Consider the following 54,385-nt stretch of genomic DNA (forward strand, 5'->3'; position numbering starts at 1 on the left):
GATGGATACTCTGGCCGTCGACTTTACCGACGAGCAGAAGCGTTATCTCGAAGGCTTCACGACCGGCCTGCAGATCAGTAGGGTCGGACGTGGCCTTGGCGGCGGTGTCGCCAAAATTGGCGCTGGCTCAAGCGGCGAACCCACCGGGCCGGATGCCGCGCATATCAAGGCTCAGGACCAAGTTCTGGCGTCCGGCAAGAAACTTGCGGACCAGGAGAAGTTCAAGCGCGAGGAGCATCCGTTTGATGCCTACGAACGGCTGAAGGCGCAGGCGCGAACCAACGCGCCGCCGCCGCCGGCCGATAATTTCCGCTGGCGCTATCATGGCCTGTTTTACGTGGCGCCGGCGCAGGATTCCTATATGTGCCGCCTGCGCATCCCCAACGGCATTCTCAAGCACTGGCAATTCGCAGGGCTCGCCGATCTCGCTGAGCGCCGGTGCGGTCCGTATTGCCACGTCACCACCCGCGCCAACCTGCAGCTGCGCGAAGTCCTTCCCAAAGACGCCGTTCCGTTGATCGAAGGCATTCAGGACCTTGGCCTCGGCTCGCGCGGATCGGGGGCCGACAATATCCGCAACGTCACGGGCACAGCGACGGCGGGCATCGATCCGCAGGAATTGATCGACACTCGCGAATACGCGCGCGAATGGCATTTTCACATTCTCAACGACCGCTCGCTCTATGGCCTGCCGCGCAAATTCAACGTCGCCTTCGATGGCGCAGGCAAGATCGCGGTGCTTGAAGATACCAACGACATCGCTTTTGCCGCCGTCGAGGTGAAAGACGGCTTCGGCATCGAACCTGGCGTGTGGTTTCGTCTCGGCATCGGCGGCATCACCGGTCATAAGGATTTCGCCAAGGAAACCGGCATCATCGTCAAGCCTTCCGAGGCGACGAAGGTCGCCGATGCGATTGTGCGCGCCTTCATCGACACCGGCGATCGCACCAACCGCCTTAAGGCGCGATTGAAATATGTCATCGACAAGATTGGAATGGATAAATTCCTCGTCCTCGTCGAACAGAAACTTGGTCATGCCTTGATGCGTGTGCCGCCGGAGGCGCTCGTACCGCGGCCCGCTTTCGATCGGATGGCCCATATCGGCGTTCACCAGCAGAAGCAGGATGGCTTGAACTGGATCGGCGTTGCGCTGCCGCTCGGCAAGGTCACATGCGAACAGATGCGCGGCCTCGCCAAAATCGCGGCCGACCTTGGCGACGGCCATATCCGCCTGACTGTCTGGCAGAACCTTCTGATTTCAGGGGTGAGCGACACCAACGTTAAACTCGCGATCAAGGCGATCGAGGCGACCGGACTTTCGATCGAGGTCTCGAACGTTCGCGCCGGCCTGATCGCCTGCACCGGTAATGCCGGTTGCAAGTTTGCCGCCTCTAACACCAAGGCGCACGCAGCTGATATCGGCGACTGGTGCGATGGCCGCGTCGAGGTCGATACGCCGCTCAACATCCATCTGACCGGTTGCCACCATTCCTGCGCGCAGCACTACATCAGCGATATTGGTCTGATCGCCGCTAAGGTGCCGGTCGGCGATGCCGACGATACCGTCGAAGGCTATCATCTGTTTGCCGGCGGTGGCTTCGGCCCCGATGCCGATATCGGGCAGGAGGTCTATCACGACCTCAAGGCCTCGGACGCGCCGCGAACAGTCGAGAAGTTGCTCAAGGCCTATCTTGCCCACCGCGCGAGCCCCACCGAACCCTTCCTGGCCTTTGCGCGCCGCCATGACGGCGCGACCCTCCGTAAGCTGGCGGAAGCAGAGATTTGCTCATGAACCAGATCACGCCCCCGCCGAAAATCGAAATCATTCCGTCGAGCGCACCGTTCTCCGAGGCGCAGCGCTCCTGGCTCAACGGGTTCTTTGCCGGCCTTCTGAGCCAGCAGGTAACACCGCTGTCGGCCGAGCAGGGCGCCGCTGTCATGAAAGGCCCGGGTGGCGGTGGCGACGACGGGGAAGCGCCCTGGCACGACCAGACACTGCCGATCGCCGAGCGCATGAAGCTTGCAGAAGGACGTCCGCTGCGCCGGCGCATGATGGCGGCCATGGCCCAGCAGGATTGCGGCCAGTGTGGCTACAATTGCCAAGACTATTCCGAGGCGATCGCGAACAAGACGGAGGGTCGGCTCAATCTTTGCGTACCCGGCGGCAAGGAAACCGCCCGGATGCTGAAGACGCTCCATGAGGAACTGGACAAGGCTCCGTCTGTGGGCCCAACTCCGGAGGCGTCAGCTACGGCCGCACCCGCGGCGCCGGTCGTCATGGAACTCGGCCGCTCGCGCGACAATCCGGCGCCCGCGACATTTGTCTCCCGGCGCCACCTCAACAAAGGCGGCTCGGAGAAGGAAACCTGGCATATCGAGTTCGATCTCGCCGAAAGCGGCCTCGATTATGTTGTTGGCGATTCCTTTGGCATTTTCGCCAAGAATGAGCTCAGCCATGTCGATCAGATCATCGCGCTGCTCGGCGCCTCGCACACGACCGAGGTGCGTGGGCGAACGTTGCGCGAAGTCCTGATCGACGAAGTCTCGCTCGCGCCCGCGCCAGATTCCCTTTTCGAACTGATCTCTTTCATCACCGGCGGCGCCCAGCGCGAGAAGGCGAGGGCGCTGGCCCAGGGCGACGACCCCGATGGCGATGCGGCGACGCTTGACGTGATGGCGGCGTTGCAAAAGTTTTCCGGTGTCCGGCCGCATCCAGAAGCCTTTGTCGAAGCACTCGAGCCTTTGCAACCGCGGCTCTATTCGATTTCATCCTCGCATAACGCGACGCCCGGCAAGCTGTCGTTGACGGTCGACTGCGTGCGCTACGTGATCGGCAAGCGCAAACGGCTGGGGCTCGCATCCAATTTCCTGGCCGAGCGTGTCCAGGCGGGTGATCAGGTGCAAGTTTATGTTCAGAAGGCGCATGGCTTCGGTTTGCCGCAAGATCCCAAGGTGCCGATCATCATGATCGGACCAGGCACCGGCGTGGCGCCGTTCCGCGCCTTCCTGCACGACCGCCGCGCCACCGGCGCTACCGGACGCAATTGGCTGTTCTTCGGCCATCAGCGCTCAAGCTGTGACTTCTTCTATTCCGACGAGTTGAACGCGATGAAGACGGCGGGTCTGCTGACGCGGTTGTCGCTCGCGTGGTCGCGCGACGGTGACAAGAAATTCTACGTGCAGGATCGCATGCGTGAGGTGGGACGGGAGTTGTGGTCGTGGCTCGCCGAGGGCGCACACGTTTATGTCTGCGGCGATGCCAAGCGCATGGCGAAAGACGTCGAGCGCGCATTGGTCGACATCGTGGCCCAACATGGCGCGCGCTCGACCGACGAAGCGATCAGCTTTGTTGGCGAACTCAAGAAGAAGGGCCGCTATCAGCAGGACGTCTATTAAGAAGGTATCTGGCATTCCAGCGGAATCGGTTCCAGAACGTGAAAATTCGAACGAATAGGATTTTCGTCTGACCCCATAGCGAAGAATTTTCCTGACGCCTTCGGCCTCTCCCGAAGGTGTGATGTCGCTTTTTCGGGTTCCATCTTGCTTCGTGGGCCGGACAATACTCTCCTGCTCCGCATGCTAGCGGTCCTTCGATCCTGACATTCGCACGGGTGCATGCCAAAGCGGGGAGCGAATGTGAGAGTCGGGCCAACGGGTTGGAGATTGGCCATGCGCGAACTGTCCGCGGAAGCTCGATTGCACCTGTATGCGCGTTCGCTATCCCGCAAAACCGGAACAGGCGTCCAGGCGGCGGCCCTCTTTGGCGCGTTCGCCGTGATCGCGGGCGTTCTGTTCGGAACGCTTTCCGTTCACCCGTTCTGATGCCTCCTGAGCGGCTGGACGCCTAGAGCTCCGATTCCGAAGTTCGCAAGCTATTGCGGCCCCTCTGATGCGAACTTCGAAATCAAAGGAGCTCTAGCAACTTATTGTTTTTGAGTAGCGGCTTTTGAATTTGAAGTTCCTATGACGAACTCGCAGCGAAACTGATAGGAATTTCAAATCCGCCGCACCAGTGTGGCGGTTCAGAAGTTCGCATCATTTGTGCCGCGGGGGCGTCGTGCGAACTTCTGAACCAAAGCCACACTGGATCAATAGGTTGGCTAGTGTCCTGTCGATTCCGAAGTTCGAAACGTGGCTCCGCAAAATGCTACGGACTTCGGAATCGGGACACTAGCTGCGTTTGAACGGCGCAACCTCGATGCCGGCATCCTTCAGCGCCTGGCGCACGCCGCGCGCGATTTCGACCGCGCCGGGCGTATCGCCGTGGATACAAACCGTATCGGTTCGCATCTTGATCACCTTGCCACCGACCGACACCACCGCGCCATCCTGTACCATCCGAACAACCCGATCGGCGATCTGCCTGGGATCGTGCAGGACCGAGCCAGGCTTCTTGCGCGAGACCAGATTGCCATCGTCCTCATAGGCGCGGTCGGCGAACACCTCATGCGCCATCGGCAGGTTTGCCGCTTCGCCGGCTGAAACGAGCTTGGAGTTAGCCAGCACGACAAAGACGAGATTTGGATCGACGGCCTTGATCCCGGCAGCAATCGCGTGCGCGGTTGCGTCGTCCTCGCAGGCGACGTTCGACAGCGCTCCATGCGCCTTGACGTGCGTGACCTTGTAATTGGACAGGGCGGCGACGCCTTGCAGCGCGCCGATCTGGTATGCGACCAGGTTTTCGATTTCACGCCCGCTCATGCCGTAAAACGGACGGCGGCCAAAGCCGTGGATGTCGCGATAGCCGGGATGGGCCCCGACGCTCACCCCGCGCGCTTTCGCCAATTCGACGGTTTTCCGCATGGTGTCGTAGTCGCCACCATGAAAGCCGCAGGCGACGTTCACGGAGGTCGCAACGTCGATCATCGCGGCATCGTTGCCCATCTGCCATGCGCCGAAGGACTCGCCGAGATCACTGTTCAGGTCGACCGTTTTCATGTTGTTTTTCCGTTCCCTGGCTATGATTATTCTTGGGGCAGCGCATCGGCGGCTTGCCAGGTCCGGGCGTCGATCGCGCTGACGGCGGCACCGGCGACGTTGGCATCCTGCAGTGCCTCCACGTTGAGGTCAAAGCTCGCGATCGAGCCGAGCCGATCGGGCAGGGCGCGCAGCAACTCTGCGAATTTGCACGCTTCAGATTGCGCCGCTTCCATGCTGACGGATTTGAAGCGGAAGGCCGTTCCGGCAGGGATCTGCGCAAACCTTCCGAAATCCGCTGTGATGACGGTTGCAATCTTGGGATAGCCGCCACTGGTGCCGCGGTCGGACATCAGCACGATCGGCTGGCCATTGCCTGGCACCTGGATGCTGCCGTTCACCGTGCCGTCGGAAACGATGTTGTGGCCGTGCAGGTGCTTGATGACAGGCCCTTCGAGGCGATAACCCATGCGATCGCTGGTCGCCGATATCTTCCACTCGCTCTCGAGAAACAGCTTGATCGCTTCTTCGCTGAACTCATCGTTCTGCGGTCCGAGAGTCGCCCGGATCGGCCCAGCTCCCGCGGCAGGCAATTCGATCCGGCGCTCGGTCCCCGCGCTTGCCGCCGACACGCTCAACTCGTCACCGGCCTGCAACGGGCGCGGATAGGGGCTGCCGAGGCCGACCCGCGCATTCACGGCGAAGCTGCCGAATGTCGGCTCGCCCTGAATGGTGCCCTCGATCGCGAGATAGCTGAACGATCCGCCGCGCGCCATGCCAAGTATCAGTGTCTCACCATCGGCGAGCGTGACAGATGTGTCCCACGGCACGCTGCGGCTGCTGATTTCGGCGCTGCGTAGCGCGCCTGACAGTGCCACACGAACCGCTCCCCCGCGCGCCGTGAATGACGCCCCGTAAGGGCCGATTTCGACGGCGGGCGCCATCTGCGTGTTTCCCGCCAGACAATTGGCAGCGGCAAGGCTCAGCCGATCCATGGCGCCGCTCGGCGTCAGGCCGTAGCGCTGGGCGCCGAAGCGTCCGCCGTCCTGCACCGAACTTGCCGGGCCAATCGATGGGATCACAAGCCTGGTGCCACCCATTTGAAGTTCCTGCGTCACAAGCGGTTAACTCCGTTCAGGAACTTCAAATGGAGAGGTGGCACCAGCATGAATATTTTTGCCAGTGCCCATGGCTTTCCGAAGTTCGTGAAAGGTGGGCGCTGAGGTGTTAGCACGAACTTCGGAAAGTGGGCACTGGTCATGCGGCCACTAGCTCAGCGATGAGTTCACCATGCTCGGCGGCTCGTTCCTGCTCGACATAGGTCTTGGCGTCGACCTGGTAAAACTTCACGCGATCGCCGGGTTCGAGCAGAAACATGGGCTCGCGATGCAACTGATAGGTTCGCACCGGCGTGCAGCCCAACAGGTGCCATCCGCTGGGACCGGCGAGACATTGAATGCCGGCCTGCACGCCGCCGACCGAGATCGTCCCCGCCGGGGTCAACAGCCGCGGATTTTGCCGTCGCGACATATGCAGCGATTCCTGTAGTCCGCTGAGATAGGACCATCCCGGCGTGAAGCCGAGCATCGCCACGCGATAGTCGCCAGCAATATGCCGCGCCACGACGTCGTCCGGCGTCGTGCCAAGCGTCTTGGCGACATCCTCGAGGTCGATGCCATATTCGCCGCCATAGGCGACTGGGATGCGCCAGAGCCGCGTCTTTTCCGAAGACGGCACCGGGCGCTGCGCTAGTTCAGTCAGCTTTTGGCCAAGCGTTGGAAAATCGACTTGCGTCGGATCGTAGTGGACGAGGAGAGACCGATAGGTGGGCACGGTCTCGGTTACCCCCGCAATCGGTTCTTGCGCCAAGGTGCGGTCGAGTGCCAACACGCGCCGGTTGGCCCCATCGTCAATCTTGCGGCTGAACTCGACGGTGATGGCGCTATCGCCACTCGGGAGAAGACGTGGAGCAGTGAGTGGCGGAGCCATGGCCTTGGCAACTCGGTCCGGGAATTCGTCAGTCGATGATCTGGCCTTCTCGGGCCGTGACGGGAGTTTGCAGAAGTCTATCATCGAAGCACGCCGAGCGCGACCCATGAGTGCAAAAAATGCCTTTTACTTCAATAAACTAATGCAACTACGTCCGATAAGATGTGATGATCGCCGCCGCGCACCGCAGTTCACGGACGGCAGCAATGCCCGAGAGCCCTTGACGCGCCGCCCACTCCTCGCAAGATGCGCGCCGATTCATCCCGACCCGGAGTTTACCTTTCGATGCCCCTGAGCCCCGAAGCCGTCAAAACCCTCTCACACATCACTACCGCCACCATCACGACCGTCCTGCTGAAGAAGGGCTTGCGCAATGTCTGGCTGCGCGGGACGAAGCCGTTGCGGCCGGGGCAGAAGCGGCTGGTCGGGCCGGCGTTCACGCTGCGGTTCGTGCCCGCCCGTGAAGATCTCGCAACGCCCGAGTCCTGGTCCAAGCCGATCTCGACCAGAGGCGCCATCGAGGCCATGCCGGAAGGCTGTATCGCCGTAGTGGATGCCATGGGCGTCACCGATGCCGGCATTTTCGGCGACATTCTGTGCGCACGGATGGTCAAGCGTGGGGTCTCGGCGCTCGTTACCGACGGCGTGGTGCGTGACGTCGAAGGCGTGCTCGACACCGGTTTGCCAGTGTGGTGCGATGGCTATGCCGCGCCGCCGTCGGTTGCGGGTTTGACCTTTGTCGGGTGGGGCGAACCGATCGGTTGCGGCGGCGTTGCCGTTTTCCCGGATGACGTGATCGTCGCCGACCAGGATGGCGCGGTCTTGATCCCCCAGGCGTTCCTCGAACACGTGCTGACCGAAGGCGTCGAGCAGGAACGAATGGAGGCCTGGATCGTCAATGAGGTCAGCAATGGTGCCGTGCTCCCCGGCCTTTATCCGATGAATGCAGAGACCAACGCGCGCTACGCGGCTTCAAAGAAGTAAGCCCACCGATACAAGAAGCTGATCAAAGGAGGATCGCCATGGACTTTCATCAGGCCGGCTCGCGGCCGACCCGTCGCGCGTCGAAAGATAGCTTCACCGGCACCGTCTGGCAGGATCCGATTATCGATGCTCCTGCGCCGGCGCGGGTCCGCGCCAGCCGCGTGTCCTTTGAACCCGGCGCGCGAACCAATTGGCATACGCACCCGCTTGGGCAAACGCTTTACGTCATTTATGGCGTCGGACGCTTCCAGACCAAGGGCGGCCCGATACGCGAACTTCGTCCGGGCGATGTGGTCTGGATACCGCCGGGCGAAAAGCATTGGCATGGCGCTTCGCCAAACAACGCGATGGCCCACATCGCGATACAGGAAAACCTCGACGGCAATCACATCACCTGGATGGAGCCGGTCACGGACGAGGAATACAGCCCAAAAGTCGGCTGATCCGCGCATTCAAGTGTTGCTCCGCCGGCAAAGAAGCCGGCGGAATGACAACCAACAAGAAGAAATTTTGCGGCGTCGAGCTCGTCAAGCGAGATTTTTTGGGGCGCCCGCAGACTTCGGTCCCGGCGGGGAAGCCGGCGTAACCCCGCTGTCACTCTTCCGAAGGATGTCGGTCGCGGCTGCTCGTCCGGCCATTTCGTTCCGGAGCGATTCAAACCGCTGCCGCGCTTCGCTCGCTTGATCATCCACAAATCGGATCGCCGCATCCGCCGACATCGGTCCGTTGGTGATCGAGCGGGAATTTTCGCCGATGGTCTCGTCCACGAAATACCTGCCGTCGGCTTCGTGACGGACGGTCCATCTAAAACGGATGGCCTCAACCGGCCCCGGGCCCGACTTCGAATAGCCCTCGATAGTCGCTTGCCGAGCCTCATGCTCCGGCGTTTCGCCAGCCGCGGACCTTGCCGCCTCCGGCGGAAATGCCGGCTGATCGAGGATACTCGCAATGGTTGCGAGCGCTTCATCGGTGGGATCGCTCTCGGTCAATCGCTTAACTCCAAATATTCATGCGCGGCTGGCTCCGCGCGAACATCAGAAGCGAAAGACCAAGAGTATGTTGTTCCATGGGCTAACTCAACACGTCCTGGTTGATAACGTTCTGCCGGATCGGCTCACCATCCAGTGCGCTCAAGAGATTCCGCGCCGTCTGCTCGCTCATCCGGTCCACGGCTTCCCATGTCACGCCGGCGACATGCGGAGCGATGATCACATTGGGGAGTTCGAACAAAGGATTTGGAACGGGCGGCGGCTCAGTCGCAAAAACATCGAGGCCGGCGCCGGCCAGTTTACCGGAGGTCAATGCGTCATATAGCGCGGCTTCGTCAATGAGGCCGCCGCGCGCAGTATTGATGAGGTAGGCCGACGGCTTCATGCACTTCAATCTCGCCGCATTGAACAGTCCGATCGTCTCCGGCGTCTTCGGGCAGTGAATGCTGACGAAGTCCGCGCGCGGCAACGCTGCATCGAGATCGGCAACAACTTCGTATCCGGCCTTCCTGATCTCGTCCGCCGGGAGATAGGGGTCATGAACCAGTACGTTCATTTCCATCGCCAGACATCGCTTGGCCGTGCGCGTACCGATCCGCCCAAATCCGATGATCATGACCGTCCTGCCGAACAGGTCATAAGGCAATTTGCCGAGCCGCGTGCTCCATTGACCGTCCCTGACCAGCGCGTGCAATTCATTGGCGCGCTTGGCGAGCATCAGCATCATGAACAACGCCTGTTCAGCCACCGACGGCGAATTCGCCGTTCCCACCACCATCAACGGAACCTTGCGGCGGCTGAGTGCCGGGACATCGACCGCGTCATAACCGACGCCGATCCGCGTCACGACCTTGATGCCCTTCGCCGCTTCCAGTTCGGTCTCACCAAAACGGGTGGCGCCGAGCGCAACCCCATGGACTGGCGCCTGCGCTTTCAACAGCGCCTCGAAATCGGCGGCTGAAATCAGATTGGGAAATTCGACAAGTTCGATGTCGTCCCGTTCGCGGAGGAGGGCGCGCCCGCACGGCGACAGGGTCTGGGTGATCAGAATTTTCTTCTTGTTGGTTGTCATTCCGCCCGCTTTCTCTGCCGGCGGAGCAACAACTTAGATAACGGCGCCGGTCACCTCATTTAGCAGATGCATGTTATTGAGGTCCACCGCCAGGCGGAGCGGCTCGCCGTCATGAGCGCAGGCGTTGGGATTAACCCTTCCGCAGACCTGTTTGCCTGCGAGAGCGAAGTAAATCAGTGTCTCCATACCCATCGGTTCGGTGACATCAAGCAAGGCATCGAACGCCTCAATTCCAGGTTCGGCGTGACCCTTCGCCTCCGTGATGTGCTCCGGCCGCAATCCCAGCAGCAGTTTTTCACCCTGCTTGGCATTCTGATAGCGCGCGGCGCGGTCGGGCGGCAGCGGAAAGGCAATCCGCTCGGTCAGCCGGATGTGCATCTTTCCGGCATTTTCCTCAAGCTGGCACGGCAAGAAATTCATCGCAGGTGAGCCGATAAAGCCCGCCACAAAGCGTGTGGCCGGCTTGTGATAAAGTTCCTGTGGTGTCCCGATCTGTTCAATGCGGCCCTTGTTCATGACCACGACTCGGTCGGCCAGCGTCATCGCCTCGACCTGATCATGGGTGACGTAGACTGTGGTGGTTCGTACTTTCTGATGAACCTTCTTGATCTCGATCCGCATCTGCACCCGCAGCTTGGCGTCGAGGTTGGAGAGTGGCTCGTCAAACAGGAAGACCTTCGGGTTGCGGACGATCGCCCGTCCCATCGCCACACGCTGGCGTTGGCCTCCCGACAACTGCTTGGGCTTTCGATCGATCAACTCGACGATATCCAACATGCGCGCCGCTTCGTCGATCCGCGTCTTGATTTCGGCTTTCGGATAGCGCTTCAGCCGCAGCCCAAATGACATGTTCTCCGCAACCGTCATGTGCGGGTAGAGCGCGTAGTTCTGGAACACCATCGCGATGTCCCGGTCTTTTGGCGGCACGTCGTTGACGATGTCGCCCCCGATCATGATGTCACCGTCGGTGATGTCCTCCAGTCCCGCAATCATACGCAGCGTGGTCGACTTGCCGCAACCCGATGGCCCCACCAGCACGACGAACTCGTGGTCGGCGATGTCGAGATCGATGCCGCGCACGGCTTCGACGTCGTCGTAGCGCTTGACGATCTTACGCAGGTTTACTTCAGCCATCCGCTTCAACCCTTCGTCGCGCCGGCGGTGAGACCGGCAATGTAGTAGTCCATCAGAAAAGCATAGATGACGAGCGGAGGCGCGGCGCCAAGCAGGGCTCCCGTCATGATCTGTCCCCAATTGAAGACGTCGCCCTTGATAAGGGTCGTGATGATGCCGACGGGCAGGACCAGCTGATCCGTGGAGGTCGTGAAGACCAGCGGATAGAGAAACTGTGCCCACGAGACGGTGAAGGCGAAAATAGTAGCGGCGATCAAGCCTGGCATGGCAACCGGGATGAAGATGCGCGTGAGCGTCTGAAACCAGGAAGCCCCGTCGATGATCGCAGCCTCATCGATCTCTTTCGGGATCGACGCGAAATAGCTGATCATGATCCATGTGCAAAACGGCACCGTCAGCGTCGGATAGATGAACAGCAGCACATACCAGCGGTTGATAAGCTGGATTCCGGTGAAGTCTCCAATCGCCGCGAACATCTTGAACAGCGGGATAAACAGCAGGCTGTCCGGGATGAGGTAGGTGAGAAAGATGCCGGTGGCGAGGACAGCGGAGCCCCAGAACTTCATTCGCGCCAGCGCAAATGCCGCCGGCACGCTGATCAGCATGGTGACGACCACCACGCCGACCGAAACCATGGCGGAGTTCCAGAAAAATCGCAGATATTGGTTAGATCCCAGCAACTCGACGTAGTTGCTCAGCGTCGGATGGAATACCCACCAGGGATTGGTCGCAGCCGAAATCTCCGCACTGCCCTTGAGCGAGGTGATGAGCATGTAGAGTGGAGGCGTCAGCGAAAAGACGGCAAACAGCGTCAGAAAGAAATACGACCAGCGCAGCGCCCAGACGCGGTCGCGGCTCATGCTGCCATATTTGATCTTGCGATTTGGTCCGGCCTTGTCGATCGCGAGCGTGCTCATCAGGCTTCATTCCCGCGTTTGGTCACATCGCGCAGGATGAAGTAGGCGGCAATCGCGAGAATCGGCGCCATGAAGAGCGAGACGCTGGCGCCAAGCGGAATGTCACGGCCCTCGATGCCGACGCGAAATGCCCAGGTCGCAAACAGATGCGTCTGGTCAACTGGGCCGCCGGCGGTCAGGATGCGCACGATGTCGAAATTCGCAAACGTCACGATCAGCGAGAACAGCGTCGTGATGGCGATGATGTTGCGCATCATTGGCAGCGTCACATACCAGATGCGCTGCCACCAGTTGGCGCCGTCGATGGCGGCAGCTTCATACAGTTGGTCAGGCACCGATTTCAGTGCGGCCAGATACATGATCATGAAGAAGGGCGCGCCGTACCAGACATTGACGAGGATGACCGAGAAGCGGGCCCAGCCTGCATCGCCCAACCATGGGATCGGAGCGATGCCGAACAGACCGAGCGTGTAGTTGAAAGCGCTGTAGGAAGGATCGAACAACCATAGCCAGGCGAGCGTGCTCATGGCCGGCGGGATCACCCACGGCACGAGCAGCATGCCCCGCCATTTACGCTGCTTTTTGGAAGGGATGTTGTGCGCGAAGTGGGCGACGATGAAGCCGATCAGCGCCTTGAAGATCACCGCCGTGATGGCGAAGAGGCAGGACTGCTCCACCACCATCCAGAAGGTGTCGCGCTTGAACAGGAACTGAAAATTGCCAAAACCGACGAACCTGGTCATCGACTTGTTGAGGGTGGCCAGATGGATCGCATAAAAGGCAGGATAGATGACGAGAACCGCGATGAGCACGATCAGTGGTAACGTCATCAAGAACGCCACTGTCGACTTGCGTCTCAGCGCGTAGCGCAGTCTCGTGCCGGCGGAGGCGCGCCGAACGCCTCGAACGCTGCCTTGTCGAACTGCGACGTCAACCATGGCGTGCCTTCCCGTGTGGGATCATTCACCGCAGAGCCGATGTTTCCAGCATCGGCTCGTAAGGAAGTCGCCGCGGCCAAAGGCAGTCGCGGCGACGGCCTCTGCTTCAGGTTCGCATGAAGCCTTCGCACTGGTTTTCCGCCCAGGCGAGCGTGTTTTCCATTTTTTCGCCGTGTGCATATTTGAGGCACATCTTGGTCAGCGTCGCCTGGGTGTAGATCTGCTGCGCAATTTTTGGCGGTGCCGGAGAAGCCGCGATCGACAGCTTCTCTTGATGGTAAGGATCCGGGTAGTGGTAGAGCGTTCCCTTCGGCGGCTCTTGCTCGCCCCAAACCTTCAGATTCGTGAGTTTCTCATAGGCCGGCAAATCGTAACCGCCGCTCGCTTCGACCAGTCGCTCGATCGATGTCGGCTGTGACAGATGCGTGAGCAAGCTCTTGGCCGCTTGCTTGTTCTTGGAGAAATTCCAGACGCTCCAGAAGAACGGAAGGTAAGGCGCAAAGCGGCCCTTCGGGCCGGCAGGCATGCCATGCGTCCAGCACTGCGCCGCGATTTGCGGCGCGTCGCGCTTGGCGACCGCCCAGGCGCTCGGCGGATTCAGGATCATCGCGCCCTTGCCGGAGATCAGCCATTTGTTGTTGGAGGCGTCGTCCCACGCGGCGACGTCCGGCGGCAGGAACGAGATCAGCTTCTTGTAATATTCGAGTGCTTGACGAACGGCATCCGACTTGATCGTGAGGTCACCCTTGGCGTTGACGAGCTCTGCACCGAACGATTGGAAGATCGCGCCGGCGGTATCGACGCTGTCAGTCGTCTCGCCCAGTCCGATGCCGAAGGGGTAGCCGCCCTTGTGGCAGGCTTCCGCCGCCTTCAGGAACGTGTCCAGCGTCCAGTTGTCCGCCTTCGGCGGACTGCCGGCGGGGTACATCGCCTGCACGTCGATATCGGCGTATTTCTTCATCAGGTCGATGCGCGAGCACGGCCCCTTGATCTGGCTGCCGATAACGGCGGGAACGGCGAGCCACTTTCCATCGGCTTGGCCGAGGTACTTGACCGTGCCGTTCACCGCTCCGTTCTGCTCGACGATCGGGCCCATAATATCGTTCATTGGCTCCAGCAGGTCCGCAAAGGCTTGCGGCTGCCAGGGACCGCCCGACGCCAGAATGTCATGACCGGACTTGGCTTCGGCTTCCGCGGTCTGGGTCAGGAGCAGCTTGGAGCCCTGACTGGTGATGTAATCGACGGAGACCTCGACTTTTTCCTTCGCGGCCCATTCATTGATGAGATCGGTCGAGGTCTTGTTCGCCCCGGGAACCCAGTGGTCCCACAGGCCGATCGAGAGTTTGCCGGCGGCTCCAGCCGTTCGGAGATAGGGAGCCGAGATCAGTGCGGCGGACGACAACGCCGTGGCGGTTACGAACTGCCGTCGAGAAAGTCTTCTCCTGGACATCGCATTGCCTCCAAATGTTGCTTTGCTATTTTTGTTGTTTTTTCTTCGTCTGAGCGATGTTGCGGGCATGTGCTGCTTCCGCAGATCGGCGCGAAGATTTCAGAATGGATCAGACCAGAATTGGCAGCCGGTGTCGAGAACGGCCAGCCGGCAGCCCTAGAACTATCGTTGCGATGCGAAGCGTTCGCCCGCTTGGCGCGCCGCAATCTGTTGCGCCGCAAACCGAGCGGCGACAGCCGTTGGTCGCGCCGCCGCGATGTTGCGATCATCTGTTTGCCTGGGAAGTGTTCGGTCCGGGTGTACCGGCGCCACCGTGGACTCGTCGGGCGCGGTAACGATAATGTTGTCCAGGCTGGGTCATTCAAAATCCCAAGCAGCCGACTAACGCCAGATGGAGCGCGACATGATCCGCCGAACTCTGCGACCCGGATTATACCTTGGGGCAATCGCTCTGATTCTGGGCGCACCTCAGGCGGCGCATGCGCAGGGCCTCGTCAAGGGCATGCAGGACGGCGCGCAGGTCGGCAACAAGGCCGCCGGGCCCGTCGGTGGCGTGCTGGGCGGCGCGATCGGCGGAGTGGTCGGTGTCTTTGGCGGCGCATTGGGTGTCAACGGCAACGGCGAGAAGAGGCAGGAGCCACCCGCCGCCAACGCGAGTAACCCGGCTAAATCGAGCCCGGCCAGCACACCCAGACCCGGCAAGGCAACCAAGACGGCGAAGGCGGCGCCAGCGCCGGCAGCGACACCCACGACATCATCCGGCAAGGCGGTGGAGGTTCTCACCCAGCCGGGCGCGCCTGAACTGACGGCCGAGCAGATCGTGGCAAACAGCGACGCCTATATCGACCGGATCAAGGCAGAACTGAATCTGACGCCCGAACAGGAGAAGAGTTGGTCCGCATTCAACAACGCCATGCACTATCTTGGTCATAATGGCGCCGAGCGCCTCAATCTTCGCATCGCGCGCGCCAAGCGCGATCCGCCTGACGACATCGTGGAGCAGATGCGCAACGAGGCGCAGTTTCTCGTCGACCGGGCGGCGGATCAGCGCGCCGTGGCCGACGCCGCCGAGCCTTTATTCACGAGCCTCGACGACAAGCAAAAGTCGATCTTTATCGCGGAAATGGTGCGCTTGAGCCACGAACGCGGGCTGGATTGAGACGACAATACGGCACCATCCGGCGAAAAGTGGCGCGCCGTTGTTGAGAATCACCAGCTGCGAATAGCCGGGCACACAGGCCCTGGGGTAGGTGGAAGGCAAGGCACCCGGCTATCCTGCCGCAGCGGCGGCGGAGCTCAAATCGTCATGTAAAATTGAGGAAAAGCTGACCGCTTCGCGCCCGAGATATGGCCGCCATATGACCTTGTCGGGATTAGCGGGAAGAATGAAGCGCACAGCGAGAAACCGCCTTCAGCCCTTGGGGAAGTTGAGTTCCACGCCGACGCCATCGGGGTCGTAGAGGAAGAACTGCGTGTCACCGGTACGCGGCACGATACTCTCGCGGAACCTGATGTTTTTCGCCTGAAGTCGCTTGCGCATTCCCTCGACGTCGCTCGCGGCAAAGGCGATGTGGTCAAGCCGGCCGGTGTCTTCGTATTTCCTCTCGGTACCGCGAACGACGATGCCGTCGCGCGGCGTGCGCGTGCCCATCAAATGGACCGTGGCGGCTCCGCCCGAATAGAGCCAGTAGCCGGGGAAACCGAGCGGCGGGCGCTCGCCGTTCTCAAGCCCGAGCACCTCGCAATAAAAATCCTTGGTGCGTTCGAGATCCGAGGGTTCGATCGTGTAATGCTGCAATCCGCCGAGCGGCATGGTCGTTCTCCTTCGATCATTGCGTCGTTTGGCTCTCGACCGCCGGCGATCCAGGCTGTCGTCTTGAGCTCCTTCCCGATCTCTACGATCGGCTTCCACCAGATTTCGACGCGGCCGAAAGTGTACACCGCCCCCGCCGTCAAAAACCAGCATGCCGGATAAAGGAAATCGAGAGGAGTCTCCAGTAAAGGCAGGTCAGGCTTGAGGTATTGCGGGCTTCTTACGATCAGGGCCGAGGTCGAAGGGGCGGAGGATCTTGCCGGTTCATCAAACCCATGGCCCTAATCCATGCCGGGATTTCGGACGATGCCGTTGCAGCCGATTTCGTTAAGCTTTGGCGCTAAGCTGGCCTGCACAGATTCGGCGCACGTTACCGATGGAAGAGAAACGAAAACATCTGCGGACCGACATCAACGAACCGGCCTATGTTTCGGCCGGCGGTTCGGTCATGCGATGCGTCGTCAGGAACATTTCGCAGGAAGGCGCTGCGATCGATGTCGATAATCCCGCGTTCGTGCCGGCGCGGTTTCGTCTGGTGATGGCAAGCGACTCCTCGACCCGCGACTGCACGGTGATTTGGATACGCGAGAAGCGGATCGGCCTCGCCTTTACCAGCCCGGCGGAAGCGAATTAGCCGGCACAGTCTATGCCGTGCTGGTGCCCGAAGCTGCCTCAGCCGATCTCGAAATGCAAAAAGCAAGTCATCGTCCAATCAAACGATGGCTTGCTTCTGTCCTTTCGGATTACACGCCGGTCTGCGTGATGAACTTGGTGTTCAGATAGGCCTCAAGCGCCTCTGAACCGCCTTCCGATCCATAGCCGGAATCCTTGACGCCGCCGAACGGCACTTCGGGCAGCGCCAGAGCAAAGCTGTTGATCGACATCATGCCGGCTTCAACGGCCGCACCGATTGCACTCGCGGTCTTCGCCGATTTGGTGAAGGCGTAGGACGCAAGCCCAAACGGCAGCCGGTTGGCTTCAGTCGCGGCATCGTCGAACTTGGAGAACGGCGAAATCAGCGCGAGCGGCGCGAACGGTTCCTCGCTCATGGCGCGGGCCGATTTCGGCACGTCGGTCACCACGGTCGGCTCGAAGAAGTACCCCTTGTTGCCGACGCGGTTGCCGCCGGTCGCAACCTTCGCCCCCTTGCCGACCGCGTCCTGGACCATGGTTTCGATCGCGCTGACCCGGCGGTCATTGGCGAGCGCGCCCATCCTGGAGTCGGCATCGAGGCCGTTGCCGACCTGGATCGCCTTGGCGCCGTCCACGAATTGCTTGATGAATTTGTCGTAAACGCCTTCCTGCACCAGGAAACGCGTCGGCGAGATGCAGACCTGACCGGCATTGCGATATTTGGCGGCGACCATGATCTTGGCGGCAGATTCAATATCGGCATCATCGAATACGATCACCGGAGCGTGGCCACCGAGTTCCATGGTCACGCGCTTCATGTGTTGACCCGCGAGCGCCGCAAGGTTCTTGCCGACGTTGGTCGAGCCCGTGAAGGAGATTTTGCGGATCACCGGATGCGGGATCAGATATTCGGAGATTTGCGACGGCACGCCGTAGACGAGGTTGACCACGCCTGCCGGCACGCCCGCGTCCACAAACGCCCGGATCAGTTCGGCCGGCGAGGCGGGGGTTTCCTCGGGTGCCTTGACGATGATCGAGCAGCCTGTAGCCAGCGCTGCGCTCAGCTTGCGAACGACCTGGTTGATCGGGAAATTCCAGGGCGTGAAGGCGGCGACCGGGCCGACTGGCTCCTTGAAGGCCATCTGGTAAACGCCCGGCGCCCGCGCCGGGATCAGCCGGCCATAGGCGCGGCGTCCTTCCTCGGCGAACCACTCTATAATGTCGGCCGCCGCCATGGTCTCGACCTTGGCCTCGGCCAGCACCTTGCCTTGCTCCATCGTCATGATGGTCGCGATCTTGTCGGCGCGCTCGCGCATCAATTCGGCCGCCTTGCGCATCACCTTGGAGCGTTCATAAGCCGACACCACGCGCCAGGCCTTGAAGCCTTTTTCCGCCGCCGCCAGCGCCTCATCGAGGTCAGCCTTTTCGGCGTGGGCCACTGTGCCCACGACCTCTTCCGTCGCCGGATTGAGGACGGGGATGGTCTTTCCGGAAGCGGCGGGCCGCCATTTACCGTCGATGAACAGCTGAACGTTCGGGTAATTCATTCTATTTTCTCCGATTTTTTCTAAAGGCTCCTCCGCCGCGCGGAGAACAGCACGTTCGCCGGCCTCATTTCAAGTGCAAGGGCGGCAGGTCGAGCGGGCAGCTTTGGCAAGCCGGGTACGCGCTGGTCGGCGGCTGCGAGGTTCGAGGGCTTGTGCGGTGAATTTGAAGTTCCTATCAGTTTCGCCGAGAGTTCGTTATAGGAACTTCAAATTAAAAGGCGCTACTCAAATCAATAACTTGCTAGAGCTCTTTCAATTCCGAAAGTCGCATTGGAGGGGCCGTAATGCGAGCTTCGGAATCGGAGCTCTAGTCTAGTCCGTTACGATCCCGGCCCGCCTGGCCGCCGCGGCTGCCTGGGTGCGATTGACCACGCCAAGCGCTTTGAAGATCGCGGTGATGTGCGACTTGGTGGTCTTTTCGGACAGTTCGAGCGTGCGGCTGATCTCCTTGTTGGACAATCCTCGGCAGAGCTGCTGCAGCACCTCGGTTTGTCGTTCGGTCAACCGCTCGCCGGCTTCGCTCATCGCGCGGCCGGAGCCTCCGTTCGCGACCGGCGCGATGTCGGCCATTAGCGGCGGGACATAAATCTCGCCCGCCAACACCAGACGCAGCGCTGACAGGATATTTTTGGGACTGGCCGATTTCGGCACGTAACCGACAGCGCCTGCCTTCAGGGCCAGCCGCACATCGTTCGGATCTTCCGACGACGACAGCACGATGACCGGCAATTGCGGGAAGCGTTTGGCGAAAATCGGGATCAGGTCCATGCCACCCTGATCGGGTATATTGAGATCGAGAAACACCACGTCGAGATCCGGATGCGCCTCCGCCAGGCGCAATCCTTCGGCCGTATTCGAAGCCTGCATGACCTCGGCTCCCTGCTCGAATTGCCGGAGCAGGGCGACGAGCCCTTCGCGCAGGATCGCGTGATCATCCACAATCAGCAGCTTCATGCGGCATTGTTTCCCGCAAATTTCGACGGACGACAAGGCACGGGATCGTCCGTCTTAGGTCCTAAGACCAGTCTTGCGACCGGGCGCGGACTCATCATTGGCAGCGTTTCTGCTCTGGATTTCGGCCGATAGCACCTATAGTCGCGCCGCTACATTGGTTCGGCCAGTGCGGCCGCGACAGGTGGGTCCATCCGCAATGAAAATCGCCGTTTCTCCGCAGCGTCTGGACGAATTGCGTGCTGAGCAGATTGCCGGCTTCTACCGCAATTCGACTCCCGGAACAGTGGGCGGCATGCTCGCTGCCGCAATCCTGTCGGCGATGCTGGTCTATGAAAAGGCCACATCCTTGCGTACCGCGAGCATCTTCCTTTTGTCACTGGCTGCAAGCACGCTCGCTCGGCTGGTTTTGATCGGGATTTACAAGAAGGCACAAGGACCGGCGAAAGAGTGGCGCCGCTGGGCGTTCTGGGCCCTGGCAACCTCACTTGTCGGCGGCTCGTGCTGGGGCGTGGGAGCGCTGTTTTTGATGGACCCGCTCCGCCCGGAATATCAGTTCATAGTCCTTCTGACCTGCGCGGCGCTGGCTGCCGGCTCGATCACCGCATTCGGCACCTATCTGCCGTCTTACTATTGCAACCTCTTTGCTATCATGGTCCCGACTGGTGTCTGGTCGGCGCTTTACGGAGACCTGCTGCACTGGACCTACGCTATCCTTGCGGTTCTCTGGATCGCCGTCGTTGCAGTTCTTGCCAATTCCTTCAGCCAGCTTCTGGTCGACTCGCTCCAGTTGCAATTTGCCAACCTCGATCTTGCCAACGATCTGCTGCGTCAGAAGGAGCTTGCCGATGCGGCCAATGTCGCCAAGTCGAGTTTTCTGGCGTCGGCAAGCCATGACCTGAGACAGCCGGTGCATGCGCTCGGCATGTTCGTCGGCGCACTGCGAGATCGGCCACTCGATGAAGCCAGCGCCCGGCTGGTCCGGCAAATCCAGAACTCCGTCGGCGCACTCGATGGCCTGTTTGCCGCGATCCTCGACATTTCCCGTCTCGATGCCGGCGTCATCGAGAGCAGGCCGCACGCCTTCGCCATCCAGCCGCTGCTGGAGCGAATCTGCCGCGACGAAATGCCGGAGGTTGATCGCAAGGGCATCGCGCTGCGTCTTGTTCCATGCAGCCTGACTGTACAGACCGATCCGGTATTGCTCGAGCGTGTCCTGCGCAACCTCGTTTCCAACGCGGTCCGCTATACCGATAATGGACGTGTCGTGGTCGGCTGCCGGCGCGGCGCTCGGCTCAGCATCGAAGTGTGGGATTCAGGGCGCGGCATCTCGGCCGATCAGCACGACCAGATATTTCAGGAGTTCTACCAGATCGGAAACCCGGAGCGTGACCGCACGCGGGGGCTAGGCCTTGGCCTTGCGATCGTGCAGCGCCTGACGAAAATCCTCGATATACCCATGCGGATGCAATCGCGGCTCGGCAAGGGGTCCGCATTCAAGCTGTCGGTCGCGCCGGCCGCACGGAAAGAGGCTTCCATCGACCCGCCTCGGGAAGCTTCTCTGGTCGCGCACCGTTCGATGTTGATCCTGGTCGTGGACGATGAGGTTGCGATCCAGGAAGCGATGGTTGCATTGATGACCGGCTGGGGGCATCAGGTCGTCGCCACCGGCTCCTGCGCCGAAATGCTGGAGCGCGCGGCAACCTTCACCAGCACACCGGACCTGATCATTTCAGACTATCGTCTGCGTAACGACGAAGACGGCATCGCCGCGATCGAACGGCTACGGTCCGAGTTCAACAGCGACATTCCGGCGATCCTGATTACCGGCGACACTGCCCCCGACCGGATTCGCGAAGCGATGGCGAGCGGTTGTCTCCTGATGCACAAGCCGGTGTCGAACAGCCGTTTGCGCGCGGCTATCGTCAATCTGGCCAGTGAGACTGCGGCCGAGGTTTGAGCCCAGGGTAGCAAAAGCGGGTTGGGGCAGGGCAGTGCCGGCGGCTTGATGCTGACGGCATTGCAACGGCCGGCGATTTCGTCTGGAAGACGAGCATGGCATCCGGCCAACGGCCCGAGCCTCTATTGTGCATTCCGACACAATAAAGGACGGCCTCGCTGCAAAATGCGAGCGAGGCCTATAGTTCTTCGGGTCCGGGAGGAGGCTGAGCCAAGACCCGTCGTGTTTGCCGGTCAGGGAGAAGGCCGGCTTTGCTTGATCGATCCACGCCGTCATTACGATTGAGATATCCGGCGATTTCTCCTTGTTGTCTGCCTCGCGGATCAGGCTGCCTTTGATTTCGCCACGTGTGTAGCGATGGCATCCATCAGCGCCGGAGACAGGCAATCGTAGGGTTCAAGTCCCAGTTCTTTGAGCCGGCCGCGAATTGCATCCATCTGCTCCGGTTTGACGCCGGACTCGATGACCGAGGAAACGAACGCCGCAAATCCCGGTGCCGCAGAGCCCGATTCCTGGAACAGTTCGGGATGGATGAAATCGAGACCGTAGAACGGATGTCCCTTGTTTTCGATACGGCCATACATGTGCGTGCCGCATACCTTGCAGGCGTATCGCTGGATGGTCTTCGAGGGATCGACGATGTGCAACTTGTCGCTATTCTCGAGCACCGTCACGTTCTGGCGCGGCACGACGGCCACCACCGAGAAAACGGCATCATCGGGCTTCCAGCACTGCGTGCATCCGCAGGCGTGGTTGTGAGCGACGTCGCCTTTGATGCCGACCTTGACCGGCTTGTCCTTGCATTTGCAGACCAGCGTTCCGCCGGCAAAGCTGCCAGAGCCTTTCTTCACACCATTGTCGACCGAGGGATGGATATGAACGTTCATGAGGCTATCCTCCTTTGCGCTTGAAATTTTTGTTGGTCAGTACACGACGACTGAACGGATTGATTTGCCTTCGTGCATCAGATCGAAGCCCTTGTTGATGTCTTCCAGCTTGAGGGTGTGCGTGATCATAGGATCGATCTGAATCTTTCCATCCATGTACCAGTCGACGATCTTCGGCACGTCGGTGCGCCCGCGTGCTCCGCCGAACGCTGTGCCTTTCCAGACACGGCCGGTGACGAGCTGGAATGGCCGCGTGGCAATTTCCTTGCCGGACTCCGCCACGCCGATCACAACCGATACGCCCCAGCCACGGTGGCAGGCTTCGAGCGCCTGGCGCATGACGGTGGTGTTGCCGGTGCAGTCGAATGTGAAGTCCGCGCCGCCGTCCGTGAGGGACACCAGGTGCTGCACGATGTCGTCCGAAACTTTCTTCGGGTTCACGAAGTCTGTCATGCCGAACCGGCGGCCCCAATCCGCCTTCGAGTCGTTGATGTCAACGCCGATGATCTTGTTGGCGCCGACCATCTTGGCGCCCTGGATTACGTTGAGCCCGATGCCGCCGAGACCGAATACGACGACATTCGCGCCGGGCGTAACCTTGGCGGTGTTCACCACCGCGCCGACGCCCGTCGTCACGCCGCAGCCGATGTAGCAGCTCTTGTCGAACGGGGCGTCCTCGCGAATCTTTGCGACCGCTATTTCCGGCAGGACCGTGAAGTTCGAGAAAGTCGAGCACCCCATATAATGATAAACGGTCTTGCCCTTGTAGCTGAAGCGCGACGTGCCATCCGGCATCAGGCCCTTGCCCTGGGTGGTGCGGATCGCCGTACAAAGATTTGTCTTCTGGCTCAGGCAGCTTTTGCACTGACGGCATTCCGGCGTGTACAGCGGAATGACGTGATCGCCAGCCTTGACTGACGTGACGCCAGCGCCGACCGCTCGCACGATACCCGCGCCTTCGTGGCCAAGGATCGATGGGAAAATTCCTTCGCTGTCGAAGCCGTCGAGCGTGTAGGCGTCGGTATGGCAAATGCCTGTGGCCTTGATTTCGACGAGAACCTCGCCGGCCTTAGGTCCTTCGAGATCCAGCTCGACGATTTCCAGCGGCTTCTTGGCTTCAAATGCGACGGCGGCACGTGTCTTCATGGTCTGATCCTGTCTTGCTCAACTTCAGTGCTTGGCGGCCATACAGGAGTCCTCAGCTTTGACATAAGCCGGAGTTTTGTCCTCGTGTTTGGCCGGGCGCACGCGCGCCAATGCGTCGTCAGAGCGAGCCCGCAGGTAGACGAAGATGTCGTCCAAATAGCAAGTCACGTTCGGATTGTTACCAAAGGCCGGCATCACATTATCCTGCGACGTACTGACGTTCTTGCGGCCGCTCGCAACGATCGAAAGAAATTCGCCGTAGCTCATCGTGTTCAGCGAGTTCTTCAGCGCGGGCGCGTAGCTCGATCCCATGCCGTCGGGACCGTGGCAAACATGGCAGGTCGAGTGATAGCGGCGATATCCCGAATAGGTGTACCAATCGACCGTACCATCCGGCTGGATCTTGTAAGTCGGGTTTCCTTGCTTGTCGAAATACTCGCCCTGGTCGGTTTTCTTCACGGAAGCCGGGTCGCCCGAACCATCGGCGAAGGCTATCCCTCCTGCAGCGAACAGCATGGCCGCTGCGGTCAGTAGGCAGATGATACGCAAAAGCTTGTCCTCGGCTATCGATGTCGCGTCATTCCGGTGCGCGGGGTAAACCCGCGCACCGGAGACGAGAGCTTTCAGCTCACTGCGGCAGTGCGAATACGGTGAGCGTTCCGCCGAGCGCGGTATAGTTGCTCAGCGCAGCATAGCCACCGACGGCACCCAGACCGGCGGTTGGATCAGTCAAGCCGGCCGCAAGGCCGATGCCCGCCCAACCACCGACACCGGACAGTATGGCAATGTACTGCTTGCCGTTGTGCTCGTAGGTCGTGACGTTGCCGATGATGCCGGACGGAGTCTTGAACTTGTAGAGTTCCTTGCCCGTCTTGGCATCGACTGCCTTCAGGTAGCCTTCCAGCGTGCCGTAGAACACGACGCCACCGGCGGTCGCGAGCGCGCCTGACCAGACCGAGAACTGTTCCTTGTCCGACCAGACGATCTTGCCGGTCTTGTTATCCCAGGCGATGAAGTTGCCCATGTTGGTATCGCCGGGAGGCGGATACATCGATAGAGTCGCACCCACATAGGGCTGACCGGCGGTGTAGCTCACCTTGAACGGTTCGTAGTCCATGCAGACGTGGTTGGTCGGAACGTAGAACAGGCCCGTGTCCGGCGAGTAGGCTGCCGGCTGCTCGTCCTTGGAGCCGAGCGCGGCCGGGCAGATACCCTTGTTGTTGTGGTCTTCGCCCTGCTTGTCAGTCGAGTATTCGTCGACCACTTTCGGCCGTCCGTAGGTCGGCGAGCTCTTGTTCATATCGACGCCGGAGGTCCAGTTGACCTTCGGATCGTACTTCTGCGCAACCAGCAGTTCGCCGTTGGTGCGGTCGAGCGTATAGCCGAGACCGTTGCGGTCGAAATGGGTCAGCAGCTTGCGCGGCTTTCCGTCGATCGACTGATCGGTGAGGATCATTTCGTTGACGCCGTCATAGTCCCATTCGTCATGGGGCGTCATCTGATAGACCCACTTCGCAACGCCGGTCTCGGGATTGCGGGCGAAAATGGTCATGGACCATTTGTTGTCGCCGGGCCGCTGCTTCGGATTCCAGGTCGAGGGATTTCCCGATCCGTAGTAGACGAGGTCAAGCGACGGATCATAGGCAATCCAGCCCCATGTGCAGCCGCCACCGATCTTCCACTGATCGCCTTCCCAGGTCTTCAAGCTCGAATCCTTGCCGACTGGCTTGCCGAGCGACGTGGTCTTGTCGTCGAACAGGAGCTGATCGTCCGGACCTTCGGAATAGGCCTTCCAGGCCTGCTTGCCGTCCTTGATGTTGTAGGCGGTCATGCTGCACTGGACACCGAATTCGCCGCCCGAGGTGCCGACCAATACCTTGTCCTTGACGACGAGCGGCGCCGAGGTGCCGGTCTGTCCTTTGCTCGGATCGCCGTTGACCGCGGTCCACTCGACATTGCCGTTCTTCGAGTTGAGCGCGACGAGTTTGTCGTCGGCCTGATGCAGGAAGATCTTGCCGTCGGCGTAAGCGAGGCCGCGGTTGACGGTGTCGCAGCACATCACCGGGATGACGTTCGGGTCCTGCTTGGGCTCGTACATCCAGATGATCTTGTTCTCGTTGGAAAGGTCGAGAGCGTAGACCTTGTTCGGGAAGGGCGTGTGAACGTACATCGTGTTGCCGACGATGAGCGGTCCGCCTTCGTGACCGCGCAGCACGCCGGTCGAGAAGGTCCAGGCGACCTGCAATTTACCGACGTTGGACGCGTTGATCTGCTTCAGCTTGGAATAGCGGGTGTTGGCGTAATCGCCAGCCTGCATCACCCACTCAGCCGGATTCTGAGTCATCCGGTGCACTTCGTCATTGGCTACAGCGCTTCCTGCGGCCATGGCCGCCATTGCGCCGAGACCAGTCGCGAGTAGTACCTTTCGCATCGTGGTTCCTCCCAGGTTTTGAGCTTAGGGTGCCGCAGGGGTGCGGCCCGATTTCGAGCTTTATTGCCTAAATTTCTATCCTCTTCGAAAGGCTGCGACTTGCCCGAGAGCGAATCCGGATTGCTCAATAGCGAAGCGCGATTAACTTTTTTGCTCCCACTTTTTCGCCCACGACTGCCGGTGGCGCCGTTCGGTTCCCCCTTGATGCGGGCATTCAACGCCTCAGCGGGAGGTTTTCCTTGACGGCGCTGAAACTTGGACAGAGGATCGCCTAAAGACAGCAAGAGGAACGCCCGCGATTCCAGGTTCGGCCGCCTCAACTTGGCCTTGGAAATCGCTTATCCGTGACCAATCGTGGAGGGTCACGGTTGATCTCAAACCGGTGCCGGCAAATGCCTGACACAGTTCATTCGCTCAGTACGGTGGGATTGGGGCCGAAGAGGCAGCTTCAATATTGGTCAGATGCGCTGACCGATCTTTGTGGCCAGTTTTCTGTCGATCCGCTCGAAGCGTCGAAACTGGATGCACGGATTAACTACACCACGGTTTCAAAATTGAAGCTGTGTCAAATTGAAGTGAGTCAGCATCGGATCGCACACGTTACGTCACCGAGCTATACGAGCGAACACCCCTACGTCAAAATCCTGTTCCAGACTTACGGGATCTCGTATTTCGAACAAAACGGCTGCCAGATCCAGATCAAGCCCGGCGACTGTCTCGCCTACGACGTCTCATCACCGCACACGATCATCAGCCCATCCTTGACGCGGCACGAGGTCGTCATCGTGCCGAAAGAGCTGTTACGCGAGCGCGGGTTTAATTTCGACAGGATGACGGCCTGCAAGCTGTCGGCGCTGACGGGCACGGGCCGTATTGCCCATGACTTCGTGCAGGCGGCATTCGACGAGGCCAACAAATTGTCGGCAAACAGCGCAGCCGGTGTAGCTGAAACGCTGATTGACTTGTTGCTGCTACCGCTGCGCGAGGCCGATGCAGCCTTCGATCGTGCCGGTCCGGAAGCGATGTATGTGCGGGCACAGGCCTTTATCCGCGAGCATTTGCGCGATCCGGACCTTTGCATCGACCAGATTGCGACCTCGCTCGGCTGCACCAAGCGCTACCTGCACATGCTCTTCAGCGAGAGGGGCATGACGGTCAGCGACTACATCTGGCGGGCGCGGTTGCAGCATTGCCGTCAGGAACTCGAGAACTACGGTGGCAAGACCATCACCGACGTCGCTTTCTCCTGGGGATTCTCCAGTTCGTCACACTTCAGCCGCGTGTTCAGGAAGTGCTTCGGCGTATCTCCGTCCGCCATTCACAAGGGCCAGCACGGCACTGGCGTACCTGCGGATATCCCAGACGGCGTCTGATCAGCTCGACGGGTCGTTCGGGCACGCGCTCGGCCGTTTCTTCGCACCTCGTTTGTCGAGTGGAACGTGGCAGTTGTCGATGCGCTGTTCGTCTGACCATTTTCGGCCAAGCCGTTCCTTGCCGGTCAGCGTTGGCCGCGCCATTTCAGTCGCGACGGTGCGTTTAAAATTGCGTACCTCTTGCGCCGTTACGCAAGAGGTGACGCTGATAAACGCGAACGTGACGACAATTGCCTGAAAACGCAGGCCCATCGGAGCCTCCTCGAAACTGCTTCCGTCGGCCGTTAGCAGGCTCGGCAGTTTTGTCGCCACCCGGAATCCGACAAACTATCATTCCGGCTGATCGTCTGAATTTTCTTGCACCGGAGGTCACAATGATAAGTCGCCGCTCTATCCTTTTGATATCGACTGCGTTTTTGGCCACCGGATCGTCCGGACGGGCGGTTGCCGCCAGCGATCCGATCAAGATGTTCGACCTGGATTCGGATGGGACGCTTGATCTCGGTGAGGTCAAGAAAGCCGCTGCAGAAGTCTTTGCGCGGCTCGATCCCGATCGCGACGGGACCCTCGACAAACGCGAACTGAAAGGCTGGCTGAGTGCGCGTGAGTTGGCCGCCGTCGATCCCGACCATGACGGCACGTTGTCCCTAAATGAGTACCTTGCCGTTGTCGAAAAGCGTTTCCACGCAGCCAACCGTGATGCCGACGGCACACTGGACGCGAAAGAGCTGCGAACGCCGGCGGGACGGGCGCTGCTCCGTTTGCTCCGATAAGAACTCGTCACGCGGGCCCTTGCGTCAAACGCGCGTCGGTTTTACGTTCCGCGCCGGTGCGAGCGTTTGCACCATTACTGAGGAGACCCAAATGACTTGGAAGACTCCAAAGATCGTTGAAGTGCCGGTCGGCATGGAGATCAATATGTACGCCTGCGCGGCACGCAAGTAACCGCGAAGCGTTCTGCCCGGCTTCGGCAGTTACCTGCCGCGAGCCGTGGCAGGCGCTGAAGCCTGCCGCATTCGAATTCCTTTCTCCCCGTCACCGCAAATTTCCCTGCGAGCTTAACGGCTTTCGGCCGCGAGCCTGTGATAGGCTTCGATCGACCATCTCTGAGATTCATGTTGATGGCTTGCGACGCAGGACCGACCATCACTCCAAGAGCACTATCGGCGGCGGCGCTGTGCGTCTTGCTGCAATCTGCCTGCGCCTTCGCTGAAGAGCCTAACACCAAGAATGAAGCGATCGACACCGAGCACATCTACGGCTTCATGATCGGTACGGATGTCGGCGATCCCGGTGAGCACGAGTTTCAGACCACGGCCACGGGCCGATTTTCCAAGCAGGGGGGAAATTACCAAGCTCTCAACCAGGAGCTTGAGATGGAATTCGTGCCCTTCCGGAATTTCCGCGTCGAGCTAGGCACGACGCTGGCGGCTTACGATATTTCGTCCGTTCCGGGCCTGGCGAACCTGAACCGGGCCGGCTTGCAAGGGGCCTCACTGGATTTGCGCTATAAATTCCTGGACCGCGAAACGGCTCCCTTCGGTCTGACCTTGGCGGTCGAGACCCACGGCATCCGCTTTGACGAGATCAGCGGACTGCAGATGCGCGGTTACGGAACGGAGTTGACACTAGCGCTGGAGCGGGATCTGATCCCGAACCTCGCGATCGCTACCCTCAACCTCAGCTATCAGCCGGAATGGACGCATCTCGCGGCCACGCCAACCGAGCAGCAGGATTCGACGCTTGCCGCTGCATTCGGGGTCATGGCGCAAGTGCGTCCTGGTCTGTTGCTCGGAGGGGAGGCGCGTTATTTCCGCCAGTTTGAGGGGATCGGCCTGGACGAATTTGCGGGCCAGGCATTCTTCGTGGGGCCGACCGCCTATTTCCAGCTTTCGGAACGCGCACGCATCACGGCGAGTTGGAGCTTCCAGGCATGGGGCCGGCCGGCCGCTTCGGGCGCGGCCCTTGATCTCGTGAATTTTGAACGCCAGCAGGCGCGACTAGTGTTTGGCTTGAACTTCTAGTGCGTAGATTCAGAGCTTCGCAAGCTGCATAGACAAGTCATATGCACTTACGTTTGGAATGAAACCCGATTTCGGACGGCTGCGTAGCTGGCTATAATGGTATCGATACCGGAGTGACGCCGGAGGAAATCGGCATGAATATAATCGAGCTGGTCATTACAGTTTGCGCAGTGGTCTCGCCGACGACCTGCGAGGAAAGGCACCTGAGCTTTTCGGCGGATTTTTCGTTGCAGCAATGCGCGATGAGCGCGCCGCCTTATATCGCGCAATGGATCGGCCAGCATCCGAAATGGACCGCGGTGAAGTGGCGCTGCGAATATCCGCACACCCGCGAAAGAATCTAGCTGAGCGAGGCCTCCAGCGGCCTAGTGCCCACTTTCCGAAGTTCGTGCTCCATCGCAGCACCCACCTTCACGAACTTCGGAAAGTCATGGGCACTAGCAAACTTATTGATTCTAGTACCGCTTCATCGATCTGAAGTCCCTGATCGAATTCGCCGCTTGTGGTGCAGGGACTTCAGATCGGCGGTACTAGCCGGCGAGGTTGCTATTTGTTGCAATCCTTCAGATCCTTGTCGGCGACCGAAAAAACGGCGTCGGCCTTGATTTCGATATCGCGCACCAAGCACTGTCTGCCATCGCGGTAGCTGACCTTGGCGTCGTGACGGCCTGGCTCAACGCCTGTGATGCGCAGCCGTTCGTCGTGGTCGACTTCCTTGTCCTTGTCGTTCAGAGTCTGGTTAGGACCCCACTCATTCTTGCCGGCGGGCGAAAGTTGAAAGCCCGAGATAGTGGCCGTCGTCAGGTTCCAGAGCCGGATTCCCTTGCCCTGCGCCATCGCCGCGCCGGGAAGGCAAATCAGAGACAGGCAGATCGCTATTGGCGTGCGCAACATGTGGCCTCCCAGACTGTCCGGTGCTTCCGGCATTGTAGCCATTTCGGCGAATGCCGTCTTTTCAGGAGACAAGCGATAGCATAGCTTTTGCTTTTCCGGAGAACCGTCATGACGTCAGTTGGAAGCATACGGCGTGTTGTTGTTGTGTTGGGCGCACTCGTGGCGATGGCCGCGGCCGCGCATGCCGACGATAACAACGATTATCCAACGTCAGCTCGCGCCGAATATGTTTTCGGCTGCATGAAAGCCAACGGCGAGGCGCGGCAAACGATCGAGCAGTGCTCCTGCTCGATCGACGTCATCGCTTCCCTGTTGCCTTATGAGCGCTATGTTACGGCCGAGACGGTGCTCAGCATGTCCCAGGTCCGAGGCAACCTCGGCACTCAATTCCGCTCGTCGGAGGAGGCCAAGAACGCGCTCGACGATCTCAGGCGCGCGCAGGCCGAAGCTGAAGTCAGGTGCTTCTAGGCCAGCGTTAATGGCTCAGGCCAAGTCAGCGCCAAGTCAGCTGCCAGATTGGTCGACGTTCCATTGCTTTTCAAAGACGTGACCCGAGGTGTCCTTTGCCTCGGCGCGGAACGTCTTTGCTCCGTTCGAGACATAGGTGAAGCGGATATTGGGGTCTTCGGAGATGGAGATGCCGCCCTCCATCGACAATATGGGGCTGTTGTCCTGCCAGAGATGCAGTTCATCGATGAAGAAGGCCGGGACGTAGAGATGCGTGATCTGGTCCATCTGCAGTCCCGAATTGTTGGGGTGGCCGACCATGATCTGCGCTTCGCGGACGCCATTGGTGGGGCCTTGCTCGGCCCGGGCAAACTGCCGATATTTCATTTGGCCGAGGTGATTTCGCGCTTCCTCAGCGTTCTTCGCCGCCGGCGCCGAGCAACCTCCTGACGCCTTGACGAAGGTTTTCACCATGTAGAGCTTGCCATCGCTGAGCTCGGCCACCGCATGGACATTGGTGTAGCTGTTTACACGAACCCGCGTGGAGATTTCCGACACCTTTGCGTCGGACCCGAGTTCGAATTTTGCGGCCATCGGGGCCGGGTTCTGATCGATTACCAGCGTAATCGTTTTCAGGCGCCTCGCGTCGTCCGGCGCTAGCTTCGAACGCAGCGTCACCGGCACGATCGCCGCATCCTCGGCGCGGTATGGCATTTCGATAGCGATCACATTGCTGCCGTCGTTCATCGGACGATTGTTGAAGATGTCCTGGACGAGGCCTGGCCAGGGATCAACCGGTTCAGCCGCGCCGGCAGGCGCGACACGTATTCCCAAGGCGACGCCAAGAAGCGCCAGCAGGCATAGCAGACGAAGACGGAACATGTCGCGCTCCTTGCACAGGGATCGAAGCAGCTGCGATTTTGACCCAGACTACCTCGCGGGCTACTCCCACTCAATCTCCGAATATGCTGCGGTCGCGTTGCGGGCGTTGTAATCGTCGAACAGCTGCCACCGTGATCGTTCCGACGCCGCAGCGGTATCGGCTGCCGCCCTGATCGGAACGCCTTTCGTGATCGACGCCTTGACATCCGCGGCAAGCGTTTCGAGGTAGCGTCGCTCGTCGCCAAGCGCCGCCGGCCATTGGCTCACGGGACCGTGACCTGGAACCACGCGCTCAGCGGGTTGCCGGCTCAGGTCGTCCATAATGCCCAGCCAGCCGCGAATGCTACCGTCCATGACCGGGACATGGTCGATGAAGACGAGGTCACCGGCGAACAGGATCTTCGATTTTTCGTCGAACACGGTCAGATCGCTGTCGCTGTGGGCCGGCGCCCACGCCTGCAACAGGAGAGTGCGCCCTCCAAGATCGAGCTTGAGCGTTCCTTCGACCAGTAGCGTCGGAGGCACGATCCGGACCTCATCGATCAAGCTGTCTCCCATGATCCTGCGGAAGTTATCGATGTAAAAATGACCGCGCGTGCGCAATGCTTCCGGCAAATTCTTGTGGCCGACAAAAGTGGCTCCGCTTGCGGAAAAGGCGGCATTGCCGAACACATGATCTGGATGACCATGCGTGTTGATGACATACCGGATCGGTTTATCCGTAAGGGCGCGGATGGCGGCGAGGAGCTTCCGTCCTTCCCGAACGCTGCCGCCGGTGTCGACGACTGCGACCGCGTCCGTGCCGACGATAAAGCCGACATTGGCGATGGCGCCCTCGTTCTCGCGCGTCATCAGCGCGATCGCTCCGACATGGACGAAGACGCCGGGCGCGATTTCCGTGACCGACAGTTCCGGCTGCTGCGCACGCGCAAACGGCAAGAAGATGAACGCAACCAGGGCCAACAGCGTGAGGCGATAACTCATCCTTTTGTCTGATCTTTCAATATGGTGCGTGTCGTTCCGTGGCGGATTATCCTGTTGCGCGCGCCGATGGGGCAGCATAGCATTTTGAGGGGAGCGTGGCGCAAGCTGAGGACAGCAAGTGATGAAACATGCCCCGCTTAAACCTTATTTTCTAATTCCGCTTTTGGCGATCGCCGCAACTGTTGCGGGCGCAAATTGGGTGCGTGCGCAGTCGGATAATGGAGGTCTCGATCTTTCGATCGAGCTTGTCGATCCCAAGGTGCTGAGGGTTTGTGCCGACCCGCGCAACCTGCCGTTCTCAAACGAGAAGGGAGAGGGGTTCGAGAACAAGCTCGCCGAGTTATTTGCAGCAAAGCTGCAGAAGAAGATCGACTACATGTACTACCCGCAGGCGACCGGCTTTGTCCGGATGACGCTCGGCGCTCATCGTTGCGACGTGATTATGGGATTCCCGCAAGGCGACGATCTCGTTCAGGGAACCAATCCATATTACCGCACCGCTTACGCGCTGATTTCCAAGTCAGGGTCGGCTCTCAACGACGTCACGGACCTGAATGACGCTCGCCTCAAGGGAAAGCACATCGGCATCGTGGCGGGCACGCCGCCGGCGACCAACATGGCGGTCAACGGCCTCATGGCGAATGCAAAGCCCTATCCGCTGATGATCGACACCCGCGTCGATTCATCGGCCGAAGCGATGATTGGCGATCTGAACAAAGGCGACATCGACGCCGCCATTCTGTGGGGACCGATGGCGGGCTTTTACGCCAAGAAGTCCGATCCGCCGCTTCACGTCACGCCGTTGGTGAAGGAGAAGACCGGACCTCAGCTGGTTTATCGCATCGGGATGGGTGTTCGGCGCGCCGATCAGAACTGGAAGCGGTTGCTCAACCGCCTGATCCAGGAGAACCAGGGCGAGATCAACAAGATTCTGGTTGGGTACGGGGTCCCATTGCTCGACGAGAATAATCAGCCGATTAAGACGGAGACGGCGTCGAAGTCGCCATGATTGCCTACGCAGCTCGCCTGATGCTTGTGGCGATGGTGCTGACCGTCGCCGCACGCGCAGACGAGCTTGTCCCCGAGCCCAGCGGCTACCGCACCGAAGATTACCGCGCGCTCGTTCCAGATACCCTTTCGGGCGCGCGTGTTCTGACGACTGCGGAGGCCGAAACGATCTGGCGCGCCAAGACGGGCGTGTTCATCGACGTGTTGCCCCGTCCGCCAAGGCCGCCAAATCTCCCCGCAGGCACGGTCTGGCGTGACAAGCCGCGTTTCAACATTTCCGGCAGCACTTGGTTGCCGGATACGGGATACGGCGCGCTCGCGGCAGCGACGGAGGAATATCTGCGGCAGGGGCTGTCACGCGCCACCGGCGGCAATCACGCTGCTTTGATCGTCGTCTATTGCCAGGCCGATTGCTGGATGTCGTGGAACGCCGCCAAGCGAACCCAGTCCTACGGCTATTCCAATGTCGCCTGGTATCCAGACGGAACCGATGGCTGGCAGCGTGCCAATCTGCCAACGGTCGAGGCGCAGCCCGAGCCGCGACAACCGCCGCTGAGCGTGAGATAACCGAGGGCTATTGAATATCCTGCTGAATGGCGCGGCCAAGCGCAAACAGACGCTTGTCGATCGTGGTCGGCACCTCGCAGACGAATTTGACCACGCGGCGACGGTCCTCGAAAATCCGCGTTTCCCATACGAGCTGGTTGCTCAGTTCATCGATCTTGGAATGATCGGGCGTGGTGGCATCCTGCAGCGCCTGCAGCGCGACGGTGTCGTCGCGTACCTTCTCAGCTGCCTGACGCTGCTTGCGCGTCACCCGTTCGAGCCCGTTCATAACCGACGAGCGTTCGGCGTTGAGCCGCTCGAACAGGCCGGCAAACACCAGCTTTCCGGCAGTTACCTTGTCGGTGCCGGGCGCCGCCAGAAAATCCGTGATCGCCTTCTCGGCGTCCTCGATCGGAACCTTTCTGGCCGCCACTTTTTCCACCAGCGCGCTGACCTTGGCATCATCTTTCCATTTCTGATCGGCGTCGCCGAGCGGCGGCCCGGCCCATACCGCAGCGAGCGAGATTTCCGGGACCTTGGCTTGGGCGCAGGGCCAGTCGGGGTAGCGCGGATCGGCAGCCAGGCAAAGCTGCGTCGTGGCGGCGATAGCAAGCAGTGCGATCCCAATCCGCAAAATCATGTCTCACCTCCGGCGGGCCCGCGTCGCGCAAGGCCGCGCGAGGGATCGTAGGCGTAAATGGCGCCGATCATGAAGGCGGTGGTACATCCGCTTACCACGATCAGCGAGGTCCAGTTCACCTGACCGTAAAGCGCAAAGCGGATCAGTTCGACCGCGTGGGTGAATGGATTGAACTGGCAGACGTAATAGAGCATCGGGCTGCCTTCCTGGACGCGCCAGAGCGGATACAGCGCCGACGAAGCAAAAAACATTGGAAAGATCACGAAGTTCATGACCCCGGCGAAATTCTCAAGCTGCTTGATTCCGGAGGAGATCAGCATGCCGAGCGAACCGAGCATCAAGCCGGACAGGATCAGGGCCGGCAGTACGGTGAGGTAGCCGATTGTCGGCGGCGTGATATCCCAGAACCAGGCGATGAGCAGGAACGCATAAACCTGCAGCAGCGACACCGCCGTGCCCGCGAGGAGCTTGCAGAACAGCAGATACCAGCGCGGCAACGGGCTTACCAGCAATGTTCGCATATTGCCCATCTCGCGGTCATAGACCATCGAAAGCGAAGACTGCATGCCGTTGAACATCTGAATCATCGCCATCAAGCCTGGCGCGATAAAGACCTCGTAGAGAACATAGGTCTCGTAAGGCGGGATGATCGAGACGCCAAGCACCTGGCGAAACCCGGCAGCGAAGATGAAGAGCCACACCAATGGCCTCACCAGCGCCGCGACGAAGCGCTCACGTTGATGCAGAAAGCGCAGCGCTTCGCGCCATACGATGCCGGTCAGGCAGGTTGTGTATTCCGCCAATGAGAAGCCGCGCCGGGCCTGACCGAGGGTTGTCGCGCTCATGATGCCAGGCTCCCGGACTGGACGCCTGTCAGGCGCATGAATGCCGCGTTGACATCTGGTGTAGCGGCTTCATCGAGCACCCGCGCGACCTGGCCGCGAGCAAGGACTCGGCCTTGATGCAGAATGACGAGGTTGTCGCTCGGGATGATTTCGTCGAACAAATGGGTCGCCCACAACACGCCGATGCCTTGATCGGTAACTAGCTGGCGGACATGGCTAAGGATGTCGGCGCGAGCCTTGACGTCCAGCCCGACGGTCGCCTCATCGAGCAGGAGCAGGCGCGGCCGGTGCAGCAAGGCTCGCGCGATCTCTATCCGGCGCATCTGCCCGCCGGAGAGGTCACGCACCTTGCTGCCGGCGCGGTCGGCGAGCCCCATGCGCCCCAGCACCTCGTTGCTCCTCGATCGGGCATCGCGCCGGCCAATACCGTGCAACGCCGCGTGATAGAGCAGGTTCTGCATCACCGATAAGTCGAGATCGAGCGTGCGCGGCTGGAACACGACACCCATCAGTCGAAGAGCTTCGCCCGGCGCCCGGCCGATATCGTGACCGAAAATGCCGATGCTTCCAGCCCGGATTCCGAACAGTCGCGTGATCAGTGAAAACAGCGTGCTTTTCCCGGCGCCGTTGAGACCGAGCAGCGCCGTGAAGCTCCCTGGTGCCACGTCGAAGGTGACGTCGATCAAGGCGCGTCGCGTGCCATAGGAGTGGCTGACGTTACGGATCGACAAAGCCGGCGGCATCGTGGCGTCCTGCTCCGAAGCGGCAGCCTGCGACCGAATACCGGCTTCCTTATATGTATCGGTCGCGGTCATGGCGATATCGTCACGCCCCACGGAAGCTCCCCGACCTGGATTGTCTTGATGACCTTTTGCGCGGCCACGTCGATCACCGAGACATCGTTGGAGATGCCATTGGTGGTCAGCAGATATTTCTCGTCCGGCGTGAACGCCATATGCCAGACCCGCTGCCCGACGAGGAGATATTTTTTGACTTCATGAGTTTTGCCGTCGACGATCGCAACCCGATTGGCCGGACCCAGGGCCACGAAAACGGTCCTGTCGTCCTTTGTGATGCCGAGCCCGACGGCCTGGATGGCCTCACTTCGCAGACCGGGAATGCTGAAGGTGACCTTGCCGGTGACGACATGCTTGACGGGGTCGATGATCGAGACCGTGCCGCCGATCTCCGAGGACACCCAGAGTTCCGAGCCGTCATGCTTGAACTCGGCAAAGCGCGGCCTGGGGTCGACCAGGACGCTAGCGACCACCTCGCGTTTCGACGTGTCAATGAAGTGCGCCATGTTGGTCGTCTCGGACGTATTGATCAGGATCTTTCCGTCTGGACTGATCGCCATGCCTTCGGGCTCGACGCCCACCTGAATACTGCCAATCCGGGTCCGCTTCTGGATATCGATGACGGTGACAGTGTTGTCGTTTTCGTTGGCAACATAGAGCGTTTTTCCGGCCGCATCCTGCGTGAACAGTTCAGGGTCGGGGCCGGAGGGCAGGGTGTCGACAATTTGCTGGGTCTTAGTGTCGATCACCTGAATGGTGTCGTCGTCTCCGACCGCGACCATCACGAATTTGCCGTCTCGGGTGAATTCAATTCCCCTCGGCCGCTGTCCGACCTTGATGGTGGCGGTTACGGCCCACTTGTCGGTGTCGATGACTGAAACCGTGTTGCCCTTCTCATTCGAGATATAGGCGATGTAGGCGTGGGCTGGACTCGCCGCTGCGAAGCAGAGCACCGATAGGAAAGGGAGCCAGTAACGCCGCATCTGCGATTTCTCCGCGGTCATTGCAACCTGCACTTGGTCTCGGGTCGATCGATGCCGAGCGTATCGAGTTCCGAGAATTGGTGCAAAAATCCTTCCTGCGGCGAAACCGACACCACCATGCGGCCGTCGGAAAGCAGGATCGGTTGCCGGAGCTGCAGATTCCAGTCCCTCAATGTAAGCCGCTGACCCTTGAAGGCGGCTACGGAGAAGTCCTTGCCCTTGATAAAGGCGAACACGGTCTTCGGGTCGCCGGAATTGGTGCGCGAGACGGCTTCCCCCACGATTCGCGTGGCGGTCCATGCCTGCATATCGAGCGCCGTCATGTGCCGCGAATTCAATTTCACGAAACGATTCTGGATCTGGGTCGCTCCCCATTGGTCGTGCGATGCGTCCCAGCTTGTCGCAACCAGGCCGGCCGATCCGGCCACCGGGCGCGGGTCCCAGGTTCGATACGGCAGGTAGGATGCGAAGACCTCACTCTCGTCGGCGGCGACCAGCACGTCATAAGCCGGCGCCTGCTGGGTAAATACCGGCATCTGGCGCTGGATCAGCGTGACGCCGCTATCGGTACGTCGCGCACCTCCGGTGTCCTGAAACGTCCGCTCCTGTACGATCTTCGCTCCAAAGCGCGAGGCCGTCCGGCGTAGCGCATCGGCATAGAGCTTGTCGTTGTCGTGCGAGCCGACCACGAGCAGCCAGCGCTTCCATTGCTTCCAGACCAGATATTGCCCAAGCGCGTCGGCAAGCATCGTACGAGTCGGGGCGACGTGGACCACATTGGCGCGACAATCCTGCTCGCGCAGGCGATCGTCAATCGATCCCGCATCAAGCAGCACCGTACCGCGATCCCGCAGGGTATCTGCGACCTTCAATGTTTCATCCGTCGGCAGATCAAGGATGATGAAGCCGTCGTGGTCGGCGAGCTTGTTCGCTGCCGCGGCGACGTCGTCACCCTGCTTAAGCCGCACCTCGGTCAGCGTAAAGTGCTGGTTGAGAAACTTGCCGGTGGTGTTGTTGTCTTCAATTGCAAGGAGCGCGCCAGCCACGCCGTTGTTTTGGGCAGGCTGTTCGACGAGCGACAACGTTTCCTTGACGCCGGCATGGCGGAGATAGCCGATACCGACCTCGAGCGGGTCGGTCGCCAACGCCTGAGTTGCCATGAAGATGAGGCCTATCGCGCCAATCAATGCTCGGATCATGGCGTCTCCCTTGCGATTCTCCTTAAAACAGAGAACTCTTGTCTTGAACCAAGACCAGATTGTTCAGGCTTGCAAGCCCACTTTTGTCGTTACATCGACGCAGATTGTTGTGAGTCACGATTATGCGAGCGTTCATTGTCTTCGCGCTGCTGCTAATGCCGATCGGGTCGGCGCCAACAAGGGCGGCCGATCCGCCGCGGCTCGCCGTCTTCGATCTTGAGATGCTCGATACAAGCCTTCAGGGCCAGATGAACGGCCCTCGCGCGGACGAACAAGAGCGGCTGCTGCGCGCCGGCGATCAGTTGCGGAAGGAACTGGGCGAGTCCGGCAAGTTCCGGATTGTCGATATCGCCCCTGTGAATGTTGCGGCGCATCAGAGCAATTTGCAGGCCTGCGGCGGCTGTGACGTTAAGCTGGCTCAGCAACTCAACGCCGATCTCGAAATGACGGGCCTGGTGCAAAAGGTTTCCAACCTCATTCTCAATATCAATCTCTACTTGCGTGACGTTCATACTGGCCGCCTCGTGACCGCGGCGAGTGCCGATATGCGTGGCAATACCGACGAATCGTGGTCACGCACGATGCGCTATTTGATTCACGAACGATTGCTCGCACCCAATTACGGCGCACCGGCGGCGCGTTAGCTAGACGCGGATCAGGCCTTCAGCCGCTGCGCGTGCCAGCGCAAATGATCGCCCATGAAAGTCGAGATGAAGTAGTAGCTATGGTCGTAGCCGCTTTGTCGTCGCAAGGTGAGGGGAATGCTCGCCTTCTCGCAGGCGGCTTGCAGCAGTTCAGGACGAAGCTGCTCGTTGAGGAATTGGTCGGCGTCGCCGTAATCGACCAGGAATTCGCGAAACCGGGCGCCATCCTCGATCAGGGCGACGGTGTCATGCTTACGCCATGTGGCCTTGTCGCCGCCGAGATAGCCACCGAGCGCCTTGATGCCCCAGGGAACGCGCGATGGCGCGACGATCGGGGAAAACGCGCTCGCCGCACGATAGCGGCCGGGATGGCGTAAGGCGACGGTCAGCGCGCCGTGGCCGCCCATCGAGTGTCCCATGATCGATTGCCGGCCAGCGTCGACGGGAAAATGTTCCGCGACGAGCTTGGGAAGTTCCTCGGTCACGTAGCTCCACATGCGGTAATTGCGCTCGAAGGGCGCTTGCGTTGCATCGACATAGAAGCCGGCGCCCAAGCCAAAATCATAGGAATTTGCGGGATCGCCGGGCACGTCCTGACCGCGCGGGCTGGTGTCGGGGGCGATGAAGATCAAACCGTGCTCGGCGCACGCGTTTCGAAATTCGCCTTTCTCGGTCACGTTGGCGTGGGTGCAGGTCAGTCCCGATAGGTACCAGACCGCTGCCAACTTTGTGCCTTCGCGGTGTTCCGGGACATAAACCGAAAAGGTCATATCCGTTTGCGTTTCAGTGCTGGCATGGCGGTACACACCCTGCGTGCCGCCATAGGACCTGTTAAGCGAAAGTGTCTGCAGCGCCATCGCGCGCCTCCGATCTCTTCAGCAACTCGTTGTTAGGCCACGCCGCTCTCGATGGCAAAGCGCACCAATTCGGCTGCGGTTCGCATGCCGAGCTTCTGGCGAATAATCGCCGACGTATTCGCGACCGTCTTGTAAGGCGCATGAATCATCCAGGCGATCTCGGAAAGGCTCCTGCCCGCGCTGAGCAAGCGCAGGATTTCCATTTCGCGCGAGTTAAGTTTGGACAATGGATTCCTGGCGAGCTTCGGGCCGGCGAAAGCCATGTCTTGTGCCAGCGCGGGCGGGAGATATACGCCGCCTTTTCCGACTTCCCGGATTGCATCGACCAGATTCTGCGGATCGCCGTTTTTGGAAACAAAGCCCTTGGCGCCAACCTCGATGGCGCGAGCCACGTAGACCGGGTCGTCATTCATGCTGAACATGATGATGCGCGCCTTGGCGTCGTGAGCCAGCACACGGCGTGCCAGTTCGAAGCCGGATACGGTCGGCAGGTTTATATCGATCAGGCAGACATCGGGACGTTCTGTGACAAAGATGTGCTCCGCGCTGTCGGCGTCGGGCGCCTCCATCAGGACAATATCGGGCTCGTCGGCGAGCACGGTGCGGCAGCCGGACGCAACGATCGGATGATCATCGGCGATCAGAATGCGCATATATGTTCGCCTACGCCACTAGGGCCAATGTTGCACCGCATCGCGCGAGGCTTGGCGTCGAATACTCAACGCGCCATGCAACCTCGGCCCTAATGCGGTACGCTTGAATTAGACAGGCGCCTTTCTCGCCTGTCAACGCTGGCGCCGAATGACAGAATTCGATGAAATGGGGGACTTCATGTGGCAGAGATTATCGTTGCGGTCCCGCATCAACCTGCTGCTGGCACTGGTGCTGACACTGGGTCTCGCGGTCAACGTGGCGCGGCTGGTCCTGGAAGCGGGGCCCCGCATTCAAGCCGAAGATCAGAGCGTGACGCGGCTGGCGCGCGAATTCGTTGAAACCATCGTCGGCGGCCTGAGCGAGGCGCCTGATCCTGAGGCGCGGCTGGATCAGATCGTCGGAGACCTCAAGCGGCTGCGCCATGTCAGCATCATGCGGCTGAGCGAAGCCAGTGCCGCCGCTCCGGTTGATACACATGACGAAGACGACGAGGCGCGTTCGGTGCCCGCCTGGTTCACCGCATTCATCCACCCCGGAACAACGTCGGTCAGCGTTCCGATTTCGATCCGCGGCCAATCCACCGCGCTCGTCATTACCTCCATACCGAACGACGAGATCGCCGAAATCTGGGACGGCATCCTGACCCAGCTTGAGGTTGGATCCGCGGTTGCACTGGCTCTCTTTCTGATCACCATGACCGTCGTCGGCCGCGCGTTGGCCCCGCTGCAGGCACTCTCGCATGCCATGACGGAAATCGAGGCCGGCTCCTATAGCGCGTATATCAGGCCCTTCGGAGCTCCCGAGCTCGCGGCCATCTGCTCCAAATTGAACCATCTTGCAGCGACCTTGGGTGAAGTTGTCGAAGAAAAGCGGCAGCTTGCCGAGCGTGCCATCTCGCTTCAGGACCTCGAGCGCGAGGAAATCGCGCGCGAACTGCACGACGAATTCGGCCCCTATCTGTTTGCGTTGCGCGTGCATGCCGCGGCCCTGATGAGGCTTGGCAAGACATCCGCACCGGACGCGGACGGTGTGCACAAGCATGGCAGCGCCATTCTGGAGCAGGTCCACGCGCTTCAGCAGTTCACCCGTAGAATCCTGGAGCGGCTGCGGCCGGTGGGCCTGGCCGAACTTGGTCTTCGCGAGGCACTGGGCGCGTTGCTCCGGCTGTGGAATGAATCCCATCCCGACGTCGAGATCGAGACAACCATTTCGAACTCGCTTGGTGAAACCGGCGAGACCGCCGAACTCACCATCTATCGCGTCGTTCAGGAGGCGCTGACCAATGTGTTCCGCCACGCCAGGGCGACGGCCGTCAATGTGAGTATTGAACCTGCGCAACCGCCGGCGGGTACGAAGGGTAATCGCGACTACGCGCTGGTGCGCGTCTGCGACAATGGCCGCGGGTTGAAGCCGGACCAGAAATTCGGCCTCGGCTTGACAGGAATGCGCGAGCGTATTCTGGCGCTGGGTGGAACCTTGACCGTCGCGTCCGGCGAGGGCGGGGTGATCATCGAAGCGATGGTCCCCACGCACGCGCTGTAAGAATGTTTCAGCGGGAAAGATGATCCGCAATTCCGCACCATCGCATCCAGATCGCGAACCTCCAGAGGCGGACGAGGAACGAATGCCCTCAATCGAGGTTGGATGTTTCTCTGATTGGAGCTTGTTATGCGCGCTGTCTTAACGGTTATCGCTTGCCTGGTGGTTTCGCTCGTCGGTAACGCATCCGCACTGGCCCAACATTTGGGCACCAAGCAGGAGCAGGCCGCGTGTTCGCGCGATGCGTCACGTTTTTGTCGCAAGGATCTTGGCGATGACAGCGCGGTACAGCAGTGCCTCGAAATGCGGCGCGCCAACCTAAGCCGAAGGTGCAAAAAGGTCTTCGAAAGCCACGGAATGTAAGCCGAGGTCAATTTTGTTGACCGCGGCCGCACTCTGACGCTGCCGCGCCGCCGATTCATCAGCATCGCCGCTCCCGAAACGACAATTCGATTCACATATGTTAGTGACGGGGGGTTGAGACGGCCTATCCTTGCCGATGAACGGCACGAGGCAGTGGGTGCTGTGATGACCTACTACAGGTTTTATCGGATCAGTCATCGGGGCAAGGTTTTTGCTGCGCCGACCATTCTTCCATGCCGCGATGACGACGAAGCCCGATCTCAAGGTGGGGATCTGGTCGGCGAATTCACGGTTGAGATTTGGGACGGAGGCCGTCGGGTCGGCTCGCTTGGGTCTGAGCGACTTGAGCCTGAGCGACTTGGGCTCGAGCAATAGGAATGCAGGAGCGCCGACGACCCAGGCAGTTCCTGTCTCTGAAGGATCGACTTGCCTTGTATGCCCGGGAAGTGCGCAAAAAGGCGGCATGCCTGCCACCGGGCATCGAGCGAGACGCGTTGCTCGAGAAGGCGCGTCAAGCCGATGAGGCTTCTGCTCTGAAAGGCCGCACCAACGCGCGAAGCGCGCCGCCGCCCTTTACGCCAAAGCGGTAGCGACCACCCAGACCAGCCGAAGGCCATTAACCCGCCAAACCCTGGCAGCAGTTTCGCTATGATCGAGGCGGGACTCCATCCTGCTGACAAGCCCGCGCCAGACTGCGACTGCCACATGCTCGTGGAGAGGATGAATCGATCTCCGCCGGATCGTTCTTCGCCGTCCCATTTTCGACGCGGGGCCATGATCTATGGCTGCCCTCTTGCCCGCAAAAAAGTTACTTGACGGGCTGACTTGGCAAAAAATAACATAGGTTATTGATGGTGCAGAAAAGAAACCGGCTTATCGCGGCGGAGATAATTTGCCGTGAACCCGCTGATCCGAAAGCTTGAGCAATTTGTCCGGTTGTCTCCTGGCGATCGTACTGTCCTGACGCGTGCCGCGGCGGAGCGCGTGCGCAAGTTCGCACCCCGTTTCGACATCTCTCGCGAGGGAGACAGTCCCAAAGACGTACATCTCATCCTGTCGGGCTGGGCCTGCCGCTATAAGCAACTGGAGGACGGCCGGCGCCAGATCGTGTCCTTTTTCCTGCCCGGCGACATGTGCGATCTTAATGTCTTCATCCTGAAGGAGATGGACCACTCGATCGGAACGATCTCCGAGGTAACGATCGCCGATCTGCCGCGGGAGTTTTTCGACGAAATCGGCGCGGGATATCCGCGCATCGCGACGGCCTTATGGTGGGAGACGCTGGTAAATGCGGCGATCCAGCGCGAGTGGACCATGAATCTCGGCCAACGCACGGCCTCGGAGCGGATGGCGCATCTGCTATGCGAGATTTTCTTCCGGCTGCGGTTAGCCGGTCTCACCGAAGATCACAGCTGCGAATTTCCCTTAACCCAGGCGGATCTCGCGGAAGCAACCGGGCTCTCCAAGGTTCATGTCAACCGTACCCTCCAGGAGTTGCGTGCGGCCAAGCTGATCGTGTTGAAGGGCAAAGCGCTGATGGTTCCCGATCTCGAGCGGCTGATGGATGCCGGCTTGTTCAATGCGAACTATCTTCATATGGATCGCGAGGGCAGCCAGCTCGATGCGAATGAATAGACGCTTCCGATGATCAACGCGACCGCGCTGTAACCTCGCGAACAGCCTTGATCAGGGAAGGAACCTCAGTCGGCTTTTCGAGATGAACGAGGTCCTGTAAATCCGGCGGCAAGATCGTCGGCTGGTAGCCGCTGACGCACACGGTCGGGATACCCCGCCTTTTCAGCTCTCGGGCAAGTTCGAAACTCGCCCCGTCGCCGAGATTGATATCGATGACTGCGCAATCGGGCGGCGCGCGTTCAACAGCGCGTATGGCGTCCGGAGCCGTGCTGAAGGGTCCCGTCACGATCGCACCGGCGCGTTCGAATGCCTCTTTGGTAATAATCGTCTTCGACCACCAGAATGGTCAGTCCTGTCAATAAATCCGCGACTTCGCGGGCATATTTACTTCGGCGGAAGGACAGCGGGGGCCGCGTCGAAAGCCATCTAGCAGAATTAGCGGGCGTTGTCCGTGATCAGCTCGAACGATTTGACCTTGAACTGCTTTTCGATCAGGACGAGCAGGTCGCGCGACGATTCACAGTTTTCAGGCCGCCGCACTCTGGCATTTTGCCGAGGGCAGCAAGGTGCCAGCGGCCAAATCCATTCCTGTCCGGATTTCCAGGCATGAAGTTCCGGAACTAATTGACGACGACGAAGTCTCTATCGCAGCGACCTAGTGCCGCCTATTTGAAGTTCCTGCACCACCAGCGGCGAGTTCGATCCAGGAACTTCAAATAGAAAAGCGGCACTAGAATCAATAGGTCTGCTAGTGCCCATGACTTTCCGAAGTTCGTGGAAGTGGGTGCCGCGATGGAGCACGAACTTCGGAAAGTGGGCACTAGTGATCAGGAGGCTGCGATGACAAAGCTTCAGGACAAAGCCCAGGCCCAGGTGAAGAAGATGGTCGGCCAGATGATTGGGGACGACCGGTTGGTGCAGGAGGGTAAGGAGCAGCAGCAAAAGGCGGACCAGCCCAAGCCGACCGCGAACGAGGATCTCGCGAAGGAAAGAGAGAGTAGTGCGCAGCCCACTGGTCCCAGACCCGAACCGAAGCGATAAGGGATCGCCGCAAGGAGCCATCATGAGGTCAAATTCAATTAAGGAAGGTCCGAACCGGATATTCGTCTTGATCTCGACCAGGGTGAGGAAGCATTCAAGACGATTACCGAATTTGCCAATCGTGAGGGGATCGACGGCGCGTCTGTGACGGCCATCGGCGCCTTCTCCGAAGCGAGGGTCGGCTGGTTTGACCTCGTCGCGAAAAAATACAAGCCGATCGTCGTCAAGGAGCAAAGTGAAGTCCTGAGTTTGATGGGCGACGTTGCGCAAGGCGACGACGGCAAAGCGAGCCTTCATTTACACGCGGTGCTTGGCTTGCAGGACGGCTCGCTAAAGGGCGGACATTTCCTCGCCGGAACGGTTCAGCCAACGTTAGAGGTGACAATCACCGAAACGATCGGGCATCTCCGCCGCAAGAAGCGCGCCGATCTCGGAATTGCGTTGATCAGCATTTAGGCGCAACGCATCCTGACGACGGGTTAGGAACCGCCCATCGGGTGCAAGAGTTGAACTGGCATCGTTGAACCTGGAAAAATCAGGAGTCTTCATGGCGACCCAAATTGTTATGGATCTGAATGGCGACAGCCGCCATCAATTCGATCCCCAAGATGCCGAAGCCCTAGCCAAGGCCGAGCGACGCTTCAAAGAGCTCACCGGCGCCGGCTTCATTGCCGCAGCACGAACCGCGACCGGCGACTCGCGCCTGATGAGATCATTCGATCCAACTGCTAAAGAGACGTTGTTCTTTCCTCGCCTCGTTGGCGGGTAAGATCCGGTGTTCTGGCTCGGCCAGCAAGCCTCCGAGTGCGAGTGGCGTGCCCGAGCCGTCATCGGGCTTTTCAGGAGTGCCAGGAACGCGAATACCCCGGAGGTGCGCGGCCTTAGGCTCCTGCGGTCCTGGCTTTCACCGACGCAACTTGCCCAGTTCGACGCGAAGGGTCATTTCGACGTCGTCGGCGGTGAAAGCGGCAAGAAATATCGGATCAAGTTTGGAATTTGCGCGAATGTCCTGGAATTGTCCGAGGACGGCACGCCAAAAGTAGGTTGGTGCGTGGTACCGGATTGTTGCCTGGTTGCGGGCGACGTCATGCTGGCCCAGAAAATTGCGCTGGAAGCCTTTGAAGGTGTGGCTCTCGCGAAGGCGAACAAGTTTGGCGCGCCCGCCAGATAGCCGACGCGCCGCAACTACCAATAATGCTTCGAAGTGCACCTGCGGGTGCTGCGCGCCCGGCCAGATGTGCTCGGCCATGGGTCTGCTTTCGGAAGACCACGCCATTAAAACGCTTCACGATTGGGACAACGGATCGGCAATGCTCTCCAGCGACTTGCCTTCGGCATCAACGCCGAGCTTCAATTCGACGGCTGCGGCCGCCAGCAGAAGCGCAGCCGCGACGAGATAGCCGAGACTGACCTGCCATGACGATCCGGTTTCGATCAGCCGCCCGAACACGGACGGCGCGATGCTGCCGCCGAGCGCCGTGCCGAGCGCATAGAAGCAGGCGATCGCAAGCGCGCGCGTTTCCAGCGGAAAGATCTCACTTGCGGTCAAATAGGCCGAGCTCGCAGCGGGTGACGCCACAAAAAAGATCGCTAGCCAGGCGATCGTCTGGGTAACGGCGGTCAGGCGGTCCAGACCGAACAAGAGAGCAGTTACAATCAAAAGAACGCCGCTGAGGGCGAACGTGAGCGAAATCATCTTCCTGCGGCCGATCGTATCGAACAGGTGACCCAAAAGGAGCGGCCCGCAGAAATTTCCGACTGCCAACGGCAAGATATAGAAGCCGACCCGCTCATTCGGGACATGATAAAAGTGAGCGAGGATGAGACCGAAAGTGAAGAAGACGGAGTTATAGAGAAACGACTGGGCAACCATCAGCGTAAGTGCGAGGATGCTTCGCTGACGATATTTGCCGATCATGGTCGAAAATATCAGGCCCAGACCGAATGATTTGCGAGGATGAACCTCCAGCCGCTCGTCGGGTCTCGCGAGTGATTGGCCGGTTTCGGTCTCGACGGTTTTTTCGATCTCCTTGACGACTGCTTCGGCCTCGTCGTTGCGGCAATGGGTGACCAACCATCGCGGGCTTTCCGGCACAAATCGCCGTAACAGCAGGATCGCCAACCCCAGAATGCCGCCGATGCCAAAGCCGAGCCGCCAACCGAGATTAGCGGCAAAGATCTTCTGATCGAGCAGGAAGGGTGCGGCCAAGGCTCCGAAAGCCGCGCCGAGCCAGAAGCTTCCGTTGACGATGAGGTCGACGCGGCCGCGGTATTTGGCCGGGATAAGCTCATCGATGGCCGAATTGACGGCCGCATATTCTCCGCCGATGCCCAATCCCGTGATCAAACGGAAAAACGCAAAGCTCCAGAAATCCCAGGCGAGCGCACTCAACAGCACGCCCAAGAGATAGATGATCAGCGTGGCGTAGAAGACCAGCCGCCGTCCGAAGCGGTCGGTCATCCATCCGAACACAAGCGCGCCCACAACTGCGCCGGCAACGTAGAACGAGGCGATCGAGCCGAGGTTCGCGCTCGACAGGCGAAGCGTGTCGTGGCTCTGCAGCGCTGGGCCAAGCGAGCCGACAATCGTCACTTCCAGCCCGTCGAGAATCCAGGTGATCCCCAGGCCAACGACGACCAGCAGATGGAAGCGGCTCCAGGGAAGCCGATCGAGCCGAAACGGAATGTCGGTCTGAAGGGACGGAGACGGCAAGGTGACGCTCGCGCAAGAGCTCGGTTGCCTACCAATGCCTGCGATTTTCGCGAGTTCCAGAACCGCGCCAAATAGAAGTTTGCGCCGACCTAACGGCCGCCACTCGATCGATAGACGATCAGGAAATGACTATGCCACCCCGTAACACGGCCAAGACGAACTGCCAGCCATCGAACCAAAAAAGCGTCATCCGTCTGAGAGGCAGGCGCCGACACGGCCTCCCGGCAACGGGCAGTCCGGCCGCCAAAAAGCTCATGCGATAATTTAGTGCGCCTTTGCAGAAGGTTGGACAATTTTTGAGCGACTGGCGGAAAGGGTGGGATTCGAACCCACGGTACCCTTGCGGGCACGCCGGTTTTCAAGACCGGTGCCTTAAACCACTCGGCCACCTTTCCGTTGCAGCGACTTCAATCACTTGATCGTTGAAAATTCAAGAACAGCGGAAGGGTTGCCGGCCTGTTCGGGCAAATCTTTTTGCCGCCAACTCCCTTTTCAGTCGAAGAAATCGGCAAGCCACCCGGCGACGCGTGCCACGCGTTCGCTCTCCTTGGGGCTCCCGTCGTCGTGAACAAACGCCACTCGCGATGCAACTTGCGGAAGCTTCAATGGAAATCGACGGCGGCATGAGTAGCACATCTCACTTCGACCCGTACCGAAGTGAGGCAGCAGAATCGGGTGCTATAGACGTCATTGTTAAGCCAGAGGCAAAGGACCGTTCTACATGGCCGACCATTCAACCAAGACAAAACCGGATCGATGCGGAGAGCGGCTTCGTGTTCCGGCACGATAGGCGTTTCGATCGGAATACCGGCCGCGTAGCGGCAACCGACGTCATCAAAATCCCTGACTGAAAGACCGCGGCGTGAGCCGCGGCACGGAGAACAGGATCATCCCGCGGTGAAGACCTTATCGCGGGCAGGGCGGCCGTGTGCCGCGGTGAGCAAAATCAACAACCGGTGGAGACATTAATGGACCCTCAAGCGCCTGAACTTTCGGAAGCGATCAGCCGAAGGGCGGCGATCGGAATATTCATCGCTGCACTCGTGGCCAGCAATTTCACGCCATGGACGATTTCATCATCTCACTCACAGGAGCAAGGAGCCAAAACCATGAGCAAATATGCAGTCAATCAGAAGACGATCGGGGAAGCTGTCGCCAATGGCGGGATTCTGGTCGTTGCGCAATGGGAAGCCAAGGAAGGACAGGCGGAAACGGTCGCCGGTATTCTCGACCGCTTCCTCCCGGAAGCGCAACGCGATCCCGGCTCGCAGCTGTTTCTCATTGGGCGCAACAAGGAGAACCCGGCGCAGTTTCTGTTCTACGAACTGTTTCGCGATGAAGCGGCCTTGAAGGCGCACCAGGAAGCCGACTACTTCAAGACCTATATCGCCGGCCAGGCGCTGCCGCTGCTCGCAAAGCGCGAACGCGCTCAATACGTCCTGCTGTAGAGCTTTGCTCAGACCCGGAAGGGCGGCGGCTCACCACCGCCGCCCCTCTGGTCGCGGCGGATGTACCTCCGCTCACGATCTCAATAGCCCAGCGAGCCAAGGTTCGCTGGGCTATTTGTTTGCGACGTGCGGCTATTTCGGAGGTTGCAATCCGGGCGAATTGACCCAGTCATCGATATGGGCGGCTGTTTCGGCCTGCCGTGCTCGCTTGAGCATGGTATCTTGCTCGGGACCAGGTTTGAGCTTTGCGGCTTGTGCGCGAACATCATTGGCCCACATCGTGAGGCGATCTTTGAGGGGTGCTGTATACTTGAAGCGACGCCGTACCTGCATAGCGCTTCCCCTTGTTTGGGCAGGGCGGGAGCGCGACCGGCGTTCTCATCACCGGTGTAAGCCACGGGCGGGGCGGTGATGCCGAAAGTGTAGAGCAGAATGAGAAGTCCCGCCGTCACATAGGTTAATGTCCCGCTTCTGCAATCGTCTTCCACTGCTCGGCGCGGTCGGCCAGTTGCTCGTATTCCGCAGCCACCTTAAGCAGCCTTTGCTTGTCGCTCTCAGCGAGGCGATAGCCATCCGCTTTCGTTCTAGTTTCCTCTGCGCGCTCTCGCCAGAACTGTGCGTTCCTCATGATCTCGGTCATATTGTTGCCCATCCAGTTCCGTGATTAACATTTGTGAACGAAATGGGTTCCCAGACCCCTTGGGGTAGCTCAGGTCTGCAAAGGGCCAGTAGACATTCATTCCGCGGTGCCTGGTGCGGCGAATTTGAAGTTCCTATCAGTTTCGCCGTGAGTTCGTATTAGGAACTTCAAATTCAAAGCCGCACTCAAATCAATAAGTTGCTAGAGCTCCTTTGATTCCGGAGTTCGCATCGGAGGGGCCGCAATAGCTTGCGAACTTCGGAATCGGAGCTCTAGGCATGCCCGGCTTGCCTTCACAGGCCAGACAGTCGGAGCGGTCTTCCCGCCCATCAACAACAGGCCAATAAGCGGCATTGGAGACCTGACTGCTAACGAAGAGGCCGCCTCAGTGGGCGGCCTTTTGGATTCGCGATAGTCCAATACAGTTCGCTTCAGTCCAAAGCTGTCAGGCGCGGCCTTACTTCGGCTTCTTGATTTCCAGTCGGAGGATTGCCTGCATGACGGGTTTATCTTTTTCGTCTCGGACCTGAACAGCTATCTCCCGTAACTTCGCTCCGGGAACGGCATCTTGCGCAAAATCGGCTAAGCCGGTCGTCGCCTGATCGAGAACGGATTGGAAGCTGTCGCAATCAATTCCGAGATCATCCCGGACGAGATCACCGTTGCGCGTGTCGAAGTAATAGCGTGGCATTGAGGCCAACGTGCTCCAATTAAAAAAGCTGCGCTGCAACCGCACAAACAAAGCCCGTCACCAAAAGCATCGCAGCGGCGACGGAGACGAGGTCAACTGACCAAGGTTCGGCACCTGCGCCTATCAAATCTATACGTCCGGCGTAAGCCTGGTCGCGATATGTCCGTAAGCGCATGAACACCTCCCTACCTAGAGCTAAGTGTTCAATCGGCCAGCGATCAAGCGGTTCCTGATGGGCGGCCTTAATTTGACGGCAGGAGTGTCACTACACGTCGTGCCTCTTGCCAAAGCTCGACAGCGTGTCCACGAGCAATTGTTCGGCGCGGCTTTTAGCTTCCGCGTCGTTGCGGCAGGAGAAGTCGAAGCGCTTGCTGAAATGGCCGTCGTCGCCGACGACGTAAACGGAACAACCCTTCATTTGGAACCCGCCGCCCGAGGAACAGGCGAGTTGGTGAGGACGTTGCAGCGTTAGCTCAACGGAAAGGTGACATATGAAACTCGGCACAATCATCTTAGCAGTCACTATTGCACTCCCGGCCACGGCAACTTTTGCACAGACGCGCACTCCCGGTAGCCCGGCCGCAAAACAGGACATTGGCGACCCAATAAATCAAAGGCGAACAAGCGAAGAGAGAGCTGCGGGCGTTACTAGCGGGCGTGCAAGGCACAATTCTCCCAGGCTCCATCAAGGCATCGGCGGTCCACCCAGCAGCAAACAAAGCGGCACCGACAGCGGAGGTTAGCTATTTCTTTGGGCTCGCCAGCGAGCGCCTTCGGCAAGCCGCGATTGAAGACCGATTTGCGCGAGGGGCCCGAGGCGCTGTACGACTTGCGGCGTTCAACGGCCGATTTGACGACGGAATCGAGGCGCCGAGAGGCCCGGCAACCAAAGTCATGTGCAAGGAATTTTGACCGAAAGTTCCGGCGCTTGCGGTGAAAGAATTGGTTTACCAACCTTCGCCGCCGTTGCGCTCTCCCCATTTCCGCCGTGTTCCCCCTGCGGTATACATCCTGGTTGATAATGGCGTCGCTGGCGTCGGGGATGCGACCGCCAGGCACGCGGAACACGCGGCCGCTGGAACGGTACTTGGGGCGAATGCGAATTAGACGGTCAGCACCGATTCGGGGCGCGTGGCGGGGAATAGCCGTTGTTTCGGCATGCCTCGTGCTTGCGAATTGTTCCTCATCCGGTCTCGTAAGCCGCGTCGATCCGAAATTCGGCGTTTCCTCCAGTCCTCGCGTCGTCGCCATGGGTGACCCCGTGCCGAAGGGTGGGGGAACCTACCGCGTCGGCAAGCCCTATTTAGTCGGCGGCCAACTCTATACCCCCGAGGAAAACGTCAATTATCGCCAGGAAGGCCTTGCCTCCTGGTACGGCGAGGATTTTCACGGACGCCTGACCGCCAATGGCGAGGTTTTCGATATGACCTCGCTCTCCGCAGCCCATCCGACGCTGCCGATGCCGTGTTACGCCCGTGTCACCAACCTTTCTAACGGCAAGTCCCTGATCGTTCGCGTCAACGACCGCGGTCCTTATCACGCCAACCGTGTGATGGACGTATCGAGCCGGGCTGCGGACCTTCTGGGATTCAAGAGCAGCGGTGTGGCGCGGGTGCGCGTCGAATATGTCGGCCGCGCGCCGCTAGAAGGCTCCGACGACCGTCTGCTGATGGCAACGTTACGCACCGGTGCGCCGGCGCCCGCACCCTCGCTGGTGCAGGTTGCGTCGGCCCGGCCGTTCGTGCCCGAGAGCGCCGGCCGGGGACGGCCCATTCGCGGCGAGGTCCCGCTTCCGGAAGGCAGGCCTTATGACCTCGGTAGCACGCAGCCTGAGCAGGCAGCCTACGCGGAGCCGCAAACGCGCACCGCCTATAGGCACCCGCGATCGAACGATCAGTTGCCGGGCGAGTCACGCGTGGCGGACTACGAATCGCAGGACCGCTACGTAACACGGTCCGTCTCGGCCTATGCGCCGGTGGACCCGCAAATCCCGAGCGAAATCCTCGCCGGGCGCGGCCTTTACTGACCCGCCGAAGGGCCGCCAGCCATTGGCGTTGAAAAGTAGCGGCCAGGGATCGCCGGTAGCGCCACGCCGGCATCGCGTTTCCGTCAGTCTTGCAGCATCTTATCCGGCAGGACGAAGGCGAGGCGTTAAGCTCGCCCGGGACCGGAAAGTCGTGTTGTTCGAGCAGTTTCCAGCTGTTAGAAACCGGATCTTCAAGGACAGTTTCGATGGGACGTTCGACATTGCGCTTTCGCCGTCCAGCGGTCACGACGGGCCGCCTAGTGCCCACTTTCCGAAGTTCGTGCTCGATCGCAGCACCCGCCTTCACGAACTTCGGAAAGTCATGGGCACTAGCAAACTTATTGATCCTAGTACCGCTTTATCGATCTGAAGTCCCTGATCGAATTCGCCGCTTGTGGTGCAGGGACTTCAGATCGGCGGTACTAGTGCGGGGCCTGGTGGCCGTAGTGCTCCTGGTGACACTCGGATGGAGCAGCATACTGCTTGCCGCCGGCAACAGCATGCAAGGTGCCAAAAAGGAGGAGGGTGGATTCGACGGCGATGCGCCCACCGCGATCCTCACTGAAGCGACAAGCGGAGCTGTCCTGTTCGAAAAGAACGCCGACGAAATGCGCGCGCCCTCCAGCATGATGAAGCTGATGACCGCCGAGGTGGTTTTCCATGCCATCAAGCAGGGCGACATCAAACTGACCGACGAATTCCACGTCAGCGAGAACGCCTGGCGCCGGGGCGGCGCACCGTCGGGCACCTCGACCATGTTCGCCGCGATCCACAGCAAGGTTCCGGTCGACGATCTCCTGCACGGCGCCATCATCCAGAGCGGCAACGACGCCTGTATCGTCATGGCCGAGGCGATAGCCGGCAACGAGCCAGCCTTTGCCGAGATGATGACGAAACGCGCGCGGGAAATTGGTCTTATGCGATCGACCTTCGCCAATTCCAACGGGTTGCCCAACCCCGGCAACAAGATGACGGTGCGCGAGCTCGCTATGCTGGCGCGTCACATCATCCAGACCTACCCGGAGTTCTACAAACTGTTCGGCGAGAAGGAATACACCTGGAACAAGATCCGGCAGCCCAACCGAAATCCACTGCTCAATTCGCTCGAAGGCGCCGATGGCCTCAAGACCGGCTACACCAAGGAGGGCGGCTACGGCATGGTAGGATCGGCCGTTCAGAACGGCGTGCGCCTGATCGTGGCTATCAACGGATTAGAGGATTCGGAAGATCGCGCCAACGAGGCCAAGAAGATGCTCGAATGGGGTTTTCGCAATTTCGAGGTGCGGACGGTATTCGCGGAGAACCAGACCATCGGCTACGCGAAGGTGTTCGGCGGTGACACCCGCTCGGTCGCGCTCGCCAGCCACGAGCCGGTCAAGGTCATGGTGCAGAAGAACGGCAATGACAAGCTGATCGCCCGCGTCGTCTATAGCGGGCCGGTGCATGCACCGTTTGCGGCCGGACAGAAGGTGGGCGTGGTCAAGGTTTGGCGCGGCAGCAACGTTGCGGTCGAAACGCCGGTTTATGCAAAGGACTCGGTAGGCCGCGGCTCGACGCTGCGGCGCGCCTTTGACGGTGCAACTGAACTCGCGATCGGATTGGTTCGCGCAGGCGCCGAGAAGCTGTGACGATGGCCGAGCCCGCAGTGCAAGCTACCGAGGGGCGCGGGCGTTTCATCTCCTTTGAAGGGGGTGAGGGGTCCGGCAAATCCACCCAGATCAAGATCCTCGCCGAACGGCTCGCCGGCATGAAAT

The 54,385-nt window shown here is 60.0% G+C and carries 62 protein-coding genes and 1 tRNA gene (1 of these 63 cut by a window edge); 28 read left to right on the top strand and 35 right to left on the bottom strand.

Annotated features, from left to right (window positions below; translation table 11 throughout):
* Position 1: 1 nt before the first annotated feature.
* The 3 genes from M6D32_RS22860 (at position 2) to M6D32_RS22870 (ending at position 3,822) form a co-directional block, all read left to right on the top strand.
* Positions 2–1,792: a NirA family protein gene (locus M6D32_RS22860; RefSeq protein WP_298260531.1), complete on the top strand. Its 1,791-nt coding sequence runs from the start codon at positions 2–4 to the stop codon at positions 1,790–1,792.
* Positions 1,789–3,396: a sulfite reductase subunit alpha gene (locus M6D32_RS22865; RefSeq protein WP_298260533.1), complete on the top strand. Its 1,608-nt coding sequence runs from the start codon at positions 1,789–1,791 to the stop codon at positions 3,394–3,396. Before M6D32_RS22860 ends, M6D32_RS22865 begins: the two co-directional genes overlap by 4 nt.
* Positions 3,397–3,669: 273 nt before the next feature.
* Positions 3,670–3,822: a hypothetical protein gene (locus M6D32_RS22870; RefSeq protein WP_298260535.1), complete on the top strand. Its 153-nt coding sequence runs from the start codon at positions 3,670–3,672 to the stop codon at positions 3,820–3,822.
* Between the two features lie 348 nt (positions 3,823–4,170).
* Here the strand turns inward: M6D32_RS22870 and M6D32_RS22875 are convergent, their stop codons facing one another.
* The 3 genes from M6D32_RS22875 to pxpB all read right to left on the bottom strand — a co-directional run bounded on the left by M6D32_RS22875 (position 4,171) and on the right by pxpB (position 6,906).
* A complete protein-coding gene (locus M6D32_RS22875; protein WP_298260537.1) occupies positions 4,171–4,938 on the bottom strand; it encodes a 5-oxoprolinase subunit PxpA in 768 nt (255 codons plus the stop codon).
* A gap of 26 nt (positions 4,939–4,964) precedes the next feature.
* Positions 4,965–6,017 carry a biotin-dependent carboxyltransferase family protein gene (locus M6D32_RS22880; RefSeq protein WP_298260539.1) on the bottom strand — a complete coding sequence of 351 codons (1,053 nt, stop codon included), beginning with the start codon at positions 6,015–6,017 and terminating at the stop codon, positions 4,965–4,967.
* A gap of 157 nt (positions 6,018–6,174) precedes the next feature.
* Positions 6,175–6,906 carry a 5-oxoprolinase subunit PxpB gene (pxpB, locus tag M6D32_RS22885; protein ID WP_298260541.1) on the bottom strand — a complete coding sequence of 244 codons (732 nt, stop codon included), beginning with the start codon at positions 6,904–6,906 and terminating at the stop codon, positions 6,175–6,177.
* A 285-nt stretch (positions 6,907–7,191) separates the two neighbouring features.
* On the opposite strand from pxpB, the gene M6D32_RS22890 reads away from it, so the two are divergent.
* On the top strand, positions 7,192–7,890 hold the full coding sequence (locus M6D32_RS22890; protein WP_298260543.1) for a ribonuclease activity regulator RraA: 699 nt from the start codon (positions 7,192–7,194) through the stop codon (positions 7,888–7,890).
* A gap of 38 nt (positions 7,891–7,928) precedes the next feature.
* Positions 7,929–8,333 (top strand): cupin domain-containing protein, encoded by a 405-nt coding sequence (locus M6D32_RS22895; RefSeq protein WP_298260545.1) that lies wholly within the window; start codon positions 7,929–7,931, stop codon positions 8,331–8,333.
* An 84-nt stretch (positions 8,334–8,417) separates the two neighbouring features.
* Here M6D32_RS22895 and M6D32_RS22900 read toward each other — a convergent pair whose 3' ends face one another.
* The 6 genes from M6D32_RS22900 to M6D32_RS22925 all read right to left on the bottom strand — a co-directional run bounded on the left by M6D32_RS22900 (position 8,418) and on the right by M6D32_RS22925 (position 14,390).
* Positions 8,418–8,879: a hypothetical protein gene (locus tag M6D32_RS22900; protein WP_366145854.1), complete on the bottom strand. Its 462-nt coding sequence runs from the start codon at positions 8,877–8,879 to the stop codon at positions 8,418–8,420.
* An 82-nt stretch (positions 8,880–8,961) separates the two neighbouring features.
* Positions 8,962–9,951 carry a hydroxyacid dehydrogenase gene (locus M6D32_RS22905; RefSeq protein ID WP_298260547.1) on the bottom strand — a complete coding sequence of 330 codons (990 nt, stop codon included), beginning with the start codon at positions 9,949–9,951 and terminating at the stop codon, positions 8,962–8,964.
* A gap of 33 nt (positions 9,952–9,984) precedes the next feature.
* The gene (ugpC, locus tag M6D32_RS22910; protein ID WP_298260549.1) at positions 9,985–11,085 is read right to left on the bottom strand and encodes a sn-glycerol-3-phosphate ABC transporter ATP-binding protein UgpC; all 1,101 of its coding nucleotides are present in this window, start codon (positions 11,083–11,085) and stop codon (positions 9,985–9,987) included.
* A 5-nt stretch (positions 11,086–11,090) separates the two neighbouring features.
* The gene (locus M6D32_RS22915) at positions 11,091–12,002 is read right to left on the bottom strand and encodes a carbohydrate ABC transporter permease (protein WP_298260551.1); all 912 of its coding nucleotides are present in this window, start codon (positions 12,000–12,002) and stop codon (positions 11,091–11,093) included.
* Positions 12,002–12,940, bottom strand: a complete 939-nt coding sequence (locus M6D32_RS22920; protein WP_298260553.1) for a sugar ABC transporter permease — start codon at positions 12,938–12,940, stop codon at positions 12,002–12,004. The genes M6D32_RS22915 and M6D32_RS22920 overlap by 1 nt, the downstream gene beginning before the upstream one ends.
* 106 nt (positions 12,941–13,046) lie before the next feature.
* A complete protein-coding gene (locus M6D32_RS22925; protein WP_298260555.1) occupies positions 13,047–14,390 on the bottom strand; it encodes an extracellular solute-binding protein in 1,344 nt (447 codons plus the stop codon).
* A gap of 403 nt (positions 14,391–14,793) precedes the next feature.
* Between M6D32_RS22925 and M6D32_RS22930 the strand changes: the two genes are divergently transcribed.
* A complete protein-coding gene (locus tag M6D32_RS22930; RefSeq protein WP_298260557.1) occupies positions 14,794–15,549 on the top strand; it encodes a Spy/CpxP family protein refolding chaperone in 756 nt (251 codons plus the stop codon).
* A gap of 252 nt (positions 15,550–15,801) precedes the next feature.
* On the opposite strand, the gene M6D32_RS22935 is transcribed toward M6D32_RS22930, so the two are convergent.
* A complete protein-coding gene (locus M6D32_RS22935) occupies positions 15,802–16,203 on the bottom strand; it encodes a VOC family protein (protein WP_298260559.1) in 402 nt (133 codons plus the stop codon).
* Between the two features lie 376 nt (positions 16,204–16,579).
* On the opposite strand from M6D32_RS22935, the gene M6D32_RS22940 reads away from it, so the two are divergent.
* Positions 16,580–16,837, top strand: a complete 258-nt coding sequence (locus M6D32_RS22940; protein WP_298260561.1) for a PilZ domain-containing protein — start codon at positions 16,580–16,582, stop codon at positions 16,835–16,837.
* 109 nt (positions 16,838–16,946) lie between these two features.
* Here M6D32_RS22940 and M6D32_RS22945 read toward each other — a convergent pair whose 3' ends face one another.
* The gene (locus tag M6D32_RS22945; RefSeq protein ID WP_298260564.1) at positions 16,947–18,383 is read right to left on the bottom strand and encodes an NAD-dependent succinate-semialdehyde dehydrogenase; all 1,437 of its coding nucleotides are present in this window, start codon (positions 18,381–18,383) and stop codon (positions 16,947–16,949) included.
* Between the two features lie 312 nt (positions 18,384–18,695).
* Complete coding sequence (locus tag M6D32_RS22950; protein WP_298260566.1) at positions 18,696–19,337, bottom strand: response regulator transcription factor; 642 nt, start codon at positions 19,335–19,337, stop codon at positions 18,696–18,698.
* 196 nt (positions 19,338–19,533) lie between these two features.
* Here M6D32_RS22950 and M6D32_RS22955 point away from each other — a divergent pair, with 196 nt between their 5' ends.
* Positions 19,534–21,294: an ATP-binding protein gene (locus M6D32_RS22955; RefSeq protein WP_298260568.1), complete on the top strand. Its 1,761-nt coding sequence runs from the start codon at positions 19,534–19,536 to the stop codon at positions 21,292–21,294.
* A gap of 323 nt (positions 21,295–21,617) precedes the next feature.
* Here the strand turns inward: M6D32_RS22955 and gfa are convergent, their stop codons facing one another.
* The 4 genes from gfa to xoxF5 form a co-directional block, all read right to left on the bottom strand.
* A complete protein-coding gene (gene gfa / locus M6D32_RS22960; protein WP_298260570.1) occupies positions 21,618–22,181 on the bottom strand; it encodes an S-(hydroxymethyl)glutathione synthase in 564 nt (187 codons plus the stop codon).
* A 36-nt stretch (positions 22,182–22,217) separates the two neighbouring features.
* The gene (locus tag M6D32_RS22965) at positions 22,218–23,327 is read right to left on the bottom strand and encodes an S-(hydroxymethyl)glutathione dehydrogenase/class III alcohol dehydrogenase (protein ID WP_298260572.1); all 1,110 of its coding nucleotides are present in this window, start codon (positions 23,325–23,327) and stop codon (positions 22,218–22,220) included.
* A gap of 24 nt (positions 23,328–23,351) precedes the next feature.
* Entirely contained in the window at positions 23,352–23,843 is a 492-nt protein-coding gene (locus M6D32_RS22970) for a c-type cytochrome, methanol metabolism-related (RefSeq protein WP_298260679.1), read from the bottom strand.
* Positions 23,844–23,955: 112 nt separating this feature from the next.
* Positions 23,956–25,758, bottom strand: a complete 1,803-nt coding sequence (xoxF5, locus tag M6D32_RS22975) for a lanthanide-dependent methanol dehydrogenase XoxF5 (RefSeq protein WP_298260574.1) — start codon at positions 25,756–25,758, stop codon at positions 23,956–23,958.
* Between the two features lie 392 nt (positions 25,759–26,150).
* Between xoxF5 and M6D32_RS22980 the strand changes: the two genes are divergently transcribed.
* Positions 26,151–27,131 carry a helix-turn-helix domain-containing protein gene (locus M6D32_RS22980; RefSeq protein ID WP_298260681.1) on the top strand — a complete coding sequence of 327 codons (981 nt, stop codon included), beginning with the start codon at positions 26,151–26,153 and terminating at the stop codon, positions 27,129–27,131.
* Here the strand turns inward: M6D32_RS22980 and M6D32_RS22985 are convergent, their stop codons facing one another.
* Positions 27,132–27,383 carry a hypothetical protein gene (locus tag M6D32_RS22985; RefSeq protein ID WP_298260576.1) on the bottom strand — a complete coding sequence of 84 codons (252 nt, stop codon included), beginning with the start codon at positions 27,381–27,383 and terminating at the stop codon, positions 27,132–27,134. It abuts the gene before it with no gap.
* A 122-nt stretch (positions 27,384–27,505) separates the two neighbouring features.
* Here M6D32_RS22985 and M6D32_RS22990 point away from each other — a divergent pair, with 122 nt between their 5' ends.
* The 4 genes from M6D32_RS22990 to M6D32_RS23005 all read left to right on the top strand — a co-directional run bounded on the left by M6D32_RS22990 (position 27,506) and on the right by M6D32_RS23005 (position 29,499).
* Positions 27,506–27,904, top strand: a complete 399-nt coding sequence (locus tag M6D32_RS22990; RefSeq protein WP_298260683.1) for an EF-hand domain-containing protein — start codon at positions 27,506–27,508, stop codon at positions 27,902–27,904.
* Between the two features lie 91 nt (positions 27,905–27,995).
* Positions 27,996–28,076 (top strand): pyrroloquinoline quinone precursor peptide PqqA, encoded by an 81-nt coding sequence (gene pqqA, locus M6D32_RS22995; protein WP_035721241.1) that lies wholly within the window; start codon positions 27,996–27,998, stop codon positions 28,074–28,076.
* Between the two features lie 176 nt (positions 28,077–28,252).
* A complete protein-coding gene (locus tag M6D32_RS23000) occupies positions 28,253–29,155 on the top strand; it encodes a hypothetical protein (RefSeq protein ID WP_298260578.1) in 903 nt (300 codons plus the stop codon).
* A 134-nt stretch (positions 29,156–29,289) separates the two neighbouring features.
* A complete protein-coding gene (locus M6D32_RS23005; protein WP_298260580.1) occupies positions 29,290–29,499 on the top strand; it encodes a hypothetical protein in 210 nt (69 codons plus the stop codon).
* A gap of 202 nt (positions 29,500–29,701) precedes the next feature.
* Here M6D32_RS23005 and M6D32_RS23010 read toward each other — a convergent pair whose 3' ends face one another.
* Positions 29,702–30,049, bottom strand: a complete 348-nt coding sequence (locus M6D32_RS23010; RefSeq protein WP_298260582.1) for a hypothetical protein — start codon at positions 30,047–30,049, stop codon at positions 29,702–29,704.
* Between the two features lie 165 nt (positions 30,050–30,214).
* Here M6D32_RS23010 and M6D32_RS23015 point away from each other — a divergent pair, with 165 nt between their 5' ends.
* On the top strand, positions 30,215–30,517 hold the full coding sequence (locus tag M6D32_RS23015) for a hypothetical protein (protein WP_298260693.1): 303 nt from the start codon (positions 30,215–30,217) through the stop codon (positions 30,515–30,517).
* A 36-nt stretch (positions 30,518–30,553) separates the two neighbouring features.
* On the opposite strand, the gene M6D32_RS23020 is transcribed toward M6D32_RS23015, so the two are convergent.
* Entirely contained in the window at positions 30,554–31,378 is an 825-nt protein-coding gene (locus M6D32_RS23020; RefSeq protein WP_298260584.1) for a quinoprotein dehydrogenase-associated SoxYZ-like carrier, read from the bottom strand.
* Between the two features lie 60 nt (positions 31,379–31,438).
* Entirely contained in the window at positions 31,439–32,362 is a 924-nt protein-coding gene (locus M6D32_RS23025) for a quinoprotein relay system zinc metallohydrolase 2 (RefSeq protein ID WP_298260586.1), read from the bottom strand.
* Positions 32,363–32,483: 121 nt separating this feature from the next.
* Between M6D32_RS23025 and M6D32_RS23030 the strand changes: the two genes are divergently transcribed.
* On the top strand, positions 32,484–33,371 hold the full coding sequence (locus tag M6D32_RS23030) for a substrate-binding domain-containing protein (RefSeq protein WP_298260588.1): 888 nt from the start codon (positions 32,484–32,486) through the stop codon (positions 33,369–33,371).
* The gene (locus tag M6D32_RS23035; protein WP_298260590.1) at positions 33,368–33,937 is read left to right on the top strand and encodes a PQQ-dependent catabolism-associated CXXCW motif protein; all 570 of its coding nucleotides are present in this window, start codon (positions 33,368–33,370) and stop codon (positions 33,935–33,937) included. Before M6D32_RS23030 ends, M6D32_RS23035 begins: the two co-directional genes overlap by 4 nt.
* A gap of 7 nt (positions 33,938–33,944) precedes the next feature.
* Here M6D32_RS23035 and M6D32_RS23040 read toward each other — a convergent pair whose 3' ends face one another.
* The 5 genes from M6D32_RS23040 to M6D32_RS23060 form a co-directional block, all read right to left on the bottom strand.
* A complete protein-coding gene (locus M6D32_RS23040) occupies positions 33,945–34,556 on the bottom strand; it encodes a hypothetical protein (protein ID WP_298260592.1) in 612 nt (203 codons plus the stop codon).
* Positions 34,553–35,401, bottom strand: coding sequence for an ABC transporter permease (locus tag M6D32_RS23045; protein ID WP_298260594.1), 849 nt, complete (start codon positions 35,399–35,401; stop codon positions 34,553–34,555). The genes M6D32_RS23040 and M6D32_RS23045 overlap by 4 nt, the downstream gene beginning before the upstream one ends.
* Entirely contained in the window at positions 35,398–36,144 is a 747-nt protein-coding gene (locus M6D32_RS23050; protein WP_298260695.1) for an ABC transporter ATP-binding protein, read from the bottom strand. Before M6D32_RS23050 ends, M6D32_RS23045 begins: the two co-directional genes overlap by 4 nt.
* 68 nt (positions 36,145–36,212) lie before the next feature.
* Positions 36,213–37,181, bottom strand: coding sequence for a YVTN family beta-propeller repeat protein (locus tag M6D32_RS23055; RefSeq protein WP_298260697.1), 969 nt, complete (start codon positions 37,179–37,181; stop codon positions 36,213–36,215).
* A 17-nt stretch (positions 37,182–37,198) separates the two neighbouring features.
* Positions 37,199–38,380, bottom strand: a complete 1,182-nt coding sequence (locus M6D32_RS23060) for an ABC transporter substrate-binding protein (protein ID WP_298260596.1) — start codon at positions 38,378–38,380, stop codon at positions 37,199–37,201.
* A gap of 122 nt (positions 38,381–38,502) precedes the next feature.
* On the opposite strand from M6D32_RS23060, the gene M6D32_RS23065 reads away from it, so the two are divergent.
* A complete protein-coding gene (locus M6D32_RS23065) occupies positions 38,503–39,024 on the top strand; it encodes a DUF3280 domain-containing protein (RefSeq protein ID WP_298260598.1) in 522 nt (173 codons plus the stop codon).
* Between the two features lie 11 nt (positions 39,025–39,035).
* On the opposite strand, the gene fghA is transcribed toward M6D32_RS23065, so the two are convergent.
* Positions 39,036–39,881, bottom strand: a complete 846-nt coding sequence (gene fghA / locus M6D32_RS23070) for an S-formylglutathione hydrolase (RefSeq protein ID WP_298260600.1) — start codon at positions 39,879–39,881, stop codon at positions 39,036–39,038.
* Positions 39,882–39,913: 32 nt separating this feature from the next.
* On the bottom strand, positions 39,914–40,534 hold the full coding sequence (locus M6D32_RS23075) for a response regulator transcription factor (protein ID WP_298260602.1): 621 nt from the start codon (positions 40,532–40,534) through the stop codon (positions 39,914–39,916).
* 178 nt (positions 40,535–40,712) lie between these two features.
* Here M6D32_RS23075 and M6D32_RS23080 point away from each other — a divergent pair, with 178 nt between their 5' ends.
* The 3 genes from M6D32_RS23080 to M6D32_RS23095 all read left to right on the top strand — a co-directional run bounded on the left by M6D32_RS23080 (position 40,713) and on the right by M6D32_RS23095 (position 44,072).
* Complete coding sequence (locus M6D32_RS23080; protein ID WP_298260604.1) at positions 40,713–42,077, top strand: histidine kinase; 1,365 nt, start codon at positions 40,713–40,715, stop codon at positions 42,075–42,077.
* 126 nt (positions 42,078–42,203) lie between these two features.
* Positions 42,204–42,437, top strand: coding sequence for a hypothetical protein (locus M6D32_RS23085; RefSeq protein WP_298260699.1), 234 nt, complete (start codon positions 42,204–42,206; stop codon positions 42,435–42,437).
* 897 nt (positions 42,438–43,334) lie between these two features.
* On the top strand, positions 43,335–44,072 hold the full coding sequence (locus M6D32_RS23095; protein WP_298260609.1) for a Crp/Fnr family transcriptional regulator: 738 nt from the start codon (positions 43,335–43,337) through the stop codon (positions 44,070–44,072).
* Positions 44,073–44,085: 13 nt separating this feature from the next.
* Here the strand turns inward: M6D32_RS23095 and M6D32_RS23100 are convergent, their stop codons facing one another.
* A complete protein-coding gene (locus M6D32_RS23100) occupies positions 44,086–44,358 on the bottom strand; it encodes a hypothetical protein (protein ID WP_298260611.1) in 273 nt (90 codons plus the stop codon).
* 554 nt (positions 44,359–44,912) lie between these two features.
* Between M6D32_RS23100 and M6D32_RS23105 the strand changes: the two genes are divergently transcribed.
* The 3 genes from M6D32_RS23105 (at position 44,913) to M6D32_RS23115 (ending at position 45,882) form a co-directional block, all read left to right on the top strand.
* Entirely contained in the window at positions 44,913–45,113 is a 201-nt protein-coding gene (locus tag M6D32_RS23105) for a hypothetical protein (protein ID WP_298260613.1), read from the top strand.
* Positions 45,114–45,215: 102 nt separating this feature from the next.
* Complete coding sequence (locus tag M6D32_RS23110; protein WP_298260701.1) at positions 45,216–45,569, top strand: PPC domain-containing DNA-binding protein; 354 nt, start codon at positions 45,216–45,218, stop codon at positions 45,567–45,569.
* Between the two features lie 91 nt (positions 45,570–45,660).
* Positions 45,661–45,882, top strand: coding sequence for a hypothetical protein (locus tag M6D32_RS23115; RefSeq protein ID WP_298260615.1), 222 nt, complete (start codon positions 45,661–45,663; stop codon positions 45,880–45,882).
* A 135-nt stretch (positions 45,883–46,017) separates the two neighbouring features.
* On the opposite strand, the gene M6D32_RS23120 is transcribed toward M6D32_RS23115, so the two are convergent.
* From M6D32_RS23120 to M6D32_RS23130, 3 genes are all read right to left on the bottom strand, one after another.
* Entirely contained in the window at positions 46,018–46,362 is a 345-nt protein-coding gene (locus M6D32_RS23120) for a hypothetical protein (RefSeq protein ID WP_298260617.1), read from the bottom strand.
* A gap of 36 nt (positions 46,363–46,398) precedes the next feature.
* Entirely contained in the window at positions 46,399–47,826 is a 1,428-nt protein-coding gene (locus M6D32_RS23125) for an MFS transporter (RefSeq protein WP_298260619.1), read from the bottom strand.
* A 305-nt stretch (positions 47,827–48,131) separates the two neighbouring features.
* Positions 48,132–48,221, bottom strand: a tRNA-Ser gene (locus M6D32_RS23130).
* A gap of 210 nt (positions 48,222–48,431) precedes the next feature.
* On the opposite strand from M6D32_RS23130, the gene M6D32_RS23135 reads away from it, so the two are divergent.
* Both M6D32_RS23135 and M6D32_RS23140 read left to right on the top strand, forming a co-directional pair.
* A complete protein-coding gene (locus tag M6D32_RS23135; protein WP_298260621.1) occupies positions 48,432–48,677 on the top strand; it encodes a hypothetical protein in 246 nt (81 codons plus the stop codon).
* Between the two features lie 258 nt (positions 48,678–48,935).
* Positions 48,936–49,274 carry an antibiotic biosynthesis monooxygenase gene (locus M6D32_RS23140; RefSeq protein ID WP_298260623.1) on the top strand — a complete coding sequence of 113 codons (339 nt, stop codon included), beginning with the start codon at positions 48,936–48,938 and terminating at the stop codon, positions 49,272–49,274.
* A 132-nt stretch (positions 49,275–49,406) separates the two neighbouring features.
* On the opposite strand, the gene M6D32_RS23145 is transcribed toward M6D32_RS23140, so the two are convergent.
* From M6D32_RS23145 to M6D32_RS23160, 4 genes are all read right to left on the bottom strand, one after another.
* Positions 49,407–49,607, bottom strand: a complete 201-nt coding sequence (locus M6D32_RS23145) for a hypothetical protein (RefSeq protein ID WP_298260625.1) — start codon at positions 49,605–49,607, stop codon at positions 49,407–49,409.
* Positions 49,608–49,731: 124 nt separating this feature from the next.
* Positions 49,732–49,914, bottom strand: coding sequence for a hypothetical protein (locus tag M6D32_RS23150; RefSeq protein WP_298260628.1), 183 nt, complete (start codon positions 49,912–49,914; stop codon positions 49,732–49,734).
* 457 nt (positions 49,915–50,371) lie between these two features.
* Positions 50,372–50,605, bottom strand: a complete 234-nt coding sequence (locus M6D32_RS23155; protein WP_298260630.1) for a hypothetical protein — start codon at positions 50,603–50,605, stop codon at positions 50,372–50,374.
* A gap of 265 nt (positions 50,606–50,870) precedes the next feature.
* Positions 50,871–51,023, bottom strand: coding sequence for a hypothetical protein (locus M6D32_RS23160; RefSeq protein WP_298260632.1), 153 nt, complete (start codon positions 51,021–51,023; stop codon positions 50,871–50,873).
* 678 nt (positions 51,024–51,701) lie between these two features.
* On the opposite strand from M6D32_RS23160, the gene M6D32_RS23165 reads away from it, so the two are divergent.
* The 3 genes from M6D32_RS23165 to tmk all read left to right on the top strand — a co-directional run.
* Positions 51,702–52,631 (top strand): septal ring lytic transglycosylase RlpA family protein, encoded by a 930-nt coding sequence (locus tag M6D32_RS23165; protein ID WP_298260633.1) that lies wholly within the window; start codon positions 51,702–51,704, stop codon positions 52,629–52,631.
* Positions 52,632–53,107: 476 nt separating this feature from the next.
* On the top strand, positions 53,108–54,259 hold the full coding sequence (locus M6D32_RS23170) for a D-alanyl-D-alanine carboxypeptidase family protein (RefSeq protein WP_366145855.1): 1,152 nt from the start codon (positions 53,108–53,110) through the stop codon (positions 54,257–54,259).
* Positions 54,260–54,261: 2 nt separating this feature from the next.
* Positions 54,262–54,385, top strand: partial view of a dTMP kinase gene (tmk, locus tag M6D32_RS23175; RefSeq protein WP_298260703.1) — the 5' portion only. It continues 569 nt past the right edge of the window; the window shows 124 of its 693 coding nt (coding positions 1–124); the start codon lies at positions 54,262–54,264; the stop codon falls past the right edge of the window.

The organism is Bradyrhizobium sp., from assembly GCF_027307225.1.
Lineage (GTDB): Bacteria > Pseudomonadota > Alphaproteobacteria > Rhizobiales > Xanthobacteraceae > Bradyrhizobium.

Coding starts and splice junctions, on each gene's coding strand:
- M6D32_RS22860 (WP_298260531.1), top strand. CDS start 2: ATGGATACTCTGGCCGTCGACTTTACCGACGAGCAGAAGCGTTATCTC.
- M6D32_RS22865 (WP_298260533.1), top strand. CDS start 1,789: ATGAACCAGATCACGCCCCCGCCGAAAATCGAAATCATTCCGTCGAGC.
- M6D32_RS22870 (WP_298260535.1), top strand. CDS start 3,670: ATGCGCGAACTGTCCGCGGAAGCTCGATTGCACCTGTATGCGCGTTCG.
- M6D32_RS22875 (WP_298260537.1), bottom strand. CDS start 4,938: ATGAAAACGGTCGACCTGAACAGTGATCTCGGCGAGTCCTTCGGCGCA.
- M6D32_RS22880 (WP_298260539.1), bottom strand. CDS start 6,017: ATGGGTGGCACCAGGCTTGTGATCCCATCGATTGGCCCGGCAAGTTCG.
- pxpB (WP_298260541.1), bottom strand. CDS start 6,906: ATGGCTCCGCCACTCACTGCTCCACGTCTTCTCCCGAGTGGCGATAGC.
- M6D32_RS22890 (WP_298260543.1), top strand. CDS start 7,192: ATGCCCCTGAGCCCCGAAGCCGTCAAAACCCTCTCACACATCACTACC.
- M6D32_RS22895 (WP_298260545.1), top strand. CDS start 7,929: ATGGACTTTCATCAGGCCGGCTCGCGGCCGACCCGTCGCGCGTCGAAA.
- M6D32_RS22905 (WP_298260547.1), bottom strand. CDS start 9,951: ATGACAACCAACAAGAAGAAAATTCTGATCACCCAGACCCTGTCGCCG.
- ugpC (WP_298260549.1), bottom strand. CDS start 11,085: ATGGCTGAAGTAAACCTGCGTAAGATCGTCAAGCGCTACGACGACGTC.
- M6D32_RS22915 (WP_298260551.1), bottom strand. CDS start 12,002: ATGAGCACGCTCGCGATCGACAAGGCCGGACCAAATCGCAAGATCAAA.
- M6D32_RS22920 (WP_298260553.1), bottom strand. CDS start 12,940: ATGGTTGACGTCGCAGTTCGACAAGGCAGCGTTCGAGGCGTTCGGCGC.
- M6D32_RS22925 (WP_298260555.1), bottom strand. CDS start 14,390: ATGTCCAGGAGAAGACTTTCTCGACGGCAGTTCGTAACCGCCACGGCG.
- M6D32_RS22930 (WP_298260557.1), top strand. CDS start 14,794: ATGATCCGCCGAACTCTGCGACCCGGATTATACCTTGGGGCAATCGCT.
- M6D32_RS22935 (WP_298260559.1), bottom strand. CDS start 16,203: ATGCCGCTCGGCGGATTGCAGCATTACACGATCGAACCCTCGGATCTC.
- M6D32_RS22940 (WP_298260561.1), top strand. CDS start 16,580: ATGGAAGAGAAACGAAAACATCTGCGGACCGACATCAACGAACCGGCC.
- M6D32_RS22945 (WP_298260564.1), bottom strand. CDS start 18,383: ATGAATTACCCGAACGTTCAGCTGTTCATCGACGGTAAATGGCGGCCC.
- M6D32_RS22950 (WP_298260566.1), bottom strand. CDS start 19,337: ATGAAGCTGCTGATTGTGGATGATCACGCGATCCTGCGCGAAGGGCTC.
- M6D32_RS22955 (WP_298260568.1), top strand. CDS start 19,534: ATGAAAATCGCCGTTTCTCCGCAGCGTCTGGACGAATTGCGTGCTGAG.
- gfa (WP_298260570.1), bottom strand. CDS start 22,181: ATGAACGTTCATATCCATCCCTCGGTCGACAATGGTGTGAAGAAAGGC.
- M6D32_RS22965 (WP_298260572.1), bottom strand. CDS start 23,327: ATGAAGACACGTGCCGCCGTCGCATTTGAAGCCAAGAAGCCGCTGGAA.
- M6D32_RS22970 (WP_298260679.1), bottom strand. CDS start 23,843: ATGCTGTTCGCTGCAGGAGGGATAGCCTTCGCCGATGGTTCGGGCGAC.
- xoxF5 (WP_298260574.1), bottom strand. CDS start 25,758: ATGCGAAAGGTACTACTCGCGACTGGTCTCGGCGCAATGGCGGCCATG.
- M6D32_RS22980 (WP_298260681.1), top strand. CDS start 26,151: ATGCCTGACACAGTTCATTCGCTCAGTACGGTGGGATTGGGGCCGAAG.
- M6D32_RS22985 (WP_298260576.1), bottom strand. CDS start 27,383: ATGGGCCTGCGTTTTCAGGCAATTGTCGTCACGTTCGCGTTTATCAGC.
- M6D32_RS22990 (WP_298260683.1), top strand. CDS start 27,506: ATGATAAGTCGCCGCTCTATCCTTTTGATATCGACTGCGTTTTTGGCC.
- pqqA (WP_035721241.1), top strand. CDS start 27,996: ATGACTTGGAAGACTCCAAAGATCGTTGAAGTGCCGGTCGGCATGGAG.
- M6D32_RS23000 (WP_298260578.1), top strand. CDS start 28,253: ATGGCTTGCGACGCAGGACCGACCATCACTCCAAGAGCACTATCGGCG.
- M6D32_RS23005 (WP_298260580.1), top strand. CDS start 29,290: ATGAATATAATCGAGCTGGTCATTACAGTTTGCGCAGTGGTCTCGCCG.
- M6D32_RS23010 (WP_298260582.1), bottom strand. CDS start 30,049: ATGTTGCGCACGCCAATAGCGATCTGCCTGTCTCTGATTTGCCTTCCC.
- M6D32_RS23015 (WP_298260693.1), top strand. CDS start 30,215: ATGGCCGCGGCCGCGCATGCCGACGATAACAACGATTATCCAACGTCA.
- M6D32_RS23020 (WP_298260584.1), bottom strand. CDS start 31,378: ATGTTCCGTCTTCGTCTGCTATGCCTGCTGGCGCTTCTTGGCGTCGCC.
- M6D32_RS23025 (WP_298260586.1), bottom strand. CDS start 32,362: ATGAGTTATCGCCTCACGCTGTTGGCCCTGGTTGCGTTCATCTTCTTG.
- M6D32_RS23030 (WP_298260588.1), top strand. CDS start 32,484: ATGAAACATGCCCCGCTTAAACCTTATTTTCTAATTCCGCTTTTGGCG.
- M6D32_RS23035 (WP_298260590.1), top strand. CDS start 33,368: ATGATTGCCTACGCAGCTCGCCTGATGCTTGTGGCGATGGTGCTGACC.
- M6D32_RS23040 (WP_298260592.1), bottom strand. CDS start 34,556: ATGATTTTGCGGATTGGGATCGCACTGCTTGCTATCGCCGCCACGACG.
- M6D32_RS23045 (WP_298260594.1), bottom strand. CDS start 35,401: ATGAGCGCGACAACCCTCGGTCAGGCCCGGCGCGGCTTCTCATTGGCG.
- M6D32_RS23050 (WP_298260695.1), bottom strand. CDS start 36,144: ATGCCGCCGGCTTTGTCGATCCGTAACGTCAGCCACTCCTATGGCACG.
- M6D32_RS23055 (WP_298260697.1), bottom strand. CDS start 37,181: ATGCGGCGTTACTGGCTCCCTTTCCTATCGGTGCTCTGCTTCGCAGCG.
- M6D32_RS23060 (WP_298260596.1), bottom strand. CDS start 38,380: ATGATCCGAGCATTGATTGGCGCGATAGGCCTCATCTTCATGGCAACT.
- M6D32_RS23065 (WP_298260598.1), top strand. CDS start 38,503: ATGCGAGCGTTCATTGTCTTCGCGCTGCTGCTAATGCCGATCGGGTCG.
- fghA (WP_298260600.1), bottom strand. CDS start 39,881: ATGGCGCTGCAGACACTTTCGCTTAACAGGTCCTATGGCGGCACGCAG.
- M6D32_RS23075 (WP_298260602.1), bottom strand. CDS start 40,534: ATGCGCATTCTGATCGCCGATGATCATCCGATCGTTGCGTCCGGCTGC.
- M6D32_RS23080 (WP_298260604.1), top strand. CDS start 40,713: ATGTGGCAGAGATTATCGTTGCGGTCCCGCATCAACCTGCTGCTGGCA.
- M6D32_RS23085 (WP_298260699.1), top strand. CDS start 42,204: ATGCGCGCTGTCTTAACGGTTATCGCTTGCCTGGTGGTTTCGCTCGTC.
- M6D32_RS23105 (WP_298260613.1), top strand. CDS start 44,913: ATGACAAAGCTTCAGGACAAAGCCCAGGCCCAGGTGAAGAAGATGGTC.
- M6D32_RS23115 (WP_298260615.1), top strand. CDS start 45,661: ATGGCGACCCAAATTGTTATGGATCTGAATGGCGACAGCCGCCATCAA.
- M6D32_RS23120 (WP_298260617.1), bottom strand. CDS start 46,362: ATGGCCGAGCACATCTGGCCGGGCGCGCAGCACCCGCAGGTGCACTTC.
- M6D32_RS23135 (WP_298260621.1), top strand. CDS start 48,432: ATGGAAATCGACGGCGGCATGAGTAGCACATCTCACTTCGACCCGTAC.
- M6D32_RS23140 (WP_298260623.1), top strand. CDS start 48,936: ATGAGCAAATATGCAGTCAATCAGAAGACGATCGGGGAAGCTGTCGCC.
- M6D32_RS23145 (WP_298260625.1), bottom strand. CDS start 49,607: ATGCAGGTACGGCGTCGCTTCAAGTATACAGCACCCCTCAAAGATCGC.
- M6D32_RS23150 (WP_298260628.1), bottom strand. CDS start 49,914: ATGACCGAGATCATGAGGAACGCACAGTTCTGGCGAGAGCGCGCAGAG.
- M6D32_RS23155 (WP_298260630.1), bottom strand. CDS start 50,605: ATGCCACGCTATTACTTCGACACGCGCAACGGTGATCTCGTCCGGGAT.
- M6D32_RS23160 (WP_298260632.1), bottom strand. CDS start 51,023: ATGAAGGGTTGTTCCGTTTACGTCGTCGGCGACGACGGCCATTTCAGC.
- M6D32_RS23165 (WP_298260633.1), top strand. CDS start 51,702: ATGCGAATTAGACGGTCAGCACCGATTCGGGGCGCGTGGCGGGGAATA.